Here is a 56,807-nt window from a genome sequence, read left to right as displayed (position 1 = left end):
GGCCAGACCCACAGCCAGAGCCCGGAAGCGATGTTCACCCAGGTGTGCGGCCTGCGCACTGTCATGCCGTCCAACCCGTATGACGCCAAGGGCCTGCTGATCGCCTCGATCGAATGCGATGACCCGGTGATCTTCCTGGAACCCAAGCGCCTGTACAACGGCCCGTTCGACGGCCACCACGACCGCCCTGTCACGCCGTGGTCGAAGCACCCGCAAAGCGCCGTGCCCGATGGCTACTACAGCGTGCCGCTGGACAAGGCGGCCATTACCCGCCCCGGCAATGACGTGACCGTGCTGACCTACGGCACCACGGTGTACGTGGCCCAGGTGGCCGCCGAAGAAACCGGCGTCGACGCCGAGGTGATCGACCTGCGCAGCCTGTGGCCGCTGGACCTGGAGACCATCGTCGAGTCGGTGAAAAAGACCGGCCGCTGCGTGGTGGTACACGAGGCCACCCGCACCTGCGGCTTCGGCGCCGAACTGGTGTCGCTGGTGCAGGAACACTGCTTCCACCACCTGGAGGCGCCGATCGAGCGCGTCACCGGCTGGGACACCCCCTACCCCCACGCACAGGAATGGGCTTACTTCCCAGGGCCTTCGCGGGTAGGTGCGGCATTGAAAAAGGTCATGGAGGTCTGAATGGGCACGCACGTCATCAAGATGCCGGACATTGGCGAAGGCATCGCGCAGGTCGAGTTGGTCGAGTGGTTCGTCAAGGTCGGCGACATGATCGCCGAAGATCAGGTAGTGGCCGACGTCATGACCGACAAGGCCACCGTGGAAATCCCTTCGCCGGTCAGCGGCAAGGTGCTGGCCCTGGGTGGGCAGCCCGGTGAAGTGATGGCGGTCGGCAGCGAGCTGATCCGCATCGAAGTGGAAGGCAGCGGCAACCATGTGGATGTGCCCACCAAGGATGCGCCAAAGCCCGAACAGGTCGAAGCCCCCGCTGCCCCGGTAGCCGCCAAGCCAGAACCGCAGAAGGAAGCAAGACCGGCCGCGTGCCAGGCGCCCGTCAACCACGAGGCAGCCCCGATCGTGCCGCGCCAGCCAGGCGACAAGCCGCTGGCCTCGCCGGCGGTGCGCAAGCGTGCCCTGGATGCCGGTATCGAACTGCGTTACGTGCATGGCAGCGGCCCGGCCGGGCGCATCCTGCACGAAGACCTCGACGCCTTCATGAGCAAGCCGCACAGCACTGGCGGACAAGCGTCGAGCGGCTATGCCAAGCGCACCGACAGCGAGCAGGTGCCGGTGATCGGCCTGCGCCGCAAGATCGCCCAGCGCATGCAGGACGCCAAGCGCCGGGTCGCGCACTTCAGCTATGTGGAAGAAATCGACGTCACCGCCCTGGAAGCCCTGCGCCAGCAACTCAACAGCAAGCACGGCGACAGCCGCGGCAAGCTGACCCTGCTGCCGTTCCTGGTGCGCGCCCTGGTCGTGGCACTGCGCGACTTCCCGCAGATCAACGCCACCTATGACGACGAAGCCCAGGTAATCACCCGCCATGGCGCGGTGCATGTGGGCATCGCCACCCAGGGTGACAACGGCCTGATGGTGCCGGTGCTGCGCCATGCCGAAGCTGGCAGCCTGTGGAGCAATGCCGGCGAGATCTCGCGCCTGGCCAACGCTGCCCGCAACAACAAGGCCAGCCGCGACGAGCTGTCCGGTTCGACCATCACCCTGACCAGCCTGGGCGCCCTGGGCGGCATCGTCAGCACGCCGGTGGTCAACACCCCGGAAGTGGCGATCGTCGGCGTCAACCGCATGGTCGAGCGGCCTGTGGTGATCGACGGCCAGATCGTCGTGCGCAAGATGATGAACCTGTCCAGCTCGTTCGACCACCGCGTGGTCGATGGCATGGACGCCGCGCTGTTCATCCAGGCCGTGCGTGGCCTGCTCGAACAACCCGCCTGCCTGTTCGTGGAGTGAGCATGCAACAGACTATCCAGACTACCCTGTTGATCATCGGCGGCGGCCCTGGCGGCTACGTGGCTGCCATCCGCGCCGGGCAACTGGGCATACCCACCGTGCTGGTGGAAGGCCAGGCACTGGGCGGTACCTGCCTGAACATCGGCTGCATCCCGTCCAAGGCGCTGATCCACGTGGCCGAGCAGTTCCACCAGACTTCGCGCTTTGCCGGCCCGTCGGAGCTGGGCATCAGCGTCGCCTCGCCGCGCCTGGACATCGGCCAGAGCGTGGCCTGGAAGGACGGCATCGTCGACCGCCTGACCACCGGCGTCGCCGCCCTGCTGAAAAAGCACGGGGTCAAGGTGATCCATGGCTGGGCGAAGGTGCTCGACGGCAAGCAGGTCGAGGTCGATGGCCAGCGTATCCAGTGTGAGCACCTGTTGCTGGCCACTGGCTCCAGCAGTGTCGAACTGCCGATGCTGCCGCTGGGCGGGCCGATCATTTCCTCGACCGAAGCCCTGGCGCCGAAAACCCTGCCGCAGCACCTGGTGGTGGTGGGCGGCGGCTACATCGGCCTGGAGCTGGGCATCGCCTACCGCAAACTGGGCGCACGGGTCAGCGTGGTGGAAGCGCGCGAGCGCATCCTGCCGACCTACGACAGCGAGCTGACCGCACCGGTGGCCGAATCGCTGAAGAAACTGGGCATCACCCTGCACCTGGGCCACAGCGTCGAGGGTTACGAGGGCGGCTGCCTGCTGGCCCGTGATGGCCAGGGTGCGCAACTGCGCCTGGAAGCCGACCAGGTGCTGGTGGCCGTGGGCCGTCGGCCGCGCACGCAAGGTTTCAACCTGGAGTGCCTGGACCTGAAGATGAACGGCGCCGCCGTTGCCATTGACGAGCGCTGCCAGACCAGCATGCGCAATGTCTGGGCCATCGGCGACGTGGCTGGCGAACCGATGCTGGCGCACCGGGCCATGGCCCAGGGCGAGATGGTCGCCGAGATCATCGCCGGCAAGGCACGCCGTTTCGAACCCAGCGCGATCGCCGCGGTGTGTTTCACCGACCCGGAAGTGGTGGTGGTCGGCAAGACCCCGGAGCAAGCCAGCCAGCAAGGGCTGGACTGCATCGTCGCGCAGTTCCCGTTTGCCGCCAATGGCCGGGCCATGAGCCTGGAATCGAAAAGCGGTTTCGTGCGGGTGGTGGCGCGCCGTGACAACCACCTGATCCTGGGTTGGCAGGCGGTTGGCGTGGCGGTTTCCGAGTTGTCGACGGCGTTTGCCCAGTCGCTGGAGATGGGCGCGTGCCTGGAGGATGTGGCCGGCACCATCCATGCCCACCCGACACTGGGTGAGGCGGTACAGGAAGCGGCACTGCGCGCCCTGGGCCACGCCCTGCATATCTGACACTGAAGCGGCCGAGGCCGATTTGGCCCGCAGCGCCCAAGGCGTTGCGGGTCTTTTTTCATTCGGGCCTACGGCGGTCCGACACAAAACCTGAAACCACCGCGGTCTCTGTGGGAGCGGGCATGCCCGCGAAGCCCCCAACACGGTGTATGGCACCGGCTCCGCCGGTGTTCGCGGGCGCGCCCGCTCCCACAATGATCGCGATCTATTGGGCTATCGCGTTCTTGCCGTTCCCCTTGGCCCGGTACAGCGCCATGTCGGCACGCGCCAGCAGTGCATGCTGGTCCTCCCCTTCCTGCCATTGCACCACGCCGTAACTCATGGTCAGCTGGCAATCGCCCACCGGCTCCACCTGCACCATCGCCTGGCGCAAGCGTGCTGCCACCTCCAGCGCCTCGCCCAGCGAGGCCTGCGGCAATACGATGACGAACTCGTCCCCACCCCAGCGCGCCAGCAGGTCCTGCTGCCGCAGACAGGTACGCAGGACGTCGACCACCCGCACCAGCGCCGTATCGCCACGGGCATGGCCATAGCGGTCATTGATCGGCTTGAAGTCGTCCACGTCCATGGCTATCAGCGACAACGGCTGGCGAAAGCGCTGTGCACGCTCGCATTCCAGTTGCAGCGCCTTCTCCAGCCGATAGCGGTTGGCAATGCGGGTCAACGCGTCGCGCTCGGCCAGCTCGCGGTTTTCGTCCAGCTGCCGCTGCAACTGCTGGTTCACCCAGGACAGCTCGCGGGTGCGTTCGGCCACCTGGCTTTCCAGCGACTGGTTCCTCTGCTCCAGTTGCGCCACCAGGCGCTTGTTGGCGTCGATGTTGCGGTGGGCACCGAGCATGCGCGCCACCGAGCCGTCCTCGTTATGGGCGATGATGTAGCCGCTGTCTTCGATCCACAGGTAGCTGCCATCGTGGCAACGGCAGCGGTATTCGACCAGGTAATGCTCGTTGCGCTGGTTGATGTACGCCTCGAAATGCGCCATCACCCGCGGGTAGTCCTCCGGGTGGATCACGCTTTCCCAGGTGAGCACCGAGTTGGCCATGGAGTGGCTGGGGTAGCCGAGCATGGCGTACCAGCCCGGGTTGCGATAGACGTAGCCGGTATTGGCATTCCAGTCCCAGATACCATCGCTGATCAGATCGAACAACGTATGCAACTGCTGTTCACTGAAGCCGGCGGGTACCGGCCGGGTTTCCTGACTCATGGACGCTCTCCCTGATGCCCAGCCACAAGTGACATGCCTCTGACGGGCAAGCATATGCCTAGCGTGGCACCATCGGAATAGCCCCAACGCCCTATTTTCGCGGTGTTGACGACGGGCATGGCATTTGCCCCGTTCGGCCTCTGTGGGAGCGGGCGTGCCCGCGAAGCAGGCGCTGCGGTGTAGGGCACCGGCTTCGCCGGTGTTCGCGGGCACGCCCGCTCCCACAGGCACCGTACATGGCTTGGGTGCGCTCAAGCCAACTGCAACAGCGCGTCCTCCACGGCAGCAACCACCTGGTTGCCCTTTGCACCGGGCAGCCGCCATGCGGCGATGGTCATGCCCAGTGGCACCGCGCGGTCGATGGGGGCGACCAGTTCGCCGCTGTCGAGGTAGCGTTGCACCAGGCTTCTGCGCCCTATCAGCACCCCGGCGGCCAGCAAGGCTTGCTGCAGGGCGATCGAGTACAGGGAAAAACCCGGCCCACGGGCAACGAACTTGTGCCCGGGCATCACCGCCCCCGTCCACACCGCCCAGTCGTTCCAGCCCACGTCGGCGATGCAACGGGCGTCGGCAAGGTCCTCGGGCTTGGCGATGCTGGCGGCAAGGGCCGGCACGCACACGGGCAGGACTTCTTCCGTGGCTATCCTGCGTTGCCAGCGTTCGGGTTTTTCGGTGTAGAACAGGCACAGGTCGAACGGGCTGCGCTTCAGGTTGGGCGGCTCATCCACCGCCGTCACCGAGATCTCGATGGGTGCCAGCAGCCGGGTCAGTTCCGGCAGGCGTGGCCCTATCCACAACTGCGCCAGGGCAGGTGATGTGACGATATGCACCCGCTGCGGTGCGGCCAGGCGGCGCAGTGTGCGCGCGGCGGCTTCCACCGCGTCGAACGCCTCGGTGAACTGGCCTTTCACGCTTTCGCCCAAGGGCGTCAGGCGCACGCCTTTGGCGTGGCGCTCGAACAAGGCCGCGCCATATTCGCATTCCAGGGTCTTGACCAGGGCGGCGATGGCCCCTGGGGTCACCTTCAGCTCGAGTGCGGCACGGGCAAAACCGCCCAGGCGGGCTGACGCTTCGAAGGCACGCAGGGCATTGAGCTGCAGCGAGTGCCGGGTGGGAGTATCGAGGTACACGGTTTCAGGCCTATTTTTTTTAGGCCTACTATTCCAGAAATCTGACGTTGAGGCCAACTGTCGCGCGCATTAACGTGGACGTACCGCCCTTGCACCGTCTGCACACTTTCAAGGATTTCACATGCCGTATCCAAGCGGGACCCAAGCGTTCAGGCAAGGTGCCCACAGCGCCCTGCCATTGACCTCCGGCATCGTGCCCTTCGGCCTGATCACCGGGGTCACGGCGATCGGCATGGGCCTGTCGCCAACCGATGCCATCGGCATGACCTTGCTGTTCTACTCCGGTTCGGCGCAAATGGTGGTGATGCAGTTGATGCAAAGCGCCGCCCTGCCGGTGACCATGGTAGTCACCGCGCTGGTGATCAACCTGCGCTTCCTGATGTACAGCGCCAGCCTGGCCCCGCACCTGGGCCAGTTGCCGCGCCGCCACAAGTGGCCGATGGCGTACATGCTGTCAGACCAGTCCTTCGCCCTGTGCACGCTGAAGATGGGCTCGGGCGGGCTGGGGCAGCATGCCTACCCCTACTATGCCGGTACGGCAATCACCATGTTCTTCGGCTGGAACCTCTCGGTGCTGGCGGGCATGTACCTGGGCGCGAGCATCCCTGAAGACTGGTCGCTGGGCTTTGCCATTCCATTGTCATTCCTGGCCCTGTTGATACCCGGCATTCGCAATGCGGCCACGCTTGGCGCAGCACTGACCGGTGGCGTGCTCGCCGTGCTGGCCGCCAACCTGCCCTACAACCTCGGCCTGCTGGCTGGCGCGCTGGGCGGCATCATCGCCGGGCTGGCCATCGAGAGCTGGCAAAAACAGCAAACCGTGGCAGACGCCAATACCGAGCAGGAAGCATCATGAGCGAAACGACCCAGTGGATAACCTTCATTCTGATCGGCCTGGGCACCTTCGCCATCCGTCTGTCGTTCATCGAGTTGCACACGGTGCTGCGCATCCCCCCACTGTTTCGCCGCGCCCTGGCGTATGTGCCGGCCAGTGTGCTGGCGGCATTGGTACTGCCGGCTGTGGTATTCCCTGACCGGCAGGCGGGGTTCGACTGGATGAACCCGCAGATACCGGCAGCGATGCTGGCCGCATTGGTGGCGTGGCGTACGCGCAGCACGATGCTGACGCTGATTGTGGGCATGGGAGTGCTGTGGGCCTTGAAGCATTTGGGGATGTAGGATGCGTCAGCGCTGATATTCCTGCTCTACACGGCCCCTGTAGGAGCGGCCTTGTGTCGCGAAAGGGCCGCAAGGCGGCCCCAGGATTTTGGCTTCACAGCTGACATGGCCGGGGCTGCTGCGCAGCCCTTTCGCGACACAAGGCCGCTCCTACACGGCCAGCGTCCGCTCGGTGGCTTCTTGCAGTATCAGACCGCGCTGGCCTTGGCCAGGTCCAGCGAGCGTGTCTCCGGCGCCATCAGCCAGGTGCAGAGCAGCCCGACCATCGAAATGCCGAACGCCACGATCATGGTGTTGGCAATGCCGAGCGACTCCAGCGACATGGGCACCAGGTAGGTGCCGATGGCGGCACCGATACGCGACAAGGAGGTTGCCAGGCCAACGGCCGAACCCCGGACCTCGGTTGGGAACAGCTCGTTCGGGTACACGTACTGCAACACCTGCGCCCCGCCAATGAACAATGCATAGCTGCCGAACAGCGCCAGGGTCACCAGCCCTGCCCCGTCCGGGTACAGCCCCAGCAGCAGCAAGGCCAGGCCCGACCACAGGAAGCTGTGGATCAGCATGTTGCGCCGACCCATGGGGTTGATCAGCTTCACGCCCAGCAAGCAACCGAACACGAAGATGACGGTGATCGCCACAGCGCCCCACGCCGCCAGGTCACCGGTAAGGCCCATGGCCGAAAGGATCTTCGGGGCGAAGGCGTAGATGGCGAACTGCGGGATGATCGAGCAGGTCCAGAACATGCTGACGAAGAAGATGCGCTTGCCATAGCTGGAGTGGAACAGCGACCAGACCGACACCTTGCGAATCGACGGCGCTTCGGCCAGGTCGGTGATGGAAAAGCTGTTGCCATAAACCCTTTTCACTACCTGGTCGGCCTCTTCGATGCGCCCCTTGCTCAGCAACCAACGGGCCGATTCCGGGGTGCCGGCGCGCATGATCAGGAACAGCACGCCAGGCACCGCCGCACTCGCCAAGGCCCAGCGCCAGGCTTCCGGCCCCATGCTGCGCAGGATGAACTCACCGGCCACATAGGCCATGGCAGCACCGACGAACCACATCATCACCAGGCTGGCGAGAATCGAACCCCGCTGCTTGCGCGGCAGGAACTCGGCCAGCAGCGAAGTCGCCAGTGGGTGGTCGGCGCCAATGGCGACACCCAGAGCAAAGCGCAGGGCAATCAGTGCGGCGGCTGATGTGACCCAGAACTGGCCGAGAGAAAACAGCGTGAGTGCAACCAGTACCAGCACATACAGCGTCTTGCGGCCCAACCTGTCGGTAAACAGCCCACCGACGAAACCGCCGAAGAACATGCCAACCAGCGATGCGGCGGCTACCAGGCCCTCTTCGAGCACGGACAGTTGTAGCGACTGGCTGAGTTGCACCAGGACCACGCCAATGATGCTCAGGATATAGCCATCCAGAAACGGCGCACCCGAGGAGTAGATGGCGAGCTTCTTGTGGAAGCTGTTGAGCGGGGCGTCTTCCAGGGAAATATTATGTTTATTGGTCATGGGTTTGGCCTTTGTTGCTGCTCGGCGCAGACCGCCCGCAAGCGTTGGCCTGCGGGGAGATCCGATTATTATTGGAGTGCAATCGATCGCTGCTGAGCCATCCATGAAGCTCATGGCGAAGACAGTAAACTCACATGACCTGGGGTGATGTAAGGATTACTCCAAAGAATGCGACATCTCGGTCAAGCACATCGGGACGGCTGCGATGGCAGGCGAACGCAGGCACAAGCGAGCGGCATATGGAGCACGCCATCGTTGCTGGCCAACGCTGGGTGAGAGGGGTGTGGGAGATAGGAAATGGCGTCCCAGGCAGGAATTGAACCTGCAACCTTCCCCTTAGGAGGGGGATGCTCTATCCAATTGAGCTACTGAGACGCAAGTACCGGCAGCGGACGCTGCACAGCAGGACGGCCAGCATGTTAACCAGCATGCTGGCGTTTGTCATGCCTCACGCGGGCTTTTTCGCGTAATCCTTTTCTGCCAATGCTACACCTGCGGCAGCACGCCTTCATCACGCAGCAGCGCGAACAATGCCGCGACCGCGGTTTCCAGGGTGGTGGAGTTGTCCAGCACATGCAGCGACGGATCGGCCAGCGCCTGCAAGCGTGCATTACGTGCCAGGCGCTGCTCGACTTCCTCTGCGCTTTCCCGGCCGCGGGCCACCAGGCGCTCGCGCAGCACCTCGTGCCGGACCTCGACCAGCACTGCCAACAGGTTCGGGTAGCGCCGACGCGCCTCGGCCAGATAGGCCCGCGAACCATTCACCAGCACCGCCCTGCCCTCCGCCAGCCACTGGTCCACCTGTAGTGGAATGCCGTAATCCAGGCCATTGGCTCGCCAATGCATGGCGAACGCGCCTTGCGCGCGCAGTGCTTCGAACTGTTCGGCCGAGACTCCATGGGCGGCTTCGCCCTTGGCTTCGGCCGACCGGGTAATGACGCGACGGGCGATTTCCACCCCGGCGGCTGCCAATCGCTCACGAGAAGCATCGATCAGGGAATCTTTCCCGGAACCCGACGGTCCTACCAGATATATCAACCGGCCTGTCCCTGATTGGCGGTCGCTTGCGTCATGTTGCATAGCCACTATGCTCTATGGAGGGAAACCGGCACATTCTAGGGGCTTTCCCGGCCTTTTGCTGCGTTTTACCAGTTTTTGACGGCAAAAGTCTGACGATTGGGCAAGCTGGAGCATGTAAAACTTTTCAAACCAGTACTCATTTCTGATAATTGGTACTGGCACAAAGCCTTTATCCGGCTCACTATTTGTCACAGAATTGACGCCAAGGAAACGGCGACCATGAGGCAAGATGAGCATCCATTTTTCACAGACGGTTGAACATTTCGTCGTCGCCACGGTCGTACTACCACCCCGTGCGGCCAATTTGAGAACCGCTTCCCCTGAACCAAAATCCGGTCAATTTATATGCGCCCAATGAAACAGGCTATTTATTCGAGCCGCACCGCTGACAAGTTCGTCGTCCGCCTGCCAGACGGGATGCGTGAGCGCATTGCCGAGGTAGCGCGCAACCATCACCGCAGCATGAACTCCGAAATCATCGCGCGCCTGGAACAGAGCCTTATCCAGGAAGGTGCGCTGGGTGACGAGTTGAGCATGCGCCTGGACAGCCCTGAACTGTCCCTGCATGAACGCGAGTTGCTGCAACGCTTCCGCCAACTGTCGCACCGCCAGCAGAACGCGCTGGTCGCCCTCATCGCTCACGATGTGGAAATGGCTACCGACGCCTCCTGAGGTTTGCAGCCGAACATGAAAAAGCCAGCGTAAGCTGGCTTTTTTGTGGATGGTGATCCTGCAAGAGACGCGATCCGTTTGTTTGTAGGAGCGGCCTTGTGTCGCGATGGGCCGCACAGCGGCCCCAGGATTTCACCAGCGCTGCGGAGATTGTTGGGGCCGCTGTGCGGCCCATCGCGACACAAGGCCGCTCCTACAGGGGACCGTGGGCTACAGCAGGAACAGCGTGGCCAGCCCGAGGAAGATGAAGAACCCGCCGCTGTCGGTCACCGCGGTAATCATCACGCTGGAGCCCATCGCCGGGTCGCGCCCCAGGCGCGTCAGGGTCATCGGGATCAACACTCCCATCAAGGCCGCCAACAGCAGGTTCAAGGTCATCGCCGCAGTCATCACCAGGCCCAACGACCAGCTGCCATACAGCCAGAACGCCACCGCACCGATCACCCCGCCCCAGATCAGGCCGTTGAGCAGCGATACCGCCAGCTCCTTGCGCATCAGGCGGCTGGTGTTGCCCGGCGACACCTGGTCCAGCGCCATGGCGCGCACGATCATGGTGATGGTCTGGTTACCGGAGTTGCCACCAATACCCGCCACGATCGGCATCAGCGCAGCCAGGGCCACCAGCTTCTCGATCGAACCTTCGAACAGGCCAATCACTCGCGACGCAACGAAAGCGGTAATCAGGTTGATGGCCAACCAGGCCCAGCGGTTGCGCAGCGAACGCCAGACCGAGGCGAAGATGTCTTCTTCCTCGCGCAAACCGGCCATGTTCAGCACTTCGCTTTCGCTTTCTTCACGAATCAGGTCGACCATTTCGTCGATGGTCAAGCGGCCGATCAGGCGTTCGTTCTTGTCCACGACCGGTGCAGATACCAGGTCATAACGCTCGAAGGCCTGCGCCGCATCATAGGCATCTTCCTCGGGGTGGAAGGAGACCGGGTCGGTCGCCATGACCTCCGCCACCTTCTTTTCCGGGTCATTGACCAGCAGGCGCTTGATCGGCAATACGCCCTTGAGAATGCCGTCATAGTCGACCACGAACAGTTTGTCGGTGTGGTTCGGCAGCTCTTTCAGGCGGCGCAGGTAGCGCAACACCACTTCCAGGCTGACGTCTTCGCGGATGGTGACCATCTCGAAGTCCATCAGCGCACCAACCTGCTCCTCGTCGTAGCTCAGCGCCGAACGCACGCGCTCGCGTTGCTGGGCATCGAGGGTTTCCATCAGCTCGTGAACAACGTCACGCGGCAGCTCAGGAGCCAGGTCGGCCAGCTCGTCGGCGTCCATTTCCTTGGCGGCGGCGAGCAGTTCGTGATCGTCCATGTCGGCGATCAGCGATTGCCGCACGGCGTCGGACACTTCCAGCAGGATGTCGCCATCGCGATCCGAGCGCACCAGCTGCCAGACCGTCAGGCGGTCTTCCAGGGGCAAGGCTTCGAGGATGTAGGCGATGTCGGCGGGGTGCAGGTCATCGAGCTTGCGCTGCAGCTCGACGAGGTTCTGGCGGTGGACCAGGTTTTCCACCAGGTCGTTGTGGGCGCCTTCCTGACGGTGGGTCAGGTCTTCGACCACGCGCTGGCGTTGCAGCAGTTCGACCACTTGGGCCAGGCGGTCCTGCAGGCTTTCCTGCGCTTTTTTTACTTCTACTTCAGTCATAGGCGAACTCCACTCCCAGCAGCGGAGCACGCCGGGAGAATCAATCGGTCAGATCTTTCTGTATGAATCTTGTTAGCGAGTAACTACTGGGTAAGTCCATGGTGGTTTTCCACAAGCCCCGGCGGGGCTGACGGGCGCAATCATACACTGCTAAAGCTGTCAGATCGCTTAAAATTTTGGCCAGAACAATCGTTTGCGTGATAAAGCTGGGACAACGCTCGAAGCTGTCAGTGCGACGGTTGTCATGGGTGGGAAAGCACATTCATTTCAGAAGTGTGGCGCCTGGTCGATTTTGGGGCCGCTGCGCGCCCCATCGCGACACAAGGCCGCTCCCACAGAAGAGCGCGGCACCTGCACCACAATCATTACAGAAGAGCTTAGATCGACATCACCAACAATTCATTGGCGCGGAAAAACAAAAAGCCCGCTCAAATGAGCGGGCTTCTTGATTTGGTGTGGCGGACTCAGGAGGATTCGAACCTCCGACCGCTCGGTTCGTAGCCGAGTACTCTATCCAGCTGAGCTATGAGTCCGTGGTGGTATTTTTTAGACCAGGTTACCACTGGTTGGTTGAAGTGCCTTTGCAAGCAGAGCCACTTCAAAAAGTGGCGGACTCAGCAGGATTCGAACCTGCGACCGCTCGGTTCGTAGCCGAGTACTCTATCCAGCTGAGCTATGAGTCCGCGATGGTAGTTTTAGACCAGATTACCACTGGTTGTTTGAAGCAGCCTTGCAAACAAAGCCACTTCAAAAGTGGCGGACTCAGGAGGATTCGAACCTCCGACCGCTCGGTTCGTAGCCGAGTACTCTATCCAGCTGAGCTATGAGTCCGTGTCTTGCCGCGCATTATAGGTCGCTGAAACATTTTTGCAAGAACTTTTTCGTTTAAAATCAACTACTTAGCGTTCTTACCGTTTACAGCGCCCTAAGCGAATAATGGCGGTGAAGGGGGGATTCGAACCCCCGATACCCTTATGAGGTATACTCCCTTAGCAGGGGAGCGCCTTCGGCCACTCGGCCACCTCACCGCAACACGAGGCGAATATTAAACAGGCTCTTCCTCGTTTGCAACCCTTTTTTTGAAAAAAACTTCAAAAAAATTAAAGGCTTGGCTCCTCGTCCTTCTCTTTCTTGATCCGCAGGTAGATTTCCTCGCGGTGCACAGCCACTTCTTTCGGGGCGCTGACGCCAATACGCACCTGGTTGCCTTTGACGCCGAGCACCGTCACGGTGATCTCGCCGTCTCCAATGATCAGGCTCTCGGCGCACCGACGAGTCAGAATCAACATAGCTTTCTCCTTACGCAAAACATTCAGGGGTAACAGTCTTGGGTGTCGCGACCTGGTCGTGGACGACGACCAGGGGCCCGGTTACTCGCCACACAGGGCAGGACAGGCCTGTGTAGCGAGCAGAAACGCGAAGGGCGCGGCAAGCCGCGCCCTTCCAGGCAGCGTATTACTCGCTCTGTCGTGCCGGAGCGTCGAGCTCGAACGCGGTGTGCAGCGCGCGTACGGCCAGCTCCAGGTACTTCTCTTCGATCACGACCGAAACCTTGATCTCGGAGGTGGAGATCATCTGGATGTTGATGCTCTCCTTGGCCAGGGCTTCGAACATGCGGCTGGCAACACCGGCGTGCGAACGCATGCCGACGCCGACGATCGAGACCTTGGCGATCTTGGTGTCGCCGATCACTTCACGGGCACCGATTTCGCGGGCAGTGTTTTCCAGCACGCTCTGCGCCTTCTCGTACTCGTTGCGGTGTACGGTGAAGGTGAAGTCGGTGGTGTTATCGTGGGCAACGTTCTGCACGATCATGTCGACCTCGATGTTCGAGGCGCTGATCGGGCCGAGGATCTTGAAGGCCACGCCCGGGGTGTCCGGCACGCCGCGAATGGTCAGCTTGGCTTCATCACGGTTGAAGGCGATACCGGAAATGATCGGCTGTTCCATGGATTCCTCTTCATCAATGGTAATGAGGGTACCCGGACCCTCCTTGAAGCTGTGCAGCACGCGCAGCGGAACGTTGTACTTGCCGGCGAACTCCACCGAACGGATCTGCAGCACCTTGGAACCGAGGCTGGCCATTTCCAGCATCTCTTCGAAGGTGATCTTCTCCAGGCGCTGGGCCTGTGGCACAACGCGCGGGTCGGTGGTGTAGACGCCATCGACGTCGGTGTAGATCTGGCACTCGTCAGCCTTCAGCGCAGCCGCCAGGGCCACGCCCGTGGTGTCGGAGCCACCACGGCCCAGGGTGGTGATGCTGCCGTGCTCGTCGACGCCCTGGAAGCCCGCTACCACGACCACGCGGCCTTCCTTGAGGTCGGCACGAATCTTCTGGTCGTCGATCTGCAGGATGCGCGCCTTGTTGTGCGCGCTGTCGGTGAGAATGCGCACCTGGTTGCCGGTGTAGGACACCGCTGGCACACCACGCTTGATCAAGGCCATGGTCAGCAAGGCAATGGTTACCTGCTCACCGGTCGACACGATCACGTCCAGTTCACGCGGAACCGGCTGATCGGTGATCTGCTTGGCCAGGTCGATCAGGCGATTGGTTTCACCGCTCATGGCCGACAACACAACCACCAGGTCGTCGCCCGCCTCACGGTGTTTCTTGACCTTATCGGCTACCTGCTCGATCCGCTCGATGGAACCGACAGAGGTGCCGCCAAATTTCTGTACGATCAACGCCATTTCAATGGTGCCTCAGCCCATACAGGGCCCCAAAAAACAATCCAACATGAAGAGGCCGGATGGGAGTGGCCTGTGTGGCTAATTCTTGCACCCAAATTCGGCACCAGGATTCGCCTCGCTGCGTTGCCACTCCTCGCCGTAGCCCGGCTACGACTCGTCGCGGCGCCTTGCGCGGCAAACCCTGGCACTCGAATTTGAGCGCAAGAATTAGCCGTACAGGCCACTAGACCGCCGGCCCCCTCATCTCAAAGTCCCTGCTCTGCGAATGGCACGGCCAGCGCCAGGGCCTGGTCCAGTGCAGCGACGTCGACGCCACCACCCTGGGCCATGTCCGGACGGCCACCGCCCTTGCCACCCACCGCCGCAGCGGCTTGTTTCATCAGATCGCCAGCCTTGAGTTGGCTGGAGAGGTCCTTGGTCACGCCGGCCACCAGCACGACCTTGCCCTCATGCTCGCTGCCCAGCAGGATCACTGCGTGGCCGAGCTTGTTCTTCAGCTGATCGACCAGCGCCAGCAGGGCCTTGCCGTCCTGCCCATCCAGGCGGGCGGCGAGCACCTTGGCGCCCTTGACCTCAACGGCCGCATTGGAGAGATCATCCCCGGCGGCGCTGGCGGCCTTGGCCTGCAGCTGTTCCAGCTGCTTCTCCAGCTGACGGTTGCGCTCGAGCACAGCCGACAGCTTGTCGATCAGGTTGTCGCGATTACCCTTCACCAGCTGCGCGGCTTCCTTGACCTGCTCTTCGGCAGCGTTCAGGTAGGCCAGCGCAGCAGCGCCGGTGACCGCTTCGATACGGCGCACGCCAGAGGCTACGCCGCCTTCGCTGATGATCTTGAACAGGCTGATGTCACCGGTGCGCTTGGCGTGGATACCGCCGCACAGCTCCACCGAGAAATCGCCGCCCATGCTCAGCACACGCACGGTGTCGCCGTACTTCTCGCCGAACAGCGCCATGGCACCCTTGGCCTTGGCGGTTTCGATGTCGGTCAGTTCGGTTTCCACCGCAGTGTTCTTGCGCACTTCGCGGTTGACGATGTCTTCCAGGGCCTTGATCTGCTCCGGTTTCACCGCCTCGAAGTGGCTGAAGTCGAAACGCAGGCGCTGGCTGTCGACCAGCGAGCCTTTCTGCTGTACGTGCTCGCCCAGCACCTGGCGCAGCGCTTCGTGCAGCAGGTGGGTGGCGGAGTGGTTCAGCGAGGTGGCGTGCTGCACGTCGGCATCGACCTTGGCCTGAACCGGCGAACCGATCACCAGCGCACCGCTGGCAACCACGCCGTGGTGCAGGAAGGCACCACCGGTCTTGGTGGTGTCGCGCACGTCGAAGCGCGCAGCGCCAGCCTGCAGGTAGCCGGTGTCACCCACCTGGCCACCGGATTCGGCGTAGAACGGCGTGCGGTCGAGCACGACCACGCCCTGCTCGCCTTCACCCAGCTGGTCGACGGCCTGGCCGTCCTTGTACAGGGCGATGATCTTGCCCTGGCCTTCGGTGGCCTCGTAGCCGAGGAACTCGGTGGCGCTGTCGACCTTGACCAGGCTGTTGTAGTCCATGCCGAAGGCGCTGGCGGAACGGGCGCGCTCACGCTGGGCGTCCATCTCGCGCTCGAAGCCGGCTTCGTCGATGGTCAGCTCGCGCTCGCGGGCGATGTCGGCGGTCAGGTCCATCGGGAAGCCGTAGGTGTCGTACAGCTTGAACACCACGTCGCCCGGCACCACCTCGCCCTTCAGCTGGGCCAGGTCCTGCTCGAGGATGCGCAGGCCCTGCTCCAGGGTCTTGGCGAACTGTTCTTCTTCAGCCTTGAGCACGCGTTCGATGTGCGCCTGCTGGCTGTTCAGTTCCGGGAAGGCCTCGCCCATTTCGGCGACCAGCGCGGCGACGATCTGGTAGAAGAAGCTGCCTTTGGCGCCCAGCTTGTTACCGTGGCGGCAGGCACGACGAATGATGCGGCGCAGCACGTAGCCACGGCCTTCGTTGGACGGCAGCACGCCGTCGGCGATCAGGAAGCCGCACGAACGGATGTGGTCGGCGACCACTTTCAGCGAGGCCTGCCCCTCATTGCCGCAACCGATGGCCTTGGCCGCGGCCGACAGCAGGTTCTGGAACAGGTCGATCTCGTAGTTCGAGTGCACGTGCTGCAGCACGGCGCTGACGCGCTCCAGGCCCATGCCGGTGTCCACCGACGGCGCTGGCAGCGGGTGCAGCACGCCGTCGGCGGTGCGGTTGAACTGCATGAAGACGTTGTTCCAGATCTCGATGTAGCGATCGCCGTCTTCTTCCGGCGAGCCGGGTGGGCCGCCCCAGATGTCCGGGCCGTGGTCGTAGAAGATCTCGGTGCACGGGCCGCATGGGCCGGTGTCGCCCATGGTCCAGAAGTTATCGGAGGCGTACGGGGCGCCCTTGTTGTCGCCGATGCGCACCATGCGCTCGGCCGGCACGCCGACTTCCTTGGTCCAGATATCGTAGGCTTCGTCGTCAGTGGCGTAGACGGTGACCCAGAGCTTTTCCTTGGGCAGGTTCAGCCATTTTTCCGAAGTCAGGAAGGTCCAGGCGAAGGTGATCGCATCGCGCTTGAAATAGTCACCGAAGCTGAAGTTGCCCAGCATTTCGAAAAAAGTGTGGTGACGCGCGGTGTAACCGACGTTTTCTAGGTCGTTGTGCTTGCCACCGGCGCGCACGCACTTCTGGCTGCTGACGGCACGCGTGTAGGCACGCTTCTCCGCACCGAGGAAGCAGTCCTTGAACTGGTTCATGCCGGCATTGGTGAACAGCAGGGTCGGGTCGTTGTTCGGGATCAGCGAACTGGAGGCGACTCGGGTATGTCCCTGCTCTTCGAAGAAGCGAAGGAAGGCTTCACGGATTTCTGCGCTTTTCATAGGTTCTTCCACGGAAACGGCGGCCGTTTGGGCTAATACGTCGAATCGACGAAACGACGGCAAAGGGCGCCATTATATCCAGCCTGAACGGGAGATACAGTGTGTTTGTACACCAGAACAGCAATCGGCGGATGAAAAGCCGTTCATGAGCACGGCCAAGGCGGAAAAGCAGACCTGCAGGCCCACCCATGCGGTACATAAGCAACACCTGACCCGCGCAGTGGAACGGGATCCTGCCGGCCCACCCTCACTGCCGGAGCACTCCATGCCTGAGCTGAACCTCTCCAAACTCCACTCGGACCCGCATCCGCTACCCCACGGCATCATGCAGGCCAACCCGAGACCGATCTACTACATCGACGCACGGGAACCCGGCCACTCGCAAACCGCCTTCGACAATAACGAAGACAACCCTCGGCAGCAGACCGAGGTCAAGTACATCCAGGCCGACGAAAATGTGCGAATCACCCTCGAACGCGCCTATCCATTGGGGCGGCGCTATCGCCGCAGCACCCAGAACAGCGAGCTGCTGGTCTTCAACGTGGCCCCGCGTGCGCTGCGCGCGGATGAGCAGCAAAAGCGCGTACGTATCGCCCCGCGCGAATGCCTGCTGGAAGTGACCATCAACGATGCGGTATTCATGGTCGCCGCGCATACCGCCCAAGCCATCGCCATTCGCCTCACCGATGGCAATCACCACGTCGTCATCGCCCCGGAGGTGAAGAAGACGGTGCTGATCGACATGATCGGTAGCGGCAACAGGATCGAGACCGGCGCAGGTATCGTCCACATCGATGCCCATACCGGCACGCACCAGATTGTGGTCGGTAGCGGCCCGGTACTCATCGACAAGGGCGACGCGGTTGTCAACGTCACGGGGCACCGCCTGCTTGGCCGCGAGTCCTCCAGGGTCGAGCTCTACCGCGATACCGAAAACGATGCACGACTGGCCCGGCCCGTGACGCCCGAACATCAGGCCCTGGGCAATATCGGCGTGCGAGTGACGGGTAGCGACCCGTTCAGGCAAGCGGCACAGGATGCGCTGGAGCTCCTGCGCAAACTACCCTGCGGCCAGGCGCTGCTGGCGGCCCTGGATAAAAAGGCCGGGCAGTCCGGGACACCGATCAGCCTGATCGAAGCATCCAGACACCAATTCACGACCTATGCACCCAGCGACCACGAAGAAGATGAAGACGAAGGCCACTTCATCATCGACGAAAACCAGAGTAGCTGGGGCTACAGTGGCGGCACCCTGGCATACAACCCAGGCTGGTCGACCGCTGCGCAACTGCCACTACTCGACCTTTACCGCTGCCTTTGCCAAGGCTGGAACTCGATGTCAGGCACCGTCTTTCCGGGCCAGACCGAGGTTAAAGGCAAAAACGGCGCTTATCCGGTGGACAACCTGCTGCTACAGAGCATCGGCTTACCCACCGATTGCAGGTTCACATTCGGCGGCAGCACCGCCCTGAACACCAACCCACCCGCCTTCACTGAAAACGGACTGCGCCAGGCGCTGCAACTGGAGCTGCGCACACAGCCGTGAGCCCAGGGTATCGGGGCCAGCTCAGCCTAGTCGCTGGCCGGAGTCAGGAACGATCAGAATCCCCGCCCTGAGGCCATTCTTGACCTTGGGGTTGGGGAAGATGATGCGCGCGCCCTCCTCCTCGACTACCCAGCGCGTCTCGGCCAGGTCTTCGGCCAGCAGGTAACCCTTGCTCAGCTCGGAGAAATTCTCGATGTCCGCCGGCAGGTGCAGGTGGAAGCTGTCGCTGTGCTTGATGATCTCACGGGACACGCTGAACAGCTGCAGGCCATCCAGAGAGCCTTCGCCCTGTGGCTCGGTGTCTTCGATGATGTGGATCAGCCTCGCTTCCAGCTTGTCGAGGTTGACCAGCTCGTTCTGGCCGAACGGTCGAGCCTTGCCCAGTTCCAGGGTAAAGGCCTCGGCCTCCAGCTGCTCGTAGGTGAAGGCGCTGAAGGTGATGGAGGATTTGCTTTGCAGCAACACCGCCTCCATGCCCGCCGCCGCCAGGCGTGCCAGCTCGCGACGGGAATGCTTGCGCCCCTCTTTATAAGGGTACAAGGCGAACTGCTCGATCTTTGAGCCGCGGATGGCGGTATGCAGGTCGTAGTGCAGGCGGTTGCGCCCCGGCTTGCTGAAGAACACCCTGGCGAACTGTTCCAGCTCGGCGGCACGCAATGCCTCGAAGCCACTGGACAGCTCGTGGCGGCCGTTGAACAGGCGGTTGATGTCCTGCTCGATGAAGCGCTCGCCCTTGCGGATCGCTGCCGGGTTGCCGAACAGGAACAGCACCCGGGCCTTGGGTTTGATCTTGCCGTTGGCCACGCCATGCAGCAGCCGCTCGAGCAACTCGATCGGTGCCGTTTCGTTGCCGTGGATGCCGGCGGACAACAGCAAGTCCAGCCCGCAATCCTCGTTTTCGGCCGGGCGCACTTCGAGCGCGCCCTCCCCCAGCCAACGCAAACGCGCGCCCTTGGGTGTCACTTGGGTCTTCTCGGCCGGTTCGTGATCGGTGAGGGTCAGCTCAAGCAATTTGCCAAGGGCGAGCATAGGTACTTCCTTAGTGGTGGTGGCCGCAGTCGGGGCCATGGACGTGATCGTCGTCTTCGCCGACCTCCGCCGGTTCCATTTCCAGCTGCAGGCTGACCAGGTTGGTGGCCATCGGGCGCAGCAGCAGGTTGGCGTACTCGGTGTCGTCTTCCTCGACATCCACGCCGATCAGCAGCTGGCCACGACCATCCTGCTGAATCCACACTTCCTTGCCTTGCCAGACCACAGCAAAGCGGGTGCAGGAAGTTTCCAGCTGGGTGCCGTCTTCATCTTCCAGGATAAGGCGCAGGGCGTCGGTCATTGCAAAGTCTCTCTTCAAGGTTGGCGTTGGAACGGATACACCGAGCCCAACTTCAGGATCTGGGTCAATTCGTCCAGTGCCGTACGGCATTCCACCAGCAACTGCGGGTCGGCCAGGTCCGCCTCGCCAAGGCGATCGCGGTAATGCTTGTCGACCCACTGCAACAGGGTGTCGTACAGCGAGGCGGTCATGATAACGCCTTGGTTGACCGCTGCCAGTTCCGTTTCCTTCAACGCCACGCGCAAACGCAGGCAAGCCGGCCCACCGCCGTTCTGCATGCTCTGCTTGAGGTCGAACACCTTGACCTCTTTCACCGCGCCGCCCTGGCTGGTCAACTGGCCCAGGTAGGCCCAGACCCGCTCGTTGTTGCGGCACTCTTCCGGCACCACCAACAGCATGGAGCCGTCGTCGCGGCTGAGCAGCTGGCTGTTGAACAGATAGGAACGCACCGCGTCCTCCACCGTCACCGCTGCCCGCGGCACGCAGATGGCCTGGAAGTTGCCACCCTTGCTGGCCAGTTTAGCTCGCAGCTGGCCAAGTACCGCGTCGGTGTCGAGGAAAGCGTCCTCGTGGTAGAACAGCACCTCGCCGTTGCCCACCGCAATTACATCGTTGTGGAACACGCCCTGGTCGATCACGGCCGGGTTCTGTTGAGCGTAGACCACGCCGTCATCGCTCAGGCCATGCAGCCGGGCCACAGCCTGGGAAGCCTCCAGGGTTTGCCGGGCCGGGTACTTCTGCGGCGCCGGGTAGCGGCTGTCGAAGGCGCTGCGGCCGTAGACGAAGAACTCCACGCCGGCCTCGCCATATGCACGGCAGAAGCGCGTGTGGTTGGCTGCCCCCTCGTCACCGAACTGTGCCACGGCAGGCAGTGCCTCGTGGTGGGCAAAGTGCTTGTCGTTGCTGAACATGGCACCCAGCACTCGGCTGGTGGTCGGGTGCTCGATGCTGCGGTGGTACTTGCAGTTGAGGTTGGCAGCAGTGAAGTGCACGCGGCCATCGGCAGTGTCGGCACTGGGGCTGACCGTGGCGGCATTGGCCACCCACATGCTCGAGGCCGAGCAGCTGGCCACCAGCAATGGCATGGCCTCCTTGGCGGCACGCTGGATCACTTCGGCATCGCTGCCGCTGAAGCCCAGGCGGCGCAGTGCGGCCACGTCCGGGCGCTCCTGCGGCGCCAGCACGCCCTGCTTGAAGCCCATGTCGGCCAGCGCTTTCATCTTCGCCAGGCCCTGGCGCGCGGCTTCGCGCGGGTTGGAACCCTGCTGGCTGTTGCTCTGCGAAGCCACGTTGCCGTAGGACAGGCCGCCATAGTTGTGGGTAGGCCCCACCAGGCCATCAAAATTCACTTCATAGGATTTCATCGGCTAGGCTCCGTGACCTGTTGTTATAGGGTGACGCCCGGCGTCAGGGTTGCCGGCAAGGCAAGGCTGGCGGTCTCCAGCGAAGCCACGGGGTAAGCGCAGTAGTCCGCTGCGTAATAGGCGCTGGCGCGATGGTTGCCACTGGCGCCCACGCCGCCGAACGGTGCACTGCTGGCGGCACCGGTCAGTTGCTTGTTCCAGTTGACGATGCCAGCGCGGCTGCGCAGCCAGAAGTACTGGTAACGGGCGCGGGAGTCGGACAGCAAGCCGGCAGCCAGGCCGTACTGGGTGTTGTTGGCCTCATCGATGGCGGCATCGAAGTCGGCATAGCGGATCACCTGCAGCAGCGGGCCGAAGAACTCTTCGTCCGGGCGCTCGGCCACCGCGGTGACATCGACAATGCCCGGGGTCAGCAGTGCGGCATCGGCCTGTGGCTGGGTCATTTCCAGCAGCTTGACGGCGCCCTTGGCGACCAGTTCGGCCTGGGCTGCAATCAGCGCCCGCGCTGCCTGCAGCGAAATCACCGAACCCATGAACGGCGCCGGCTGCTGGTCGAACGCACCGACCGTGATGGATCTGCTCACCTCGACCAGGCGCGTGATCAGCGCATCGCCCCAGGCGCCTTGCGGCACCAGCAGACGGCGGGCGCAGGTGCAGCGCTGGCCGGCGGAAATGAACGCCGACTGGATAATGGTGTACACCGCCGCATCGAGGTCCTTGACCTCGTCCACCACCAGCGGGTTGTTGCCGCCCATTTCCAGGGCCAAAATCTTGTCCGGGCGGCCGGCGAATTGATGGTGCAGCAGCTTGCCGGTGCGGCTGGAGCCGGTGAAGAACAAGCCATCGATACCCGGGTTGGCGGCCAGCGCCACACCGGTTTCGCGCGCGCCCTGCACCAGGTTGAGCACACCCGCCGGCAGCCCGGCGGCAATCCAGCAATTGACGGTCAGCTCGGCGACCTTGGGCGTCAGCTCACTGGGCTTGAACACCACGCAGTTGCCCGCCAGCAGCGCCGGCACGATATGCCCGTTGGGCAGGTGGCCGGGGAAGTTGTAAGGGCCGAACACCGCCACCACACCATGGGGCTTGTGCCGCAGCACGGCCGTGGCATCGGCCAGCGGGCCGCTCTTTTCGCCGGTGCGCTCGCGGTAGCTCTGCACCGAGATCGCTACCTTGTTGATCATGCTGGTGACTTCGGTCGCCGACTCCCACAGGGGCTTGCCGGTTTCCTCACCGATGCACTGGGCCATGGCTTCGGCATGCGCTTTCAGTTGCGTGGCGAACTTCTCCAGCAAATCGATACGCGCTTCCAGGCTCAATTGCGCCCACGCCGGGAAGGCCTGACGGGCTGCCTGCACGGCGGCATCCACCTGGCTGGCGTCAGCGCCCTGCCCCTCCCAGACGACGGCTTGCGTCACCGGGTTGAGCGACTGCAGGGTTTCGCCCTGGCCAACCTGCCAATTGCCTGCGATGTAATGCGTGGTCATTTACTGGGCCTCCCGGCTTGCCGACAGCGGCACGGCGCGCACGTTGTCGCCGGCGCCCATGCGCAGGCGCTTGGCGGTCAGGGGGTCGACCACCAGGGTACCGGCAGCCAGCCGCGCAGGTGCGGCCGTGATGCGACAGTCGTCGCGCTTGCGGTTGTGGATGATGTAAGGCGTCGCGTCATCGCCCGGCGTGCCCACCGCCAGCACCAGGGTCTGGCTCTCGCGCACGGCGCGGATCTTGGAGGTGTCGCACTCGATGGCGGGGCCGGCGTCGAAGATGTCGACGTAGCCCTGGTAGTTGAAGCCTTCCTGCTTGAGCATCGCCAGCGCCGGCTCGGTGTCCTTGTGCACGCGGCCGATCACGTTGCGCGCCGCTTCGGACAGGAAGCAGGTGTACAGCGGGAACTTCGGCATCAGTTCGGCAATGAACGACTTGTTGCCCACGCCGGTGAGGTAGTCGGCCTGGCTGAACTCCATCTTGAAGAAGTGCCGGCCCAGGCTTTCCCAGAACGGCGAGCGGCCCTGCTCGTCGGACATGCCGCGCATTTCGGCGATGATCTTCTTGCCGAACAGCTCGGGGAACTCGGCGATGAACAGCATGCGCGCCCGCGACAGCAAGCGGCCGTTGAGGCCGGAGCGGTAGTCGCTGCGCAGGAACAGCGAGCACAGCTCGGAGTTGCCGGTCAGGTCGTTGGCCAGGAACAGGGTGGGGATTTCGCGGTAGATCTTCAGCTCCTGCGAGGCGCTGACGGTCAGGCCGACCCGGTAGTTGTACCAAGGCTCGCGCAGGCCGACGGCACCGGCGATGGCACTGATGCCCACCACCATGCCTTCGTCGTTTTCCAGCACGAACAGGTAGTCGGTGTCGCCACGCTCGGCTTCGCCGCGGAAGCTCTTCTCCGCCCAGCCAACGCGATGCCCCAGGCGCTCTTCGTTGGCCGGCAGCGTGGTCAGCCCGGTGGTACCGGTGCTGCGTGCCAATTCGATCAACGCAGGCAAATCGCTGCTGCGTACAGGACGAACGATCATGCTATCTCCTTTTGCGGCGGCGGCGGCCGGCGCGAAACTCTTCTAACGCATCAATCCCGAAACGTCTGTTGCCAGACCTCAGACCGCAACCAGACGCACGCTGGCACCCTCGCCCACCCCCAGCGCCTCGGCAGCGGCCGGGCTCAGGCTGACCGGCTTGCCCGGCACCCAGTCCAGGTCCAGCAGTACCGCGCGGTAATCCTGCAACTGGCCGTTGCACACCAGGTACGGGCGCCCGCCCTTGACCGGGGTGTCCTCGAGCTTCACCGGCACCACCCGGCTCTGGGCGATGGAGCGGATACCCGAGGTACGCGCATGCAGGGTCGGGCCGCCATCGAAGATGTCGATGTAGTGCTCGGTCTCGAAGCCTTCGCGCATGAGGATGTCGAAGGTAATCTGCGCCCGCGGGTGCACCTGGCCCATGGCTTCCTGCGCCAGGTCAGGCAGCAGCGGCACGTAGATCGGGTAGTGCGGCATCAGTTCGGCGAGGAAGGTGCGGCTCTTCAGGCCGCACAGGCGCTCGGCGTGGGCATAGTTGAGGTCGAAGAAGTTGCGGCCGATGGCATCCCAGAACGGCGACTCACCCTGCTCGTCGCTGTAGCCGACGATCTCGGTCACCACCGAGTCGGCGAAACGCTCCGGGTGAGCGGCCATGAACAGCAGGCGGCCACGCGAATTGAGCTCGGCCCAGCCACTGTTCACCAGTTCCGGCAGCACATAGAAACTGGTCAGCAGGCTGTTGCCGGTCAGGTCATGGCACAGCGACAACACGTGGATCTTGTTATGGATCTTCAGCTCGCGCGAGGCGTGCACGAAGGTCTCGTTACGAAAGCTGTAGAACGGCTCGGAGTAGCCCGCCGAAGCGACGATGGCCGAGCAACCGGCCAGCTTGCCGGTTTCGCTGTCCTCGAGCACGAAGAAGTAGCTTTCTTCACCGTTGAAGCTGACCTCGGCGGAGAAGGAAGTCTCGGATGCGGCGATCTTGTCGCCCAGGCGAGCGGTGTCGTCCGGCAGCGAGGTGACACCAATGGGGCTGTCTGCAGCCATGCGCTGCACTTCGTTCAGATCAGCCATTTGCGCGGGGCGCATCACCAGCATGGTGTCACTCCTTTGGAATACGGGCCGCTCACGGCGGCACGGAAAAACGGCAGGTGCACTGGCACCTGCACTGGAATCGGGTATCACCGGCCCGGTGCAGACTCGGGTTGAGCCTGCACCGGGGCCGGCGAAGGAACCGCAGGCGGATCAGCCCTTGGTCAGGGTGGCCACGGCGCGCTCGAAGCGGTCCAGGCCTTCGTCGATGTCGGCGTCTTCAACCACCAGGCTTGGCGCGAAGCGGACCACATCCGGGCCGGCCTGCAGCACCATCACGCCTTCTTTCTCGGCGGCGTTGAGCACGTCCTTGGCCTTGCCTTTCCAGGCTTCGGTCAGCACGCAGCCCAGCAGCAGGCCAACGCCACGCACCTGGCTGAACAGGTTGTACTTCTGGCCGATCTGCTCCAGGCGGACCTTGAAGCGCTCATGCTTGGCCTTGATGCCGGCCAGGGTTTCCGGGGTGTTGACCACATCCAGCACCGCGCAGGCGACGGCGCAGCCCAGCGGGTTGCCGCCGTAGGTGGTGCCGTGGGTGCCGACGGCCAGGTGCTTGGCCAGCTCGGTGGTGGTGAGCATGGCACCGATCGGGAAACCGCCGCCCAGGCTCTTGGCGCTGGTCAGGATGTCCGGGGTAACGCCGTAGTGCTGGTAGGCATACAGCGAACCGGTACGGCCAACGCCGGTCTGCACTTCGTCGAAGATCAGCAGGGCGTTGTGTTCGTCACACAGTTTGCGCGCGCCTTCCAGGTAGGCCTTGTCGGCCGGCACCACGCCGCTCTCGCCCTGGATCGGCTCGATCACCACGGCGCAGGTCTTGTCGGAAATCTGTGCCTTCAGCGCTTCCAGGTCGTTGTACGGCACATGGCTGATGCCGGTGATCTTCGGGCCGAAGCCATCGGAGTACTTCGGCTGGCCACCGACGCTGACGGTGAACAGGGTACGGCCGTGGAAGCTGTTCACGGTGGCGATGATTTCGTGCTTTTCCGGGCCGAAGCGGTCGTGGGCAACGCGACGGGCCAGCTTGAAGGCGGCCTCGTTGGACTCGGCGCCGGAGTTGCAGAAGAACGCACGGTCGGCAAAGGTGGCGTCCACCAGCTTGTGGGCCAGGCGCAGGGCCGGCTCGTTGGTGAACACGTTGGATACGTGCCAGAGGGTGTTGGCTTGCTCGGTCAGGGCCTTGACCAGTGCCGGGTGGCAGTGGCCCAGGGCGTTGACCGCGATGCCACCGGCAAAGTCGATCAATTCGCGACCCGACTGGTCCCAGACGCGGGAACCCTCGCCTCGCACAGGAATGAAGGCCGCCGGAGAATAGTTGGGGACCATGACCTGGTCGAAATCGGCACGTTGCACCGGGGCTTGCTCAACGGACATCTGAGTCTCCTGAAGAGGAACGCTGGCCTGGAAGTGGCGAGCGATGGGGGGATTGTAAGGACTGATCCGCGCCTGTCCTTGCGGCCAAGCGACAACTTGTTACAGCGCAAAACCCAGTTTTGACAAGGCTTTCGGCAATGCGACAAACACTGTCGCAATCGCGCAGTGTACGGGAGAGAGGGGGCTGGGTGAACGGGTGTACACATATAGAAGCGTGGTTGCCTGTACCGGCCGATTCGCGGGCTCGCCCGCTCCCACAAGTGCCCCGTAACCATCAAGGCCTGTGGTGATCCTGTGGGAGCTGGCTTGCCGGCGATAGGGCCAGTACAGACTACAGGGCAATCAGCCTTTTTCGGCAGGCGCCGAGCTCAGTTCGAACGGGCTGCTGCTACGCCTCTGATTGCGGTCTTCCCGCGGCGTTGCGCCAAAGAAGTTGCGGTAGGCACTGGAAAAATGCGGCCCCGAGGAGAAGCCGCAGGACAGCCCGATCTGGATGATCGACTTGCTGGTCTGCATCAGCATCTGCCGCGCCTTGTTCAGCCGCAGCTCCAGGTAGTACTGGCTCGGCACGCGGTTCAGGTACTGCTTGAAGATACGCTCCAGCTGCCGGCGCGAAACGCACACGTGCTGGGCAATTTCGTCGGTGGTCAGCGGCTCTTCGATGTTGGCCTCCATCAGCAGCACCGCCTGGGTCAGCTTGGGGTGGCTGGAGCCCAGGCGGTTCTGCAGCGGAATGCGCTGGCGCTCGCCACCCTCGCGGATGCGCTCGACCACCAGTTCCTCCGACACTGCCCCGGCCAGCTCCGCCCCGTGGTCACGGGCCAGCACCGCCAGCAGCAGGTCGGTAACGGCCATGCCGCCACAAGCGGTCAGGCGATCGCGGTCCCAGTCGAACAGGTGGCTGGTGGCGATGACCTTGGGGAAGCGCTCGGCAAAATCATCCTGCCAGCGCCAGTGCACCGCAGCCCGGTAACCGTCGAGCAGGCCCAGCATCGCCAAGGGGTAGACCCCAGCCGACAGGCCGCCGATCATGCAGCCACTGCGCGCCAGTTGCTTGAGCGCCGCCGACAACGCAGCCCCCACCGCCGGCGGCTGCTCGTCAGCCAACAGGAACAGCTTGTGGCACCCCTCAAGGCGGCCGTTCCACGGCTCGCCCGGCAGGCGCCAGCTGCCCTCTTGCGCCGGCTCCGCCTGCAGGAAGACCAGCTCGTAGACCACCTCCGGGTGCACCCGCTGCGCCACCTGCAACACTTCCTCGGCCAGCGCCAGGGTCAAGGGCCGGGTGCTGGGCCAAATGAGAAAACCGATTCGCTGGGTGGTCATAGGGTGCGGTCCGAAACCTGAGGTCGTTCGAGTCTGTGCGCCGGGTCAGGCTGCGCTCGCCGCGCAGCATGCCCTATTCTGGTGCAAAATTGCAGTTTTTACTTCAGGCTGCCGGAGAGGAACTGCTTCAGGCGCTCCGACTGCGGGTTGGCCAGCACTTCGCGCGGGCAGCCGGTTTCTTCCACCAGGCCCTTGTGCAGGAACACCAGCTGGTTGGACACCTCACGGGCAAAGCCCATTTCGTGGGTCACCACCACCATGGTGCGGCCTTCCTGGGCCAGCGCCTGCATCACCTTGAGCACATCGCCCACCAGTTCCGGGTCCAGCGCCGAGGTCGGCTCGTCGAACAGCATGACCTCCGGCTCCATGGCCAGCGCCCGGGCAATTGCCACACGCTGCTGCTCGCCGCCGGACATGTGCCCCGGGAAAGCGTCCTTGCGATGAGCGACACCCACCTTGGCCAGGTAGTGCTCGGCCTTTTCCAGGGCTTCCTTGCGGTTCACGCCCAGCACATGCACTGGCGCTTCGATGATGTTTTCCAGCGCGGTCATGTGCGACCACAGGTTGAAGTGCTGGAAAACCATCGACAGGCGCGAGCGCATGCGCTGCAGCTGACGCGGGTCGGCGGCCTTGAGCGCGCCGTCCTTGCCCGGTACCAGCTTCAACTCTTCGTTGTTGAGCAGGATCTTGCCGGCGTGCGGTTGCTCCAGCAGGTTGATGCAGCGCAGGAAGGTCGACTTGCCCGAACCGCTGGAGCCGATGATGCTGATGACATCGCCTGCCTTGGCCGACAGGGACACGCCCTTGAGCACTTCATGGCTGCCGTAGCGCTTGTGCAGGTCTTGGACTTCGAGTTTGTACATGCTGTCGATTCTCACAAAGCGGTCAGTGCTTGCGCGGCGCCAGGTAGCCGAGCCAGCGGCGTTCGGCCATCTTGAACAGGCGCACCAGGATGAAGGTCAGGCACAGGTAGAACACGCCCGCCGTGATATAGGCCTCGAAAGGCAGGTAGTACTGGGCATTGACCGTGCGCGCAGCGCCAGTGATGTCGATCAGGGTGACGATCGACGCCAGGCTGGTGGTCTGCAGCATCATGATCACTTCGTTGCTGTACTGCGGCAGCGCCCGGCGCAGGGCCGACGGCAGCAGGATGCGCCGGTACATCTTCATGCGCGACATGCCCATGGCCTTGGCCGCCTCGATTTCGCCATGGGGCGTGGCCTTGAGGCTGCCGGCGATGATTTCGGCGGTGTAGGCACTGGTGTTGATGCCGAACGCCAGGCAGGCGCAGAAGGTAGCGCTGGACAGCAGCGGCCACAGGAAGCTTTCGCGCACCGCCTCGAACTGCGCCAGGCCGTAGTAGATCAGGAACAGCTGCACCAGCATCGGCGTGCCGCGGATCACGTAGGTGTACAGCCACGCCACGAGATTGACCGCTGGCTGCCTGGACACCCGCATCAGGCCCAGCGGAATGGCCGCCAGCAGCCCGAAGAACAGCGAAATCGCCAGCAGCTTGAGGGTGGTCAGCAGGCCGCCGAAGTACATCGGCAGTGCCTCCCAGACGACGTTGTAGTCGAAGATCATAGTTCAGCCACCTTGACGCCAACCGAGTAGCGGCGCTCGAGATACTTCAGGGCCAGCAGCGAGATGCTGGTCAGCACCAGGTACAGGGCCGCCACCGCCAGGAAGAAGGTGAAAGGCTCGCGGGTGGCGTCGGCCGCCTGCTTGGCCTTGAACATCATGTCCTGCAGGCCCACTACCGAAATCAGCGCGGTGGCCTTGGTCAGCACCAGCCAGTTATTGGTGAAGCCCGGGATCGCCAGACGAATCATTTGCGGCACCTGGATGCGGAAGAACACCTGGCGGTTGCTCATGCCATACGCCACGCCCGCTTCGGCCTGGCCTTTCGGAATACCGAGGAACGCACCGCGGAAGGTTTCCGACAGGTAGGCACCAAAGATGAAGCCCAGGGTACCGATACCCGCGATCAGCGGATTCAGGTCGATGTAGTCTTCATAACCGAGCAGCGGCGCAACCCGGTTGATGATGTCCTGCCCGCCGTAGAAGATCAGCAGGATCAGGACCAGGTCCGGAATACCACGAATCACCGTGGAATACAGATCGCCCAGCCAGGCCAGCCAGCGCACCGGCGACAAGCGCAGCGCCACACCGATCAGGCCGAGCACGATGGCCAGGGCCATCGACGACAGGGCGAGCTGAAGCGTCAGCCACGCCCCGTCGAGGATGACTGCCCCGTAGCCTTTCAACATGATGAGGTCCTCGACCTAGAGAATGAAAAATGGTGCAAACCTCAGAGCCTCTGCTGTTTGCACCATTGCACAGGTGAAACCCGACGTCTTAGTTCGAGTCTGGACCGTAGATGTCGAAGTTGAAGTACTTCTTCTCGATTTCTTTGTACTTGCCGTTGGCACGGATGGCGTCGATGGCAGCGTTGATGCGGTCGACGTTGGCCTTGTCACCCTTGCGCACGGCAATACCGATGCCGTCACCGAAGTACTTGGCGTCGGTGAAGGCCGGGCCTACGAAGGCGAAGCCCTTGCCGGCGTCGGTCTTGAGGAAGCCGTCTTCCAGCAGGGTGGCGTCAGCCACGGTGCCATCGAGGCGGCCAGCTGCCACGTCCAGGTAGATTTCGTTCTGGGTGCCGTAAGGAACCACGGTGGCACCTTTGGCGCCCAGTACTTCCTTGGCGAAGCGGTCGTGGATCGAGCCGCGCTGCACACCAATCTTCTTGCCCTTGAGCTCATCCAGGCTGTCGCTGACGGCGGTACCTTCCTTCATCACCAGGCGCGCCGGGGTCAGGTAGTAGCGCTTGGTGAAGTCGACCGATTTCTTGCGGTCTTCGGTGATCGACATGGACGACAGGATGGCGTCGATCTTGCGCACTTTCAGCGCCGGGATCAGGCCGTCGAACTCCTGCTCGACCCAAGTGCACTTGGCTTTCATCTCTTCGCACAGGGCGTTGCCGATGTCGTAGTCAAAACCGGCAATGCTGCCGTCTGGCTGCTTGAAGGCGAAGGGTGGGTAGGCGGCTTCGATGCCGATTTTCAGCGGTTTTTCATCGGCCTGCGACACCAGGGAAAACACGGACAGCGCCAGGGCGCCAAGCAGTGCGAGCTTCTTCATCAGGTAACTCCATCGGTACGGAGCAATACAAGGCAGGTAACGGCTGCCCGATATGCGAATGGGTACAACGCGAGCCGCGCAGGGTTCGACCAAGGTCGCAGACCACGAGCGAGTGATTGGCATTTTAACGACAGCCCGGTAGTCGATATTTCTTCAAAGCGACAACTACTTACAGAAGCGCTTGAAACGGCAGCGGGCGATGTTGACAGCCATTGCAAAATATGCAAGAGCGCAAGAAATAGAACCTATAGTACTAGCAATTCCCGGGCCTATTATTGGCAAAGCCTTGTATTACGGCAAGTGCAGCGTGCCGTGTCGCAAAAAAGGCTGCGAAAACGCACTGAAACAGGCCGGATTTGTTTCCTGGCGCCCCGATATTGTGCGGCGCCGGTGACAGAACAGTTACCGATGAATGTCGGGTAACAGTAAAGCAAAAAACCCCGCCGGTTGCCCGGACGGGGTTCTTGCTGGCGGCATACGCACCTGCAGGAGCGGCCTTGTGTGGGAGCGGGCGTGCCCGCGAAGCAGGCGGCGCGGTGGATGGCACCGGCTGCGCCGGTGTTCGCGGGCATGCCCGCTCCCACCCAAAGCGGCGCCTACAGGGGCCGCGCCCTGCCTCGATATCAGGCCGAAGCCAGGCTCATGGCCTTGTGGGTATCGATCAGGTGCTGCACCACGCCCGGGTCGGCCAGGGTCGAGATATCGCCCAGGGCATCGTACTCACCCGTGGCAATCTTGCGCAGGATGCGGCGCATGATCTTGCCCGACCGGGTCTTCGGCAACCCCGGCGCCCACTGGATCACATCCGGCGAGGCGATCGGGCCGATTTCCTTGCGCACCCAGTTCTTCAGCTCCAGGCGCAGCTGCTCGCTGGCCTCGATACCGGCATTGAGGGTGACATACACATAGATGCCCTGCCCCTTGATGTCGTGCGGCACACCCACCACCGCGGCCTCGGCCACTTTCGCATGCGCCACCATGGCACTTTCGATCTCGGCAGTACCCATGCGGTGACCGGACACGTTCAGCACGTCATCCACGCGGCCGGTGATCCAGTAGTAGCCATCCTCGTCGCGGCGCGCACCGTCGCCGGTGAAGTACATGCCACGGAAGGTCTTGAAGTAGGTATCGACGAAACGGTCGTGGTCGCCGTACAGCGAACGCGACTGGCCCGGCCAGGAATCGAGGATCACCAGGTTGCCTTCGGCAGCGCCCTCGATCAGGTTGCCCAGGTTGTCCACCAGCGCCGGCACCACGCCGAAGAACGGGCGGGTTGCCGAGCCCGGCTTGAGGCCGGTAGCGCCCGGCAGCGGGCTGATCAGGATGCCGCCGGTCTCGGTCTGCCACCAGGTGTCGACGATCGGGCAACGCTCCTTGCCCACGGTCTTGTAGTACCAGTTCCAGGCTTCGGGGTTGATCGGCTCACCCACCGAGCCCAGCAGGCGCAGGCTGGAGCCATCGGCACCTTCAACAGCAGCCTGCCCTTCGGCCATCATCGCGCGGATGGCGGTTGGTGCGGTGTACAGGATGTTGACCTTGTGCTTGTCGACGATCTTCGACACGCGGGTGATGTCGGGGTAGTTCGGCACGCCTTCGAACAGCAGGGTGGTGGCGCCGTTGGCCAGCGGGCCGTAGACGATGTAGCTGTGGCCGGTGACCCAACCCACGTCGGCGGTGCACCAGTACACCTCGCCCGGGCGATAGTCGAACACGCGCTCATGGGTCAGCGCGGCGTATACCAGGTAGCCGCCAGTGGTGTGCAGCACGCCCTTCGGCTTGCCGGTGGAACCAGAGGTATAAAGGATGAACAGCGCTTCCTCGGCACCCATCTCTTTTGGCGCGCAGTGGCTGGAGGCGACTTTCATCAGGTCTTCGTACCAGATGTCGCGGTGCTGGTGCCAGGCAATGTCGCCACCGGTGCGCTTGCACACGATGATCTTCTGCACGCTGTTGGTTTCAGGGTTGGTCAGCGCCAGGTCGACGTTGGCCTTGAGCGGGGTACGCCGGCCACCGCGCACGCCTTCGTCGGCGGTAATCACGACCTTGGACTTGCAGTCGATGATACGGCCGGCCAGCGCCTCGGGCGAGAAGCCGCCGAACACCACCGAATGGATCGCACCGATACGGGCACAGGCCAGCATGGCGACCACGGCCTCGGGGATCATCGGCATATAGATGGTGACCACGTCACCCCGGTGCACATCCTGGCCACGCAGGGCGTTGGCGAACTTGCAGACCTGCTCGTGCAGTTCGCGGTAGGTGATGTTGCGGTGCTCGGAAGGGTCGTCGCCTTCCCAGATGATGGCCAGCTGGTCGCCGCGCTCTTCGAGGTGGCGGTCCAGGCAGTTGGAGGAAACGTTCAGAGTGCCGTCAGCGAACCATTTGATATCGACGTGGTGGTCGTCGAAGGAGGTCTGCTTGACCTTGGTGAACGGCTTGATCCAGTCGATGCGCTGGGCCTGCTCGCGCCAGAAGCCGTCCGGGTTGATCACCGACTGCTGGTACATGGCCTTGTAGGTGGCCTCGTCGGTCAGGGTGGTGGCCGCAACCTCGGGACGAACGGGATACAGTGGAGCCGCACTCATCTGTGTTACCTCGGTGTAATAGTTGTTTTTGTATGGAACCGTTTGTAACTGTACCAGAGCGACAAAAGCCATTCGACGTTGGTAGTAATTTGGTACGCCCGTCCCGACAAAGCGCTCTGGCACGCACCTTACAGCCATGGCGAGGAAAAAATGGGGCCGTTTACCAGAGGATTGTTACAGATTCTGTCAAAACACTTTATCAAAAGACCCACTGTTTCGGCCTTGGCCCCAGCCATAAAATTCACCTCGCCAGCAACGGCAAGGCGATTAACAACTGGTAACAGCCCCCACGAAGGCAAACGTTAATCCCCATCCAAACCCGATAGTTAAAACTAGCAATACTCGCGGCGCCATAAGCGCCGCGTGCCCCCTCACGACCTTAGACAGGTAAATTGAAAATGAAAGCTTTACTGGTATTGGTACTTGGCAGTCTTTGCGGCGCGGCGATGGCCGGCGAAGCCAAAGATGCCGAGCAGATTCCGGTTGAACAGTACAGTTACTCGCAGCACCTGGACATTGCCCGCGTCATTTCCATGAGCGAAGTGCCCAATGTGTGCGAAGTCGTGCCAGCCCGCATGACCTACGAGGACTCCAAGGGCCAGAAGCACATTCTCGAATACCGCGTGATGGGGAACGGCTGCTCGAACGGCTGACACCTTGTGAATTGGGGGCCCTGCGGGCCCCATTCGCGGGCTTGCCCGCTCCCACAGGTACAGCGCCTGCCTTGAATTTGGCGCGGTACTTGTGGGAGCGGGCAAGCCCGCGAAGAATATTGCACCTGATTAACAGGTTATTGACCAACCGCTTATTAATCTACCGACTTGCCCAACGAATAATCCCTCAACTTGTTGGCAATAGTCGTATGCGAAACACCCAGTCTTTTACCTAAAGCCCGACTACTCGGGAATTCCCCCATCAAACTTTCCAGCACCGCTTTTTCAAAGCGCCCGACAATCTGCGAAAGATCCCCATCCAGCGAAAACTCACCCAGCGGTTGGCGCACGCCGTAATCCGGCAAACGTATATGTTCACTTTTGACCACGCCGCCCTCGCATAACGAAACCGCCTGGAACAACACGTTTTCCAACTGCCTTACATTACCCGGCCAATGATACTGGCCAAGTTTGTCCATCGCCGCCGGCGCCAGGCGCGGCATGGCGCAGCCGATCTGTCGGCTGGCCTGGTCGAGAAAGTGCTGCACCAATCCTTCCAGGCCATCCATGCATTCGCGCAATGGCGGAATGTGCAGCGACAACACATTGAGCCGGTGATACAGGTCCTGGCGAAACTCGCCACGGGCACACAATTCGGACAAATCCACCTGGGTCGCGCAGATCACCCGCACATCCAGGTACACCTCTTCATCGCTGCCGACACGACGGAAACAGCCATCCTGCAGAAAACGCAGCAGCTTCACCTGCAGGCGCGGGCTCATCTCCCCTACCCCGTCAAGGAACAGCGTGCCACCGGCGGTCAGCTCCAGCAGCCCCAGCTTGCCCTCGGCCCGCGCCCCTTCGAATGCCCCGGGGCCGTAACCGAACAGCTCGGTCTCGGCCATCGACTCGGGCAACCCGGCGCAGTTGAGCGCCATCAACGGCGACTGGCCGCGCGGGCTGGCCAAGTGGCAGGCACGCGCCAGCAACTCCTTGCCGGTGCCGGTCTCGCCCTCGATCAGCAATGGTGCGTCCAGCGGCGCCATGCGCCGCGCCTCGCGTACCACCGCAGCCATCACCCGCGAGCTCTGGAAGATACTGTCGAAACCGCGCAGCTCCTGCTTGCGCACGTTGTAGATGCGCTCACCGATACGGTCGGCGCGGTGCAGGGTCAGCACCGCGCCGGCCAGCGCCTCGCTGTCGTCGTGCTCGGACTGCAGCGGCGCGATATCGGCCAGGAACACATCACCCTTGACCTTGATGCGCAGGCCGTTGATGCGCGACTTGTTGGCGCGCACCAGCTCTGGCAGGTCGAAGTCCTCCACATAGCGCGCCAGCGGCATGCCCGGCACCTCGTCCACCCGCACCCCCAGCAGCTGCGCAGCGGCCCGGTTGGCGGCGACGATGCTGCCGCCCATGTCGATCGACAGCACCGGGAAGTCCAGCGCCCCCAGCAGCGCATTCAGCTCCATGTGCCGGCGCTCGCTGGGCATCAGCCCCACGCGCTTGACGCCGAATACCCCGGCAATCGCCTCGAACTTCGGCCGCAGCGCCTGGAACTGCAGATTGATCAGGTTCGGGCAATGCAGGTAGATGGCGTTGCCATGGTCACCGCCCACCTCGCCACGCAGCACGTTGATGCCGTACTCCACCAGCAGGTTGAGGATGTCGCGCAGGATGCCAATACGGTTCTGGCAATGCACTTTGATACGCATGAGGGCTCTCGAAGCGCCAATGTTTTTCAACACCGCGCGGAAAAGTCGTAAAGATAAGCTGACAAAAACAGCCGAAGCTTCAGCCAGATGCCTCGGATTTTCCGACACCTGCGCCTTTTTGTAAAATTATCGTTACGAAAACGTCGCCCAAAGCCAGCCCCGCCCACCGGCCCACCCGTGCAAAGCGGTCAGTGAAGGGATATTCCTAAGGCATGTCCTGCACATAACAAGAAAAGCCCTCACCAGGAGAGCCACATGAAACAGACGCAATACGTGGCACGCGAGCCCGATGCGCATGGTTTTATCGATTACCCGCAGCAAGAGCATGCGGTATGGAACACCCTGATCACCCGTCAGCTGAAAGTGATCGAAGGCCGCGCGTGCCAGGAATACCTGGCCGGCATCGACCAGCTCAAGCTGCCTCATGACCGTATTCCGCAACTGGGCGAGATCAACAAGGTGCTGGGCGCCACCACCGGTTGGCAGGTTGCCCGGGTCCCTGCGCTGATCCCCTTCCAGACCTTCTTCGAACTGCTGGCCAGCAAGCGCTTCCCGGTGGCCACCTTCATCCGTACCCCGGAAGAGCTGGACTACCTGCAAGAGCCCGATATCTTCCACGAGATCTTCGGCCACTGCCCGCTGCTGACCAACCCCTGGTTCGCCGAATTCACCCATACCTACGGCAAGCTCGGCCTGGCCGCGACCAAGGAACAACGCGTGTACCTGGCGCGCCTGTACTGGATGACCATCGAGTTCGGCCTGATGGAAACCGCGCAGGGCCGCAAGATCTATGGCGGCGGCATCCTCTCGTCGCCCAAGGAGACCGTCTACAGTCTGTCTGGCGAGCCCGAGCACCAGGCCTTCGACCCGATCGAGGCCATGCGCACACCGTATCGCATCGACATCCTGCAGCCGCTGTATTTCGTGCTGCCGAACATGAAGTGCCTGTTCGACCTGGCCCACGAAGACATCATGGGCATGGTTCACAAAGCCATGCAGCTGGGCCTGCACGCACCGAAGTTTCCACCCAAGGTCGCTGCCTGAGCGACCTTGCCGATAACAACTCGAACCGGAAAACACCACATGAATGCCTTGAACCAAGCCCATTGCGAAGCCTGCCGCGCCGACGCACCAAAGGTCACCGACGAAGAGCTGGCCGAGCTGATTCGCGAAATCCCGGACTGGAACATCGAAGTACGTGACGGCCACATGGAGCTGGAGCGCGTGTTCCTGTTCAAGAACTTCAAGCACGCCCTGGCGTTCACCAATGCCGTGGGCGATATCGCCGAGGCCGAAGGCCACCACCCGGGCCTGCTGACCGAGTGGGGCAAGGTCACCGTGACCTGGTGGAGCCACTCGATCAAAGGCCTGCACCGCAATGACTTCATCATGTGCGCACGCACCGACAAGGTGGCGGAGACGGCTGAAGGCCGCAAGTAAGCACAGAGAAACTGGGGCCGCTTCGCGCCCCTTCGCGGGCACGCCCGCTCCCACAGGGACCGCGTAATCCTTGATTTTCGCGGTCCCTGTGGGAGCGGGCGTGCCCGCGAAGGGGCGCGAAGCGGCCCCATTTTTTATGGGAAAAATGTCCGCTGTTCGCCCGCAAAACCGACAAGCGACCGCCAAAAAAACCCAAACTGTCATCCAGACTTGTGTATCCTGCCCCAGCTTTGCGAAGCTTCAAACGCGCCTGGCGCAGACTTTTCACTCACACTTGCGAGGAACGACGAGATGCATGAAATCCCGAATCTTCCCTTCCCAAGCCTGAACCCAGAAGAGCCAACCGTGACCGTTCACGCCGAACCGGCAGCTGCCGTCGAGCAGGATGGTGACGATCAATCCAGCGCTGACCAGGAATAACCGCGCATCCCCGACTGTGTGAAAACGGCTGACCTGCGGGCCACCCCCGTCATCACGTTTTCACACCGTCCAGAACCCACGTAGGCCCTCATGCCCCACTCACCGCGCCCCCTTGCGGTCACCCTGCAAGTCGTCTCCATCGTCCTCTTCACCTTCATCGGCTACCTGAACATCGGCATCCCGCTGGCCGTATTGCCCGGCTATGTGCACAACGATCTGGGCTTCAGTGCCGTGGTCGCGGGCCTGGTGATCAGCGTGCAGTACCTGGCCACCCTGCTCAGCCGGCCCACCGCCAGCCGCATCATCGACAACCACGGCAGCAAGAAGGCAGTCATGTATGGCCTGGTCGGCTGCGGGCTCAGCGGGGTGTTCATGCTGGCCTGCGCCTTCCTCACCCACCTGCCCTGGCTGAGCCTGGCCTGCCTGCTGGTCGGCCGCCTGGTACTTGGCAGTGCGGAAAGCCTGGTGGGCTCCGGTGCGATTGGCTGGGGCATCGGCCGCGTAGGTGCCGAAAACACGGCCAAGGTCATTTCCTGGAACGGCATCGCCAGCTATGGCGCGCTGGCCATCGGCGCTCCGTTGGGCGTACTGATGGTCAAGAGCCTGGGCCTGTGGAGCATGGGCGTGAGCATCATCCTGCTGTGTGCGCTCGGGTTGCTGCTGGCTTGGCCCAAACAGGCCGCACCGATCGTCAGTGGCGTGCGCCTGCCGTTCCTGCGGGTGCTGGGCAAAGTGTTCCCGCACGGCTCGGGGCTTGCCCTGGGCTCGATCGGCTTTGGCACCATCGCCACCTTCATCACCTTGTATTACGCCAGCCGTGGCTGGGCCAATGCGGCACTGACCCTGAGCCTGTTCGGCGCCAGCTTCATCAGTGCGCGACTGCTGTTCGGCAACCTGATCAACCGGCTTGGCGGGTTCCGGGTGGCGATTGCCTGCCTGTCGGTGGAAACGCTCGGGCTGCTGATGCTGTGGCTGGCGCCCAGCGCCGAACTGGCGTTGGCGGGGGCCGCACTGAGCGGGTTCGGCTTCTCGCTGGTGTTCCCGGCACTGGGGGTGGAGGCGGTGAACCAGGTGTCGGCGGCCAACCGCGGGGCGGCGGTGGGGGCTTATTCGCTGTTCATCGATTTGTCGCTTGGGGTGACCGGGCCGCTGGTGGGCGCGGTGGCGGCGGGGTTCGGGTTTGCTTCGATGTTCCTGTTTGCGGCAGCGGCGGCGGCTTGCGGGCTGGTGTTGAGTTTGTATCTGTATCGGCAGGCGCAGCGAAGGCGGGATCGCGCACAGGAAACCTGATTTATGTACTGCCTACACTGGCCCATCGCCGGCAAGCCAGCTCCCACAGGGTCCGCATGAACCAAGGCTGACGCTACACCTGTGGGAGCTGGCTTGCCGGCGATGGGCTGCAAGGCAGCCCCCGGGGCCCTGAAGGTCAGCGCTGAGCGTACTGCAGCACCACTTCCAGCGGGTGGCGCATCTGCCGCTCGGTCATGCGCTTGACCTGGCTGCGGCACGAGTAACCGGTCGCCAGCGGCTCGCCTTCCTTGTCCAGCTTGGTCGCCCACGACTGCTCGAAGATGGTCCGCGAAGTGTCCTGGTTACGCGCCTCGTGCCCATAGGTACCCGACATACCGCAGCAGCCAGTCGCCTCGGTCACCAGCTTCAGGCCAAGGCGGGCGAACACCTGCTCCCACTGCCTGGTGCTGGCCGGCACGTTGGTCTTCTCGGTGCAGTGCGCCATCAGGCGGAAATTGCCCGGCGCGGTCGGTGCCTGCTCCGGCAGCACATCCATCAACCACTCCTGCGGCAACAGCACCTGCGGGCAGCCATCCAGGCCCGGCACTTTCTGGTACTCCTGGCGATACACCAGGGTCATCGCCGGGTCCAGGCCCACCAGCGGCACGCCGCACTCGGCCAGGGCCTTGAGCTGGGTGGCATTGCGGATCGCCGCCTTGGCGAACGCACCGAGGAAGCCCTGAACGTGCAGTGGCTTGCCGTTGGCACTGTACGGCGCCAGGAACACCCGGTGGCCCAGGCGGTGCGCCAGGTCGATGAAGGCCGACAGCAGCGGTGTCTCGAAGTAACGGGTAAAGGCATCCTGCACCAGCACGATGCTGCGCTCGCGCTGGGCCGGGGTCAGTTCACGCAAGGCCGGCACGCTGGCCACGCCGACACGGCAGCGGGTCAGGGTGGCCTGGAAGTTGAAGCGGCTGATCAGCGGGCTGTCGACCATGCCGACCTTGTCGGCCAGCAGCTTGCTCACCCACTTCGAGCCCATCACCGCGTTGTACAGCCCGGGCGCGTGGGCCAGGTACGGGATGGTGAACTCGAGCGAACCGATCAGGTAGTCACGCAGCGGGCGCTGGTAGCGGCCGTGGTACAGCTCGAGGAAGCGCGAGCGGAAGTCCGGCACGTTGACCTTGATCGGGCACTGCCCGGCGCACGACTTGCACGCCAGGCAGCCGGCCATGGCGTCATACACCTCATGGGAGAAGTCTTCCTGGCCCTGGCTGCGCGCACGGTTGTTACGCAGGCGTGCCGGCAGGCCCTTGAGCCACGACACCTTGTTGCGCGCCGCCGCCAGCACGTCGATGTTGGCCTCGCCCTGCAGGCGCAGCCATTCGCGCATCAGCGAAGCACGGCCCTTGGGCGAATGCTGGCGTTCACGGGTGGCCTTCCACGACGGGCACATGGCGTCGTTGGGGTCGTAGTTGTAGCAGGCGCCGTTGCCGTTGCAATGCACGGCGCTAGGGAAGTCCTGCCACACGCGTTCGTCGATGGTGCGGTCGAGGTCGCCGCGCAGGGTTACGCCATCGACCTTGGTCAGGCCTTCGGCGCTGCCTGGCGGGGTGCAGATCTTGCCCGGGTTTAGCTGGTTGTGCGGGTCGAAAGCGCCCTTCAGGCGCTGCAGCGCCGGGTACAGCTCGCCGAAATACTCCGGCACGTATTCCGAACGCAGGCCCTTGCCGTGCTCGCCCCACAGCAAGCCGCCATAGCTTTTGGTCAGCGCCGCCACGGCGTCGGAAATCGGCTTGACCAGTGCGGCCTGGGCCGGGTCCTTCATGTCCAGTGCCGGGCGCACGTGCAGCACGCCGGCATCGACGTGGCCGAACATGCCGTAGGCCAGGCCGTAGCCATCGAGCAGTGCACGGAAGTCGGCGATATAGTCGGCCAGTTGCTCCGGCGGTACCGCGGTGTCTTCCACGAACGGTTGCGGGCGTACTTCGCCCTCGACGTTGCCCAGCAGGCCCACCGAACGTTTACGCATGGTGTAGACGCGGGTCACCGCCTCGGCGCCCTCGGCCAGGGTGTGGCCCAGGCGCTCGACGCTGGTGTCGCTTTGCAGGTGCTGGATGAACGCTTGCACCTTGGCATTGACCTCGGCCGGCTCGTTGCCGCAGAACTCCACCAGGTTGATGCCCAGGGTCGGGCGCTCGGGGTCGGCCGGGAAGTATTCGGCAACGCTGTGCCAGACGATGTCCTTCATCGCCAGCATCAGCACCTTGGAGTCGACGGTCTCGATCGACAGCGGCTTGTGCGCCATCAGCGCGTTGGCGTCACGCAGAGCATCCATGAAGCTGGTGTAACGCACGTTGACCAGCACGGCGTACTTGGGGATCGGCAGCACATTGAGCTTGGCTTCGACCACATAGCCCAGCGAGCCCTCGGCACCGCACAGCACGCTGTTGAGGTTGAAACGGCCCTGCTCGTCGCGCAAGTGCGCCAGGTCGTAGCCGGTCAGGCAACGGTTGAGCTTGGGGAAGGTGGTTTCGATGAGGTCGGCCTGGGTTTCCTGGATTTCCCGCGCCATGCGGTACACCTCGCCGACCCGGCCGGACGCGGCACAGGCCTGTTCCAGCGCGGCATCGTCGATCGGCAGGCTGTGCAGGCGCTCGCCACCGAGCAGCACGCTGTGCAGCTCCAGTACGTGGTCGCGGGTCTTGCCATAGGTGCAGCTGCCCTGGCCGCTGGCATCGGTGTTGATCATGCCGCCGACAGTGGCACGGTTGGAGGTGGACAGCTCGGGGGCGAAGAACAGCCCGTGCGGCTTGAGCGCGGCGTTGAGCTGGTCCTTGACGGTACCGGCCTGCACCCGCACCCAGCGTTCCTCGACGTTGATTTCGAGGATCTTGTTCATGTGCCGCGACAGGTCGACGACGATCCCGTCGGTCAGCGACTGCCCGTTGGTGCCGGTACCACCGCCGCGCGGGGTCAGCTTGACCTGCTGGAAGCGCTCCTCGGCCATCAGCATGGCGACCCGCGCCACATCGTCGGCGTCCAGCGGGAACACCGCCGCCTGTGGCAAGCGCTGGTAGATCGAGTTGTCGGTGGCCAGCACCGTGCGGGTACCGTAGTCGGCACTGATCTGGCCACGGAAGCCGCTGTTGCGCAGGGCTTCGAGGAAGTCGGGGTAGTTGGCGCTCGGGGCAACGGTCGGCAGCTGGGCGATCATCGAAGGATGGCCTCTTGATATTGGCTAATTCACGGGATTCCTGTCGTTCCGGCATGGGTGATGGCATGCGGAGGTGACGTGCAGGCCAATGTTCCTGTAGTTTCGCTTCAGGGGCAAACGGATAATCCTGCCGCTATTAATGACTTTCATGAATGAATTACCGCCATCTCACCCCGTCCATGTCGCTGCTACTGGCTTTCGAGGCTGCCGCCCGGCATGAAAGCTACACCCGCGCCGCCGCCGAGCTGTCGCTCACCCAGAGCGCGGTCAGCCGCCAGGTGCAGGCGCTGGAGCAGCAACTGGGCCTGACCCTGTTCCGCCGCGAGGGGCGCCAGGTGCAGCTGACCGATGTCGGCCGCCTGTACCAGCGCGAGCTCAGCGAGGCACTTGGGCGCATTCGCAGCGCCACCTTGCAGGCACTGGCCTACCAGTCGGGGGTGGGCACCTTGCGCCTGGCCACCCTGCCCACCTTCGGCTCGAAATGGCTGCTGCCAAGGCTGCACGCCTTCTACAGCGCCCACCCGGGCATGCTGGTGCACATACATTCACGCATCGAAGCCATCAACTTCGACACCAGCGAGATCGATGCCGCCATCGGCGTGGCCAGCCACGACCTCCCGGGGTTGATCTGCCATCGCCTGCATGCCGAGGAACTGGTGGTGATATTGCCGCCGGAGGCTGGCGCGGACAGCCAGGGCTGGAGCCCTGCACGCATCAGTGAAGAGGTGCTGCTGAATGTGGCCAACAACCCGCATGCCTGGGGCGAGTGGTTCTCGCACCATGGCCTGGCGCACCGGGCGATGCGCCTGGGGCCGAGCTTCGAGCTGACCTCGCACCTGATCCAGGCGGTACGCGCCGGGATCGGCATTGGCCTGGTGCCGCGCATACTGGTGGAGGAAGAACTGGCCAAGGGTGAGCTGTATAGCCCTGGGGTGGCATTTGCCAGTCAGCGCAGTTATTACCTGATCTACCCACCGCGCAATGAGGCGCTGCCGTCGCTGCGGGCGTTTCGCAGTTGGTTGCTGGAGCAGATCTGATTTTTGCCTGTACCGGCCTCTTCGCGGGTAAACCCGCTCCCACAGGTATAGCGCTGCTTTCAGATCAGGTGATGTCCCTGTGGGAGCGGGTTTACCCGCGAAGGGGCCGGTACAGGCAATAAAAAACCCGAAGCCAGTTCCTGACTTCGGGTTGTTTGTACGCTACCTGCAGCGCCTTACTTGGCCACGCTACCAGCAGCCCCAAGCGCCTGCGCCCTGCGACGCGGCTTGACCATGTAGACCACGAACATGGCGAACAGCCACACCGGGATCGCATACACGGAAACCTGGATACCCGGGATCATCGCCATGATGCCCAGAATCAGCACCACGAACGCCAGGCAGATGTAGTTGCCATAGGGGTACCACAGCGCCTTGAACAGCGGCTTCTGGCCAGTGCGGTCCAGGTGCTGGCGGAACTTCAGGTGCGAGTAGCTGATCATCGCCCAGTTGATCACCAGGGTGGCCACCACCAGCGACATCAGCAGCTCCAGCGCGTTTTGCGGCATCAGGTAGTTGAGCAGCACCGCGATCAGCGTCACGCCTGCCGACACCAGGATCGAGCGCACCGGTACACCACGGCTGTCGACCTTGGCCAGCGACGCCGGGGCATCGCCCTGCTCGGCCATGCCCAGCAGCATGCGGGCGTTGCAGTAGGTGCCGCTGTTGTACACCGACAGCGCTGCAGTCAGGACCACGAAGTTCAGCAGGTGCGCAGCCACGTCACTGCCCAGCAGCGAGAACACCTGCACGAACGGGCTGCTGCCATAGCTGCCGCCGGACGCATCGATGCTGGCGACCAGGTTGTCCCATGGGGTCAGCGACAGCAGCACCACCAGGGCACCGACATAGAAAATCAGGATACGGTAGATGACCTGGTTGATCGCCTTGGGGATCACGGTCTTCGGCTTGTCAGCCTCGGCGGCGGTGAAGCCGAGCATTTCCAGGCCACCGAAGGAGAACATGATGAAGGCCAGGGCCATCACCAGCCCGCTGACACCGTTCGGGAAGAAGCCGCCGTGCGACCACAGGTTGGCCACGGTGGCTTCAGGGCCGCCGCTGCCGCTGGTCAGCAGGTAGGCACCCAGGCCGATCATGCTGACGATGGCCACCACCTTGATGATGGCAAACCAGAATTCGGCCTCACCGAAGAACTTCACGTTCATCAGGTTGATGGCGTTGATCAGCACGAAGAACGCTGCCGCCGTGACCCAGGTAGGGATCTCCGGCCACCAGTAGTGGACATACTTGCCGACCGCCGAAAGCTCCGACATGCCCACCAGGATGTACAGCACCCAGCAGTTCCAGCCCGACAGGAAGCCGGCGAAACCACCCCAGTAGGTGTGGGCGAAATGGCTGAACGAGCCGGCCACCGGCTCTTCGACGATCATTTCGCCGAGCTGGCGCATGATCATGAAGGCGATGAAGCCGCAGATGGCGTAGCCAAGGATCATCGACGGGCCAGCGGATTTCATCACGCCTGCCGAGCCGAGGAACAGGCCGGTACCAATCGCACCGCCGAGGGCGATCAACTGGATATGGCGGTTCTTCAGGCCCCGCTTGAGCTCGCCTGAATGCATGTTTTGTCCACTCATGAACGAAGTCACCTGCATTGTTTTTATCTGTGACGGAATCGGACCCACCGCGCTCGTGGCGCAGCGGAATGGGCAAGGTGGTTACCTTGGGTTTCCTGACCTCAGGTGCCGCCGGGGCGGGTCAACCAGGCGTGATCAAGAGTGCGCGGTACGCAAGGGAGTCACAGGTAAAACGCGGCGCACTGTATACCCCTGCAAACGCGCAGGCGTCAACGCGTTGCATCGTTTCCTCGGGAAAAAACGCAGCGATCCTGTGGTGTGGGCCTTGAAAGGCGAAGTGATCGGCGTACATGGCGCCTCCATTTGTTGTTTTGTCAGCCCGGCTCTGTGGACAGGCTTTTGCACACGGCAATGGCGGCTATAACACCGTGGGGCGGGGCTTTGGGCAAGGGTGGGCGGGGCTTGGCTGGCTGTTTTGACGGTGAGCCGGCGGCAAGGTTTGTTTACACGATTCGACCTAATCTGAAATCCGGGCTGAAACCGACCACATTCGTACAATTTTCTTTACAAGGTGGTTCGGGAACTTGCCAGTCGTCCGAAAAATTCTTTTTGTTCAGTATCTTGGGTCCGCTTTGCGGCCCTTTCGCGACACAAGGCCGCTCCCACAGGTGACGCGTTTTGTGTGGGAGCGGCCTTGTGTCGCGATGGGCTGCGCAGCAGCCCCAAATTCTCACAGCCATAAAAAACCAGCCCGAAGGCTGGTTCTGTTTCAACGCAAAGGCCAATCAGCCACGCGGTTTGCCGCGGCCACGGCCTGCCGGCTTGTCACCTTCAGGCTTGGCCGGACGCTTGCGCATCTCGCTCGGGCGTTCGGCCACGGTGCTGCCACGGCCGGTCTTGCGCGGGGCCTCTTCACGCGCCTGGCGCGCCGGGCGTTCGCCGGCAGCAGCACCTTCGTGGGCCGGGCGCAGGCTGCGCACGCGCTCGCCACGGCCCAGCGGGCGGGTCGATTTGCGCTGCAGGCGCTCCATCTTGTCCTTGGCCTTGAGCTTCATGGCTGGCAGCGCCACCGGCTGCAGGCCCACTTCAGCAGCGAGGATGTCGATTTCGCCCTGGGTCATTTCACGCCAGCGGCCCATCGGCAGGTCGGAGTTGAGGAACACCGGGCCGAAACGCACGCGCTTCAGGCGGCTGACCACCATGCCCTGGGACTCCCACAGGCGACGCACTTCACGGTTACGGCCTTCCATCACCACGCAGTGGTACCAGTGGTTGAAGCCTTCGCCACCGGGCGCCTTCTGGATGTCGGTGAACTTGGCAGGGCCATCTTCCAGCATCACGCCGGCCTTCAGGCGCTCGATCATCTCGTCGTCGACCTCACCACGCACACGTACCGCGTACTCACGGTCCATCTCGTAGGACGGGTGCATCAGGCGGTTGGCCAGTTCACCGTCGGTGGTGAACAGCAGCAGGCCGGTGGTGTTGATGTCGAGGCGGCCAATGTTGATCCAGCGGCCTTCTTTCGGCCGTGGCAGGCGGTCGAACACGGTCGGGCGGCCTTCCGGGTCGTCACGGGTGCAGATTTCGCCATCGGGCTTGTTGTACATGATCACCCGGCGGGTGGCCTCGGCGGCCTCTTCGCGCTTGATCAGCCTGCCATCCACGGCAATGGCGTCGTGCAGGTCGACGCGCTGGCCGAGGGTGGCCTCGACGCCGTTGACCTTGATGCGGCCCTGGCTGATCCAGGCCTCGACGTCACGGCGCGAGCCAACGCCAATGCGCGCCAGCACTTTCTGCAGCTTTTCGCCGGATGGAGGGGTGATTTCGGTGTCTTGCAGGTCTTGCTCACTCATCTGGGCACCTCCCGGTGTAGGAATGAAATAAGGGTTCTGGCGACGAACGCGCCAAAAGGCCGCGCATCATACGCGGTTCGGCGGGGGAACGCACTGGAGGGTAGAGGGTTTTGTGGGCTTTGCGAGGGGTTTCTGCCTAATGGTTATGTATTGGCAGTACCGGCCTCTTCGCGGGTAAACCCGCTCCCACAGGTACCGCGTCACTCTCAGGGCCTGTGATATCCCTGTGGGAGCGGGTTTACCCGCGAAAGGGCCGGTACAGGCAACAAAGGAATCAGGGCAGTGACTTGCCCTCTTCTTCCACCGAGGCCTCAGCCTCTTCCTCGCGCAAATCATCGAAATCGGTCTTCAGCCCCTCTTCCATGGCATCCAGCTCCACCAGCAGGCTACGGAAGCTGGTCTCCTCCTTCGGCTCGGCAACCTCTTCCTCTTCCCCAAGGCTGGCATCCGCCAATGCCTGCAGGTGCGCCGGCACTGGCGCATCATCCGGGTCGAGCAGCGGCTCGGGCTCCATCTCCCGCAGCTCGGCCAAGGCTGGCAGCTCGTCCAGGCTCTTGAGGTTGAAATGGTCGAGGAACGCCTTGGTAGTGGCGAACATCGCCGGCCGCCCGGGCACTTCGCGGTAGCCGACCACGCGGATCCACTCGCGCTCCATCAGGGTCTTGATGATGTTGCTGTTCACCGCCACGCCACGCACATCCTCGATTTCGCCACGGGTGATGGGCTGGCGGTAGGCGATCAGGGCCAGGGTTTCCAGCAGCGCGCGCGAGTAGCGCTGCGGGCGTTCTTCCCACAGGCGCCCGACCCACGGCGCAAAGTCCTCGCGAATCTGCAGGCGGTAACCGCTGGCCACCTCCTTGAGCTCGAAGGCGCGGCCATTGCACGACTTGCCCAGCAGCTCCAGAGCCTGCCTGAAGACCTTGGGCTCCGGTCGCTCGGCTTCCTCGAACAGTTCGTACAGGCGCTCCAGGGATTGCGGCTTGCCCGAAGCCAGCAGGAAGGCTTCGATCAGCGACGCCAGGTCGCGGGGTTCATTCAGGTTCATCAGGTTCTTCAACAAGCGCGGGGCGAAGCCGCACGTGGATGGCGGCGAAGGGTTCATTCTGCACCAGTTCGATCAGCGATTCCTTCACCAGCTCGAGAATCGCCATGAACGTCACGACCACACCCAGCTTGCCCTCCTCGGCGGCGAACAGATCGACGAACGGCACGAAACCGCCGCCCTTCAGGCGTTCCAGCACCTGGCTCATGCGTTCGCGGGTGGACAAGGTCTCGCGGGTGATCTGATGGCTTTCGAACAGGTCGTTGCGGCGCATCACCTCGGCCATCGACACCAGCAGCTCCTCCAGGCTGACCTGGGGCAACAGCTTGCGCACCTTGGCCTGCGGCGCCTCCAGGCGCGGCACCACCACCTCGCGGCCAACCCGTGGCAATTCATCGATACCTTCGGCGGCGGCCTTGAAGCGCTCGTACTCCTGCAGCCGGCGGATCAGTTCGGCGCGCGGGTCGTCCTCCTCCTCCTCGACGTCGGCCGAGCGCGGCAGCAACATGCGCGACTTGATCTCGGCGAGCATGGCAGCCATCACCAGGTATTCGGCGGCCAGCTCCAGGCGCACGCTCTTCATCAGCTCCACGTAGCCCATGTACTGGCGGGTGATTTCCGCCACCGGGATGTCGAGGATGTCGATGTTCTGCTTGCGGATCAGGTACAGCAACAGGTCCAGCGGGCCTTCGAAGGCTTCGAGGATGACTTCCAGGGCGTCCGGCGGGATGTACAGGTCCAGCGGCAGCTCGGTCAGGGCTTCGCCATAGACCAGTGCCAGCTGCAGCTGCCGAGGCGTTTCGGCCTGTTCGGCCGGAGCCTCGGGCGTTTCCACCTGGCTCACGCGTTGACCAGGAACGGCGTGGGGTCGCCGCAGCCTTCACGGACCAGTTCCGGTTCATCGCCGGACAGGTCAATGATGGTCGATGCCTTGAGGTCACCGAAACCGCCGTCGATCACAAGGTCGACATGGTGCTCCAGGCGCTCGCGGATCTCGTAAGGGTCGGTCATCGGCTCGGTGTCGCCCGGCAGGATCAGGCTCACACTCATCAACGGCTCGCCCAGTTCGGCCAGCAGGGCCAGGGTAATGGCATGGGCCGGCACCCGTAGCCCGATGGTGCGGCGTTTATCGTGCAACAGCAGGCGCGGCACTTCGCGCGTGCCGTTGAGGATGAACGTGTAAGGTCCCGGCACATGTGCCTTGAGCAGCCGGAACGTGCCGGTGTCGACCTTGGCGTACAACCCCAGCTGCGACATGTCGCAGCACATCAGGGTGAAGTTGTGGGTCTTGTCCAGCCCGCGCAGGCGCCGCACCCGTTCGATGGCCGCCTTGTCACCCATCTGGCAACCCAGCGCATAGGCCGAATCCGTCGGGTACACCACTACACCGCCCTTGCGGATAATCTCGACGGCCTGCTTGATCAGGCGCTGCTGCGGGTTCTCCGGATGAATCTGGAAAAATTGGCTCACGTAGTCGTCCTGTTCATACCGCCAAAGGCTGTTCATGGCTGAATCGGCGCCACAGAGGTGGCAGGTCCTCGGGCAAAGGCCGGTAGGCACCGATCTCGCCCCAGGTGCCGGGGCCGTGGAAGTCACTGCCAGCGCTTGCCAGCAGGCCGAACTCACGGGTGAGGATGGACATGGTGCCCACCTGCTCGGCAGGCATCAACCCGTTGACCACTTCAAGCGCCTGCCCGCCTGCCTGAATATAGTCGGCAATCAGCCTTCTGCGCTTGCTGCGGGTCAGATCGTAGTGCATGGGATGCGCCAGGCTCACCCAAGCGTTGGACTGGCGCAGGGTGGCGACGGTTTCATCGAGGGTAGGCCAGTGCTGCTTGACGTCCCCCAGCTTGCCGGCGCCCAGCCATTTGCGAAACGCCTCGCCGCGGTCCTTGACGTGCCCGGCACGCACCAGGTACTCGGCAAAATGCGGGCGCGCCGGGGCGTTGCCGCTATCGCCCAGTTCGTGCTGCACGGCGCGGGCGCCGTCGAGGGTACCGGGCATGCCCTTGGCCGCCAGCCGTTTGTCGATTTCTTCGGCGCGCAGCCAGCGGCCGCGGTGCAGCGCTTCGATCGCCGCCAGCAGGGGCGGTGCGTCGAGCGGGAAGTCATAGCCCAGCACATGGATGGTCGCGCCACCCCAAGTGCACGACAGCTCCACCCCGCTGACCCAGTGCATGCCCTTGTCGCGGCATGCCTGGCGCGCCTCGGGCAGGCCTTCGATGGTGTCATGGTCGGTCAGTGCCAGCGTTTGCACCCCATGCTCATGGGCCCGGGCGACCAGTATCGAAGGCGACAGGGCGCCGTCGGAGGCCGTGCTGTGACAGTGCAGATCAACATTCATGGAGGAGCGCTTTCGCTGGAATCGATGTTTGTTATTATGCCGTCACATCCTGATTCTGGCTGCCATTGTGAAACAATTCATCGATTTCATCCCGCTGCTGCTGTTCTTCATCGTCTACAAGCTCGACCCGCGCCCCATGGAAGTCGCCGGCCACAGCTTCGAATTCGGCGGCATCTACAGCGCCACGGCCATGCTGATCATCAGCTCGCTGGTGGTCTACGGCGCGCTGTTCCTGCGCCAGCGCAAGCTGGAAAAGGGCCAGTGGCTGACCCTGGTGGCCTGCCTGGTGTTCGGCGGCCTGACCCTGACCTTCCACAGCGAAACCTTCCTCAAATGGAAGGCGCCAGTGGTGAACTGGCTGTTCGCCCTGGGCTTCGCCGGCAGCCATTTCATCGGCGACCGGGTGCTGATCAAGCGCATCATGGGCCACGCCCTGAGCCTGCCCGATGCCATCTGGACCCGCCTGAACCTGGCCTGGATCGGCTTCTTCCTGTTCTGCGGCGCGGCCAACCTGTTCGTCGCCTTCACCTTCCAGGACTTCTGGGTCGACTTCAAGGTGTTCGGCAGCCTGGGCATGACCGTGATGTTCCTGGTAGCGCAGGGCGTGTACCTGTCGCGCCACCTGCACGACGACCCTTCTACCTCCAAACCCAAGGATTGACATGCTCTACGCCATCATCGCCAGCGACGTCGCAAACTCCCTGGAAAAGCGTCTGGCCGCCCGCCCGGCGCACATCGAACGCCTGCAGCAGCTGAAGGCCGAGGGCCGCGTGGTACTGGCCGGCCCGCACCCGGCCATCGACAGCAACGACCCGGGCGAAGCGGGTTTCAGCGGTAGCCTGATCGTTGCCGAGTTCGACTCCCTGGCCGCGGCGCAGGCCTGGGCCGATGCCGACCCTTACATTGCCGCGGGCGTGTACGACAAGGTGGTGGTCAAGCCGTTCAAGCAAGTGCTGCCTTGATCTGAGACCGCGTGGGCTTCTTCGCGGGCTTGCCCGCTCCCACAGGGACACCACAGGTCCTGAGGTTTGTGGGTTACCTGTGAGAGCGGGCAAGCCCGCGAAGAAGCCGACGCGGTACCGGCAGTTATACTGTTGCCATCAGTCTGCGGTATCTTTGCCACTGGCGGGCCGAATAGCCGCCGTCAATGGTTGAATTGAGTGAGTCATGAGCGAGCTGTTACTGATAGATGATGACCAGGAGCTGTGCGAGCTGCTCGGCAGCTGGCTGACCCAGGAAGGGTTTACCGTGCGCGCCTGCCACGATGGCCAGAGCGCACGCCAGGCCCTGGCCACGCATGCCCCGGCGGCCGTGGTGCTGGACGTGATGCTGCCCGACGGCAGTGGCCTGGAACTGCTCAAGCAGTTGCGCAGCGAGCATGCCGAAATGCCGGTGCTGATGCTCTCGGCCCGCGGCGAGCCGCTGGACCGCATCCTCGGCCTGGAACTGGGCGCCGACGACTATCTGGCCAAACCCTGCGACCCGCGTGAACTCACCGCTCGCCTGCGTGCCGTGCTGCGCCGCAGCCACCCCACCGCCACCACCAGCCAGGTGGAACTGGGCGACCTGGTCTACAGCCCTGCCCGTGGCGTGGCCAGCATCGATGGCCGCGAAATGACCCTGACCCTGTCCGAAAGCCGCATTCTCGAAGCCCTGCTGCGCCAACCCGGCGAGCCGCTGGACAAGCAGGAACTGGCGCAGATCGGCCTGGGCCGCAAGCTGACCCTGTACGACCGCAGCCTGGACATGCACGTCAGCAACCTGCGCAAGAAGATCGGCCCCCACGCCGATGGCCGGCCGCGCATCGTCGCCCTGCGCAGCCGTGGCTATTACTACTGCCTCTGAACATCTTTACCGAGCCTTTACCATCCACTGACCGCGCTTGACGGTGATCTCCCTAGACTGTGCTCATCCGGTAACCACCGGCCCATGAAAGGAGAGACACCATGCGCAAGACCCTTATCGCCCTGATGTTCGCCGCCGCCCTGCCGACCGTGGCCATGGCCATGCCTGAAGGCGGCCCGCGCCACGACGGCCCACATCATCGCGGTGATGCGCCTTTCCACCAGCTGGACCTGAGCCGTGACCAGCGCCAGCAGATCGGCAAACTGATGGGCGAGCAGATGAAACAGCGCCGCGACATCACCGAGCGCTACCTGTCCAAACTGCCGGCCGCCGACCAGAAGGCGATGAAGGACGAACTGCAGGCCAACCGCGACAAGACCGACAGCGCGGTCCGTGCCCTGCTCAAGCCTGAGCAGCAGAAGAAGTTCGACGAACTGCAGAAGGAACGCGCCGCACAGAAAGCCGAGTGGCAGGAGTTCCAGGCCTGGAAAGCTGAAAAAGGCAACAAGGCCCAGTAAGCTGTCCGCCCGATGCCCGGCCCGCCTCAGTGCGAGCCGGGCTTTTCTTGTTTGCAGGAGGTGCACTTGCGTTCACTGTTCTGGCGCATCCTGGCCAGTTTCTGGCTGGCCATCACCCTGGTTGCGGGCCTGTCGATCCTGCTGGGCCATATGCTCAACCAGGACGCCTGGATCCTCAGCCGCCACCCGGGCCTGAATACCCTGGCCAGCAAGTGGGCCAAGCATTACGAACAGGAAGGCCTGGCTTCGGCACAGCACTTCCTGGAACGGCGCAAGGACCGCTACAAGATCGACGTGCAGGTGCTCGACGACAGTGGCGAAGCCGTGGTGCCCGGCACCTTCCCGCGCCGTGCGGCGGCCTTCGAGGCACGCCAGCACAATGACCAGCGGCGCCTGCCGTGGCGCCGGTTGACCGAGGAATACACCAGCCCCGATACCGGCGAGACGTACCTGTTGATCTACCGCATCCCTCACCCGGCGCTGGATGCCTGGCACCGCGAAAGCCTGTTATGGCCGCTCAGTGCGCTGGGCATTGCCCTGGTGGTGCTGACCCTGTTCAGCCTGCTGGTGACCCTGTCCATCACCCGCCCGCTCAGCCGCCTGCGCAGCGCCGTGCATGACCTGGGCCAGACCACCTACCAGCAGAACAGCCTGGCGCAGCTGGCGGCGCGGCGTGACGAGTTCGGCGTGCTGGCCAAGGACTTCAACAAGATGGGCGCGCGCCTGCAAAGCACCATCGGCAGCCAGCGCCAGTTGCTGCGCGATGTGTCCCATGAACTGCGCTCACCGCTGGCCAGGCTGCGTATCGCCCTGGCCTTGGCCGAGCGCGCCGAGCCTGAGCAGCGTGAGGCGCTGTGGCCACGCCTGACCCGCGAATGCGACCGCCTGGAAGACCTGATCAGCGAAATTCTCGCCCTGGCGCGGGTCGATGCCGAACAGGCCCATGCCGAGCCGGTCGACCTCAACGCCCTGCTCGGCAGCGTGCGCAAGGACGCCCAGCTCAGCGCACCAGAGCAGGACGTGCGCCTGGAGGCACAACCGGGGTTGACCTTGCAGGGTTGGCCAACGCTGATCGAGCGTGCCGTGGACAACCTGCTGCGCAACGCCCTGCGCTTCAACCCGCAGGGCCAGCCGATCGAAGTCAGCGCCATGCGCGAGCAGGACCGTATCGTGATCAGCGTGCGTGACCATGGGCCGGGGGCGGCGGCGGAACACCTGGCGCAGCTGGGGGAACCGTTCTTCCGTGCGCCGGGGCAGGAAGCGCCGGGGCATGGGCTGGGGCTGGCGATTGCACGCAAGGCGGCAGAGCGGCATGGTGGCAGCCTGGTGCTGGAGAACCCTCCACAGGGGGGCTTTGTGGCGCGGCTGGAGTTGCCTGTGACTGAAGCGACAGGCAGTTGATTTGATGCAAATGCTCCCGGCCTCTTCGCGGGTAAACCCGCTCCCACAGGTACCTGTGCAAGGCGTGAAATTTTCGCACCTCCTGTGGGAGCGGCGGGCGGTTGATGTGCTGTAAAGGCACCCGCCCTCTACCACAGGTACTGTGCAAGGCCTGAAATTTGCGCAACACCTGTGGGAGCGGGTTTACCCGCGAAAGGGCCGGATGCCTTGATACGGCAATCAGCCCAAGGCTGCGTTACTCGCCCCAGGCACTGACGAAATCAGCAGTTTCCAGAATCGGCGCGGTGCGCGGCTCGGTCAGCGGCGTACCCACATACAGATACCCGATCAGCTCCTCGTTCGCGGCCAGCCCCAGGCCCTTGTGCACATGGGCATCGAAAGCCATGTCCCCGGTGCGCCACACCGCACCGATGCCTTGCGCATGCGCCGCAATCAGGATGCCGTGCGCCGCACAGCCTGCCGCCAGCCGCTGCTCGGACTTGGGCACCTTGAAGTGGTCCTGCAGCTTGGCAACCACCACGATCAGCAACGGCGCCCGCAGGGGCATGGCGCGGGCCTTGTCCAGGGCAGCCTGGCTGGCATCCCCCTTGTGCTGCAGCGCTTCGGCGAACAGCTCACCCAGCTTCTCGCGGCCCTGGCCTTCGATGGTGAGAAAGCGCCACGGCCGCAGCTGGCCGTGGTCCGGGGCGCGCAGGGCGGCCTGGAACAGCGCCTCGCGCTGGGCGGCATTGGGCGCCGGGTCGGTCAGGCGTGGCACGGAAACACGGTTGAGCAATGCGTCGAGAGCCTCCATCGGCTACCCTCCTGGCAGGTAAATGTGCGGCCATTCTAGCGTTTACATCACCAGACCCATAGGTAGAATGGCGCCCTTCCGTTTCGAGTCAGAGCAGATCACATGGCGTTGCCGACCTTAAGGATCATTGGTTTCATCATCGGCATCTTCCTGATTACCCTCGCCGTCAGCATGGCCGTGCCCATGGCGACCCTGGTGATCTTCGAACGCACCCGTGACATGCCGTCGTTCCTCTGGTCGAGCCTGATCACCTTCATCGCCGGCCTGGCCCTGGTGCTCCAGGGCCGCCCCGAGCATGTGCACCTGCGCCCGCGCGACATGTACCTGCTGACCGTCAGCAGCTGGCTGGTGGTGTGCGTGTTCGCCGCCCTGCCGTTCCTGCTGACCCAGCACATCAGCTACACCGACGCCTTCTTCGAAAGCATGTCGGGCATCACCGCCACCGGCGCCACGGTGCTCAGCGGGCTGGACAACATGTCACCGGGCATCCTGATGTGGCGCTCGATGCTGCACTGGCTCGGCGGCATCGGCTTCATCGGCATGGCGGTAGCGATCCTGCCGCTGCTGCGCATCGGTGGCATGCGCCTGTTCCAGACCGAATCGTCCGACCGCTCGGAGAAGGTCATGCCGCGCTCGCACATGGTCGCCAAGTCGATCGTGGGGGTATACGTCGGCTTCTCGATCCTGGGCGCGCTGGGCTTCTGGTGGGCCGGCATGAGCCCGTTCGATGCGATCAACCACGCCATGTCGGCGATTTCCACTGGCGGGTTTTCCACCTCCGACCAGTCGCTGGCCAAGTGGGATATCCCGGCCGTGCACTGGGTCGCGGTGGTGGTGATGATCCTCGGCAGCCTGCCCTTCACCCTTTACGTGGCGACCCTGCGCGGTAACCGCAAGGCACTGATCCGCGACCAGCAGGTGCAGGGTTTGTTGGGCATGCTGGTGGTCACCTGGCTGGTGCTTGGCACCTGGTACTGGGCCACCACCAACCTGCACTGGCTCGACGCCCTGCGCCACGTGGCGCTGAACGTGACTTCGGTGGTCACCACCACCGGCTTCGCCCTGGGTGACTACAGCCTGTGGGGCAACTTCTCGCTGATGCTGTTCTTCTACCTGGGCTTCGTCGGCGGCTGCTCCGGCTCGACGGCAGGTGGCATCAAGATCTTCCGCTTCCAGGTCGCCTACATCCTGCTCAAGGCCAGCCTCAACCAGCTGATCCACCCACGCGCGGTGATCAAGCAGAAGTACAACGGCCACCGCCTCGACGAAGAAATCGTGCGTTCGATCCTGACCTTCTCGTTCTTCTTCGCCATCACCATCTGCGTCATGGCGCTGCTGCTGTCGTTGCTTGGCGTGGACTGGATGACCGCCCTGACCGGCGCTGCCGGCACGGTCTCGGGTGTGGGCCCGGGCCTGGGTGAAGTGATCGGCCCGTCGGGCAACTACGCCACGCTGCCGGACGCTGCCAAGTGGATTCTCGCCAGCGGCATGCTGCTCGGCCGGTTGGAAATCATCACCGTGCTAGTGTTGTGCATGCCGGCGTTCTGGCGTCACTGACCACCTCGGGCTCGGCGCACAGGCGGGCGCGGTACTCACTGGGCGTGGCATGGAACCAGCGGCGGAACGCCCGGTAGAAGTTGCTGGGGTCGGCAAAGCCCAGCAGGTAGGCGGTTTCCAGCAGGGTCATGCCTGGCTGCGCCAGGTACTGTTCGGCCAGTTCGCGGCGGGTATCGTCGAGCAGGGTCTGGAAGCTGGTGCCTTCTTCCTGCAGCCGCCGCTGCAAGGTGCGCTGCGACAGGTGCAGGGCCTGTGCCAGGGTTTCGCGCTTGGGCTCGCCCTGCGGCAGGATGCGGCACAGTACCTGGCGCACGCGGTGGGTGACCCGGCTTTCCGAGAAACGCGCCAGGTATTCGCCGGCAAAGCGGTCATGCAGGATGGCCATGGCTTCGTTGGCGGTGGGCAGCGGCGCCTCCATGTCGGCGCGCTCGAACACCAGCGCATCGTGCGGCGCACCGAACACCAGCGGCGAATGGAACGCCACCTTGTACGGCTCGATATTCTTTGGCTGCGGCCCCTGCACCAGCACCCGGCGCGGTTGCACCGGCCGACCGCTGAGCCAGCTGCACAGCGCCAGCGCGCAGGCCAGCGATGCCTCGGCACTGTGCCGGGTCGGTGGCAGATGGTCG

50 protein-coding genes and 5 tRNA genes (2 of these 55 cut by a window edge) are annotated in these 56,807 nt (G+C 63.4%); 19 read left to right on the top strand and 36 right to left on the bottom strand.

Annotation, left to right across the window (positions count from 1 at the left end):
- The 3 genes in view from CAG22_RS06810 to lpdA are tightly spaced (at most 2 nt apart) and all read left to right on the top strand, a layout consistent with a single transcriptional unit that may run on beyond the window.
- A protein-coding gene (locus CAG22_RS06810) for an alpha-ketoacid dehydrogenase subunit beta (protein ID WP_015271253.1) crosses the window boundary here: on the top strand, positions 1-639 show its 3' portion. Its footprint begins 420 nt before the window's first position; the window shows 639 of its 1,059 coding nt (coding positions 421-1,059); its start codon lies off the left edge, out of view; it ends in the stop codon at positions 637-639.
- Complete coding sequence (locus CAG22_RS06805) at positions 640-1,926, top strand: dihydrolipoamide acetyltransferase family protein (RefSeq protein WP_085691652.1); 1,287 nt, start codon at positions 640-642, stop codon at positions 1,924-1,926.
- Positions 1,927-1,928: 2 nt separating this feature from the next.
- Complete coding sequence (gene lpdA, locus CAG22_RS06800; protein WP_085589062.1) at positions 1,929-3,308, top strand: dihydrolipoyl dehydrogenase; 1,380 nt, start codon at positions 1,929-1,931, stop codon at positions 3,306-3,308.
- Between the two features lie 205 nt (positions 3,309-3,513).
- Here lpdA and CAG22_RS06795 read toward each other — a convergent pair whose 3' ends face one another.
- Both CAG22_RS06795 and CAG22_RS06790 read right to left on the bottom strand, forming a co-directional pair.
- Positions 3,514-4,512 carry a diguanylate cyclase gene (locus CAG22_RS06795; RefSeq protein ID WP_085705025.1) on the bottom strand — a complete coding sequence of 333 codons (999 nt, stop codon included), beginning with the start codon at positions 4,510-4,512 and terminating at the stop codon, positions 3,514-3,516.
- Positions 4,513-4,763: 251 nt separating this feature from the next.
- The gene (locus CAG22_RS06790) at positions 4,764-5,642 is read right to left on the bottom strand and encodes a LysR family transcriptional regulator (protein ID WP_085705023.1); all 879 of its coding nucleotides are present in this window, start codon (positions 5,640-5,642) and stop codon (positions 4,764-4,766) included.
- Positions 5,643-5,763: 121 nt separating this feature from the next.
- Between CAG22_RS06790 and CAG22_RS06785 the strand changes: the two genes are divergently transcribed.
- Together CAG22_RS06785 and CAG22_RS06780 are read left to right on the top strand one after the other, a co-directional pair.
- Positions 5,764-6,498 carry an AzlC family ABC transporter permease gene (locus tag CAG22_RS06785; protein ID WP_085705021.1) on the top strand — a complete coding sequence of 245 codons (735 nt, stop codon included), beginning with the start codon at positions 5,764-5,766 and terminating at the stop codon, positions 6,496-6,498.
- Positions 6,495-6,821 (top strand): AzlD domain-containing protein, encoded by a 327-nt coding sequence (locus tag CAG22_RS06780; RefSeq protein ID WP_085705019.1) that lies wholly within the window; start codon positions 6,495-6,497, stop codon positions 6,819-6,821. The genes CAG22_RS06785 and CAG22_RS06780 overlap by 4 nt, the downstream gene beginning before the upstream one ends.
- A gap of 188 nt (positions 6,822-7,009) precedes the next feature.
- On the opposite strand, the gene CAG22_RS06775 is transcribed toward CAG22_RS06780, so the two are convergent.
- The 3 genes from CAG22_RS06775 to phnN all read right to left on the bottom strand — a co-directional run bounded on the left by CAG22_RS06775 (position 7,010) and on the right by phnN (position 9,418).
- Positions 7,010-8,338 carry an MFS transporter gene (locus CAG22_RS06775; RefSeq protein WP_085589083.1) on the bottom strand — a complete coding sequence of 443 codons (1,329 nt, stop codon included), beginning with the start codon at positions 8,336-8,338 and terminating at the stop codon, positions 7,010-7,012.
- Positions 8,339-8,636: 298 nt separating this feature from the next.
- Positions 8,637-8,713: transfer RNA gene (locus CAG22_RS06770), tRNA-Arg, on the bottom strand.
- Between the two features lie 111 nt (positions 8,714-8,824).
- Positions 8,825-9,418, bottom strand: a complete 594-nt coding sequence (gene phnN / locus CAG22_RS06765; RefSeq protein ID WP_085589085.1) for a phosphonate metabolism protein/1,5-bisphosphokinase (PRPP-forming) PhnN — start codon at positions 9,416-9,418, stop codon at positions 8,825-8,827.
- 345 nt (positions 9,419-9,763) lie between these two features.
- On the opposite strand from phnN, the gene CAG22_RS06755 reads away from it, so the two are divergent.
- A complete protein-coding gene (locus tag CAG22_RS06755) occupies positions 9,764-10,090 on the top strand; it encodes an Arc family DNA-binding protein (protein ID WP_012273554.1) in 327 nt (108 codons plus the stop codon).
- A 210-nt stretch (positions 10,091-10,300) separates the two neighbouring features.
- Here CAG22_RS06755 and mgtE read toward each other — a convergent pair whose 3' ends face one another.
- The 8 genes from mgtE to alaS all read right to left on the bottom strand — a co-directional run bounded on the left by mgtE (position 10,301) and on the right by alaS (position 17,304).
- Positions 10,301-11,743 carry a magnesium transporter gene (mgtE, locus tag CAG22_RS06750; protein WP_025340118.1) on the bottom strand — a complete coding sequence of 481 codons (1,443 nt, stop codon included), beginning with the start codon at positions 11,741-11,743 and terminating at the stop codon, positions 10,301-10,303.
- A gap of 456 nt (positions 11,744-12,199) precedes the next feature.
- Positions 12,200-12,276, bottom strand: a tRNA-Arg gene (locus CAG22_RS06745).
- Positions 12,277-12,349: 73 nt separating this feature from the next.
- Positions 12,350-12,426: transfer RNA gene (locus tag CAG22_RS06740), tRNA-Arg, on the bottom strand.
- A gap of 71 nt (positions 12,427-12,497) precedes the next feature.
- Positions 12,498-12,574 (bottom strand) — tRNA-Arg (locus tag CAG22_RS06735).
- A 106-nt stretch (positions 12,575-12,680) separates the two neighbouring features.
- Positions 12,681-12,771, bottom strand: a tRNA-Ser gene (locus tag CAG22_RS06730).
- A gap of 72 nt (positions 12,772-12,843) precedes the next feature.
- Positions 12,844-13,032 carry a carbon storage regulator CsrA gene (gene csrA, locus CAG22_RS06725; protein WP_003254503.1) on the bottom strand — a complete coding sequence of 63 codons (189 nt, stop codon included), beginning with the start codon at positions 13,030-13,032 and terminating at the stop codon, positions 12,844-12,846.
- A 166-nt stretch (positions 13,033-13,198) separates the two neighbouring features.
- Positions 13,199-14,434: an aspartate kinase gene (locus tag CAG22_RS06720; protein WP_013973645.1), complete on the bottom strand. Its 1,236-nt coding sequence runs from the start codon at positions 14,432-14,434 to the stop codon at positions 13,199-13,201.
- 245 nt (positions 14,435-14,679) lie between these two features.
- Positions 14,680-17,304 (bottom strand): alanine--tRNA ligase, encoded by a 2,625-nt coding sequence (gene alaS, locus CAG22_RS06715; RefSeq protein WP_025340119.1) that lies wholly within the window; start codon positions 17,302-17,304, stop codon positions 14,680-14,682.
- Between the two features lie 265 nt (positions 17,305-17,569).
- Here alaS and CAG22_RS06710 point away from each other — a divergent pair, with 265 nt between their 5' ends.
- Positions 17,570-18,850, top strand: coding sequence for a M91 family zinc metallopeptidase (locus CAG22_RS06710; RefSeq protein WP_085705017.1), 1,281 nt, complete (start codon positions 17,570-17,572; stop codon positions 18,848-18,850).
- A gap of 21 nt (positions 18,851-18,871) precedes the next feature.
- Here CAG22_RS06710 and astE read toward each other — a convergent pair whose 3' ends face one another.
- From astE to acs, 13 genes are all read right to left on the bottom strand, one after another.
- The gene (astE, locus tag CAG22_RS06705; RefSeq protein ID WP_075045959.1) at positions 18,872-19,879 is read right to left on the bottom strand and encodes a succinylglutamate desuccinylase; all 1,008 of its coding nucleotides are present in this window, start codon (positions 19,877-19,879) and stop codon (positions 18,872-18,874) included.
- A 10-nt stretch (positions 19,880-19,889) separates the two neighbouring features.
- Positions 19,890-20,180, bottom strand: a complete 291-nt coding sequence (locus CAG22_RS06700; RefSeq protein WP_003256592.1) for a topoisomerase II — start codon at positions 20,178-20,180, stop codon at positions 19,890-19,892.
- Between the two features lie 14 nt (positions 20,181-20,194).
- Complete coding sequence (gene astB / locus CAG22_RS06695) at positions 20,195-21,544, bottom strand: N-succinylarginine dihydrolase (protein WP_085705015.1); 1,350 nt, start codon at positions 21,542-21,544, stop codon at positions 20,195-20,197.
- A gap of 23 nt (positions 21,545-21,567) precedes the next feature.
- Positions 21,568-23,031 carry a succinylglutamate-semialdehyde dehydrogenase gene (astD, locus tag CAG22_RS06690; RefSeq protein WP_085705013.1) on the bottom strand — a complete coding sequence of 488 codons (1,464 nt, stop codon included), beginning with the start codon at positions 23,029-23,031 and terminating at the stop codon, positions 21,568-21,570.
- A complete protein-coding gene (gene astA, locus CAG22_RS06685; protein ID WP_085589092.1) occupies positions 23,032-24,060 on the bottom strand; it encodes an arginine N-succinyltransferase in 1,029 nt (342 codons plus the stop codon).
- Between the two features lie 78 nt (positions 24,061-24,138).
- Positions 24,139-25,158, bottom strand: coding sequence for an arginine/ornithine succinyltransferase subunit alpha (gene aruF / locus CAG22_RS06680; RefSeq protein WP_085705012.1), 1,020 nt, complete (start codon positions 25,156-25,158; stop codon positions 24,139-24,141).
- 147 nt (positions 25,159-25,305) lie between these two features.
- The gene (locus tag CAG22_RS06675; protein WP_013973653.1) at positions 25,306-26,526 is read right to left on the bottom strand and encodes an aspartate aminotransferase family protein; all 1,221 of its coding nucleotides are present in this window, start codon (positions 26,524-26,526) and stop codon (positions 25,306-25,308) included.
- 342 nt (positions 26,527-26,868) lie between these two features.
- Complete coding sequence (argR, locus tag CAG22_RS06670) at positions 26,869-27,849, bottom strand: transcriptional regulator ArgR (RefSeq protein WP_085663961.1); 981 nt, start codon at positions 27,847-27,849, stop codon at positions 26,869-26,871.
- 98 nt (positions 27,850-27,947) lie between these two features.
- Positions 27,948-28,712: an ABC transporter ATP-binding protein gene (locus CAG22_RS06665; RefSeq protein WP_025340127.1), complete on the bottom strand. Its 765-nt coding sequence runs from the start codon at positions 28,710-28,712 to the stop codon at positions 27,948-27,950.
- Positions 28,713-28,734: 22 nt separating this feature from the next.
- A complete protein-coding gene (locus CAG22_RS06660) occupies positions 28,735-29,433 on the bottom strand; it encodes an ABC transporter permease (RefSeq protein WP_085589096.1) in 699 nt (232 codons plus the stop codon).
- Positions 29,430-30,119 carry an ABC transporter permease gene (locus tag CAG22_RS06655; protein WP_003260113.1) on the bottom strand — a complete coding sequence of 230 codons (690 nt, stop codon included), beginning with the start codon at positions 30,117-30,119 and terminating at the stop codon, positions 29,430-29,432. Before CAG22_RS06655 ends, CAG22_RS06660 begins: the two co-directional genes overlap by 4 nt.
- 88 nt (positions 30,120-30,207) lie before the next feature.
- Positions 30,208-30,993, bottom strand: a complete 786-nt coding sequence (locus CAG22_RS06650) for an ABC transporter substrate-binding protein (RefSeq protein WP_054903345.1) — start codon at positions 30,991-30,993, stop codon at positions 30,208-30,210.
- 623 nt (positions 30,994-31,616) lie between these two features.
- Entirely contained in the window at positions 31,617-33,578 is a 1,962-nt protein-coding gene (gene acs / locus CAG22_RS06645; protein ID WP_015271271.1) for an acetate--CoA ligase, read from the bottom strand.
- A gap of 398 nt (positions 33,579-33,976) precedes the next feature.
- Here acs and CAG22_RS06640 point away from each other — a divergent pair, with 398 nt between their 5' ends.
- Entirely contained in the window at positions 33,977-34,231 is a 255-nt protein-coding gene (locus CAG22_RS06640; RefSeq protein ID WP_003260110.1) for a DUF2790 domain-containing protein, read from the top strand.
- Between the two features lie 155 nt (positions 34,232-34,386).
- Here the strand turns inward: CAG22_RS06640 and CAG22_RS06635 are convergent, their stop codons facing one another.
- Positions 34,387-35,946, bottom strand: coding sequence for a sigma-54-dependent phenylalanine hydroxylase transcriptional regulator PhhR (locus CAG22_RS06635; RefSeq protein WP_024087504.1), 1,560 nt, complete (start codon positions 35,944-35,946; stop codon positions 34,387-34,389).
- A gap of 255 nt (positions 35,947-36,201) precedes the next feature.
- Here CAG22_RS06635 and phhA point away from each other — a divergent pair, with 255 nt between their 5' ends.
- From phhA to CAG22_RS06615, 4 genes are all read left to right on the top strand, one after another.
- On the top strand, positions 36,202-36,990 hold the full coding sequence (gene phhA / locus CAG22_RS06625) for a phenylalanine 4-monooxygenase (protein WP_085705010.1): 789 nt from the start codon (positions 36,202-36,204) through the stop codon (positions 36,988-36,990).
- 39 nt (positions 36,991-37,029) lie between these two features.
- Positions 37,030-37,386 carry a 4a-hydroxytetrahydrobiopterin dehydratase gene (locus CAG22_RS06620; protein ID WP_085705008.1) on the top strand — a complete coding sequence of 119 codons (357 nt, stop codon included), beginning with the start codon at positions 37,030-37,032 and terminating at the stop codon, positions 37,384-37,386.
- A 291-nt stretch (positions 37,387-37,677) separates the two neighbouring features.
- The gene (locus CAG22_RS28725; protein ID WP_015271274.1) at positions 37,678-37,806 is read left to right on the top strand and encodes a hypothetical protein; all 129 of its coding nucleotides are present in this window, start codon (positions 37,678-37,680) and stop codon (positions 37,804-37,806) included.
- Positions 37,807-37,896: 90 nt separating this feature from the next.
- A complete protein-coding gene (locus tag CAG22_RS06615; RefSeq protein ID WP_075045966.1) occupies positions 37,897-39,096 on the top strand; it encodes an MFS transporter in 1,200 nt (399 codons plus the stop codon).
- A gap of 136 nt (positions 39,097-39,232) precedes the next feature.
- Here the strand turns inward: CAG22_RS06615 and CAG22_RS06610 are convergent, their stop codons facing one another.
- Positions 39,233-42,253, bottom strand: a complete 3,021-nt coding sequence (locus CAG22_RS06610) for an FAD-binding and (Fe-S)-binding domain-containing protein (RefSeq protein ID WP_085705006.1) — start codon at positions 42,251-42,253, stop codon at positions 39,233-39,235.
- Between the two features lie 152 nt (positions 42,254-42,405).
- On the opposite strand from CAG22_RS06610, the gene CAG22_RS06605 reads away from it, so the two are divergent.
- Positions 42,406-43,290: a LysR substrate-binding domain-containing protein gene (locus CAG22_RS06605; RefSeq protein WP_013973663.1), complete on the top strand. Its 885-nt coding sequence runs from the start codon at positions 42,406-42,408 to the stop codon at positions 43,288-43,290.
- Between the two features lie 176 nt (positions 43,291-43,466).
- Here CAG22_RS06605 and CAG22_RS06600 read toward each other — a convergent pair whose 3' ends face one another.
- From CAG22_RS06600 to CAG22_RS06575, 6 genes are all read right to left on the bottom strand, one after another.
- A complete protein-coding gene (locus CAG22_RS06600) occupies positions 43,467-44,885 on the bottom strand; it encodes an amino acid permease (RefSeq protein WP_075047028.1) in 1,419 nt (472 codons plus the stop codon).
- Positions 44,886-45,610: 725 nt separating this feature from the next.
- The gene (gene rluB, locus CAG22_RS06595; protein ID WP_085705004.1) at positions 45,611-46,678 is read right to left on the bottom strand and encodes a 23S rRNA pseudouridine(2605) synthase RluB; all 1,068 of its coding nucleotides are present in this window, start codon (positions 46,676-46,678) and stop codon (positions 45,611-45,613) included.
- A gap of 274 nt (positions 46,679-46,952) precedes the next feature.
- A complete protein-coding gene (scpB, locus tag CAG22_RS06590; RefSeq protein WP_025340134.1) occupies positions 46,953-47,723 on the bottom strand; it encodes an SMC-Scp complex subunit ScpB in 771 nt (256 codons plus the stop codon).
- Complete coding sequence (locus tag CAG22_RS06585; RefSeq protein WP_170929280.1) at positions 47,710-48,435, bottom strand: ScpA family protein; 726 nt, start codon at positions 48,433-48,435, stop codon at positions 47,710-47,712. Before CAG22_RS06585 ends, scpB begins: the two co-directional genes overlap by 14 nt.
- Positions 48,436-48,560: 125 nt before the next feature.
- Entirely contained in the window at positions 48,561-49,190 is a 630-nt protein-coding gene (locus CAG22_RS06580) for an L-threonylcarbamoyladenylate synthase (RefSeq protein ID WP_038408376.1), read from the bottom strand.
- 13 nt (positions 49,191-49,203) lie between these two features.
- Positions 49,204-50,064: a PHP domain-containing protein gene (locus CAG22_RS06575; RefSeq protein WP_085691667.1), complete on the bottom strand. Its 861-nt coding sequence runs from the start codon at positions 50,062-50,064 to the stop codon at positions 49,204-49,206.
- A gap of 67 nt (positions 50,065-50,131) precedes the next feature.
- Between CAG22_RS06575 and CAG22_RS06570 the strand changes: the two genes are divergently transcribed.
- From CAG22_RS06570 to CAG22_RS06550, 5 genes are all read left to right on the top strand, one after another.
- Positions 50,132-50,725, top strand: coding sequence for a septation protein A (locus tag CAG22_RS06570; protein ID WP_003259096.1), 594 nt, complete (start codon positions 50,132-50,134; stop codon positions 50,723-50,725).
- Between the two features lies 1 nt (position 50,726).
- Positions 50,727-51,026, top strand: coding sequence for a YciI family protein (locus CAG22_RS06565; RefSeq protein WP_015271283.1), 300 nt, complete (start codon positions 50,727-50,729; stop codon positions 51,024-51,026).
- Positions 51,027-51,231: 205 nt separating this feature from the next.
- On the top strand, positions 51,232-51,909 hold the full coding sequence (locus CAG22_RS06560; protein ID WP_085589106.1) for a response regulator transcription factor: 678 nt from the start codon (positions 51,232-51,234) through the stop codon (positions 51,907-51,909).
- Between the two features lie 101 nt (positions 51,910-52,010).
- Positions 52,011-52,427 carry a Spy/CpxP family protein refolding chaperone gene (locus CAG22_RS06555; RefSeq protein WP_025340137.1) on the top strand — a complete coding sequence of 139 codons (417 nt, stop codon included), beginning with the start codon at positions 52,011-52,013 and terminating at the stop codon, positions 52,425-52,427.
- Positions 52,428-52,487: 60 nt separating this feature from the next.
- A complete protein-coding gene (locus CAG22_RS06550; RefSeq protein WP_085705000.1) occupies positions 52,488-53,828 on the top strand; it encodes a HAMP domain-containing sensor histidine kinase in 1,341 nt (446 codons plus the stop codon).
- 235 nt (positions 53,829-54,063) lie between these two features.
- Here CAG22_RS06550 and CAG22_RS06545 read toward each other — a convergent pair whose 3' ends face one another.
- The gene (locus CAG22_RS06545) at positions 54,064-54,621 is read right to left on the bottom strand and encodes a nitroreductase family protein (RefSeq protein ID WP_025340139.1); all 558 of its coding nucleotides are present in this window, start codon (positions 54,619-54,621) and stop codon (positions 54,064-54,066) included.
- 102 nt (positions 54,622-54,723) lie between these two features.
- Here CAG22_RS06545 and CAG22_RS06540 point away from each other — a divergent pair, with 102 nt between their 5' ends.
- Complete coding sequence (locus tag CAG22_RS06540) at positions 54,724-56,178, top strand: TrkH family potassium uptake protein (protein WP_013973677.1); 1,455 nt, start codon at positions 54,724-54,726, stop codon at positions 56,176-56,178.
- On the opposite strand, the gene CAG22_RS06535 is transcribed toward CAG22_RS06540, so the two are convergent.
- A protein-coding gene (locus CAG22_RS06535) for an AraC family transcriptional regulator (protein ID WP_085704998.1) crosses the window boundary here: on the bottom strand, positions 56,135-56,807 show its 3' portion. The gene runs 389 nt beyond the window's last position; only the last 673 of its 1,062 coding nucleotides appear in the window; its start codon lies off the right edge, out of view — the gene reads right to left on this strand; it ends in the stop codon at positions 56,135-56,137. The genes CAG22_RS06540 and CAG22_RS06535 overlap by 44 nt on opposite strands.

Origin of the sequence: Pseudomonas sp. B8(2017), assembly GCF_002113575.1 — a bacterium.
In the GTDB taxonomy this organism is placed as follows: domain Bacteria; phylum Pseudomonadota; class Gammaproteobacteria; order Pseudomonadales; family Pseudomonadaceae; genus Aquipseudomonas; species Aquipseudomonas putida_Z.
The sequence above is the reverse complement of the archived record's forward strand: the minus strand, read 5'-3'. Positions and strand labels throughout refer to the sequence as shown.

What these genes read in the sequence shown, in the direction of transcription:
- CAG22_RS06805 (WP_085691652.1), top strand. Translation starts at nt 640, where the DNA reads ATGGGCACGCACGTCATCAAGATGCCGGACATTGGCGAAGGCATCGCG.
- lpdA (WP_085589062.1), top strand. Translation starts at nt 1,929, where the DNA reads ATGCAACAGACTATCCAGACTACCCTGTTGATCATCGGCGGCGGCCCT.
- CAG22_RS06795 (WP_085705025.1), bottom strand. Translation starts at nt 4,512, where the DNA reads ATGAGTCAGGAAACCCGGCCGGTACCCGCCGGCTTCAGTGAACAGCAG.
- CAG22_RS06785 (WP_085705021.1), top strand. Translation starts at nt 5,764, where the DNA reads ATGCCGTATCCAAGCGGGACCCAAGCGTTCAGGCAAGGTGCCCACAGC.
- CAG22_RS06780 (WP_085705019.1), top strand. Translation starts at nt 6,495, where the DNA reads ATGAGCGAAACGACCCAGTGGATAACCTTCATTCTGATCGGCCTGGGC.
- CAG22_RS06775 (WP_085589083.1), bottom strand. Translation starts at nt 8,338, where the DNA reads ATGACCAATAAACATAATATTTCCCTGGAAGACGCCCCGCTCAACAGC.
- phnN (WP_085589085.1), bottom strand. Translation starts at nt 9,418, where the DNA reads ATGCAACATGACGCAAGCGACCGCCAATCAGGGACAGGCCGGTTGATA.
- CAG22_RS06755 (WP_012273554.1), top strand. Translation starts at nt 9,764, where the DNA reads ATGCGCCCAATGAAACAGGCTATTTATTCGAGCCGCACCGCTGACAAG.
- mgtE (WP_025340118.1), bottom strand. Translation starts at nt 11,743, where the DNA reads ATGACTGAAGTAGAAGTAAAAAAAGCGCAGGAAAGCCTGCAGGACCGC.
- csrA (WP_003254503.1), bottom strand. Translation starts at nt 13,032, where the DNA reads ATGTTGATTCTGACTCGTCGGTGCGCCGAGAGCCTGATCATTGGAGAC.
- CAG22_RS06720 (WP_013973645.1), bottom strand. Translation starts at nt 14,434, where the DNA reads ATGGCGTTGATCGTACAGAAATTTGGCGGCACCTCTGTCGGTTCCATC.
- alaS (WP_025340119.1), bottom strand. Translation starts at nt 17,304, where the DNA reads ATGAAAAGCGCAGAAATCCGTGAAGCCTTCCTTCGCTTCTTCGAAGAG.
- CAG22_RS06710 (WP_085705017.1), top strand. Translation starts at nt 17,570, where the DNA reads ATGCCTGAGCTGAACCTCTCCAAACTCCACTCGGACCCGCATCCGCTA.
- astE (WP_075045959.1), bottom strand. Translation starts at nt 19,879, where the DNA reads ATGCTCGCCCTTGGCAAATTGCTTGAGCTGACCCTCACCGATCACGAA.
- CAG22_RS06700 (WP_003256592.1), bottom strand. Translation starts at nt 20,180, where the DNA reads ATGACCGACGCCCTGCGCCTTATCCTGGAAGATGAAGACGGCACCCAG.
- astB (WP_085705015.1), bottom strand. Translation starts at nt 21,544, where the DNA reads ATGAAATCCTATGAAGTGAATTTTGATGGCCTGGTGGGGCCTACCCAC.
- astD (WP_085705013.1), bottom strand. Translation starts at nt 23,031, where the DNA reads ATGACCACGCATTACATCGCAGGCAATTGGCAGGTTGGCCAGGGCGAA.
- astA (WP_085589092.1), bottom strand. Translation starts at nt 24,060, where the DNA reads ATGATCGTTCGTCCTGTACGCAGCAGCGATTTGCCTGCGTTGATCGAA.
- aruF (WP_085705012.1), bottom strand. Translation starts at nt 25,158, where the DNA reads ATGCTGGTGATGCGCCCCGCGCAAATGGCTGATCTGAACGAAGTGCAG.
- CAG22_RS06675 (WP_013973653.1), bottom strand. Translation starts at nt 26,526, where the DNA reads ATGTCCGTTGAGCAAGCCCCGGTGCAACGTGCCGATTTCGACCAGGTC.
- argR (WP_085663961.1), bottom strand. Translation starts at nt 27,849, where the DNA reads ATGACCACCCAGCGAATCGGTTTTCTCATTTGGCCCAGCACCCGGCCC.
- CAG22_RS06665 (WP_025340127.1), bottom strand. Translation starts at nt 28,712, where the DNA reads ATGTACAAACTCGAAGTCCAAGACCTGCACAAGCGCTACGGCAGCCAT.
- CAG22_RS06660 (WP_085589096.1), bottom strand. Translation starts at nt 29,433, where the DNA reads ATGATCTTCGACTACAACGTCGTCTGGGAGGCACTGCCGATGTACTTC.
- CAG22_RS06655 (WP_003260113.1), bottom strand. Translation starts at nt 30,119, where the DNA reads ATGTTGAAAGGCTACGGGGCAGTCATCCTCGACGGGGCGTGGCTGACG.
- CAG22_RS06650 (WP_054903345.1), bottom strand. Translation starts at nt 30,993, where the DNA reads ATGAAGAAGCTCGCACTGCTTGGCGCCCTGGCGCTGTCCGTGTTTTCC.
- acs (WP_015271271.1), bottom strand. Translation starts at nt 33,578, where the DNA reads ATGAGTGCGGCTCCACTGTATCCCGTTCGTCCCGAGGTTGCGGCCACC.
- CAG22_RS06640 (WP_003260110.1), top strand. Translation starts at nt 33,977, where the DNA reads ATGAAAGCTTTACTGGTATTGGTACTTGGCAGTCTTTGCGGCGCGGCG.
- CAG22_RS06635 (WP_024087504.1), bottom strand. Translation starts at nt 35,946, where the DNA reads ATGCGTATCAAAGTGCATTGCCAGAACCGTATTGGCATCCTGCGCGAC.
- phhA (WP_085705010.1), top strand. Translation starts at nt 36,202, where the DNA reads ATGAAACAGACGCAATACGTGGCACGCGAGCCCGATGCGCATGGTTTT.
- CAG22_RS06620 (WP_085705008.1), top strand. Translation starts at nt 37,030, where the DNA reads ATGAATGCCTTGAACCAAGCCCATTGCGAAGCCTGCCGCGCCGACGCA.
- CAG22_RS28725 (WP_015271274.1), top strand. Translation starts at nt 37,678, where the DNA reads ATGCATGAAATCCCGAATCTTCCCTTCCCAAGCCTGAACCCAGAAGAG.
- CAG22_RS06615 (WP_075045966.1), top strand. Translation starts at nt 37,897, where the DNA reads ATGCCCCACTCACCGCGCCCCCTTGCGGTCACCCTGCAAGTCGTCTCC.
- CAG22_RS06610 (WP_085705006.1), bottom strand. Translation starts at nt 42,253, where the DNA reads ATGATCGCCCAGCTGCCGACCGTTGCCCCGAGCGCCAACTACCCCGAC.
- CAG22_RS06605 (WP_013973663.1), top strand. Translation starts at nt 42,406, where the DNA reads ATGAATTACCGCCATCTCACCCCGTCCATGTCGCTGCTACTGGCTTTC.
- CAG22_RS06600 (WP_075047028.1), bottom strand. Translation starts at nt 44,885, where the DNA reads ATGAGTGGACAAAACATGCATTCAGGCGAGCTCAAGCGGGGCCTGAAG.
- rluB (WP_085705004.1), bottom strand. Translation starts at nt 46,678, where the DNA reads ATGAGTGAGCAAGACCTGCAAGACACCGAAATCACCCCTCCATCCGGC.
- scpB (WP_025340134.1), bottom strand. Translation starts at nt 47,723, where the DNA reads ATGAACCTGAATGAACCCCGCGACCTGGCGTCGCTGATCGAAGCCTTC.
- CAG22_RS06575 (WP_085691667.1), bottom strand. Translation starts at nt 50,064, where the DNA reads ATGAATGTTGATCTGCACTGTCACAGCACGGCCTCCGACGGCGCCCTG.
- CAG22_RS06565 (WP_015271283.1), top strand. Translation starts at nt 50,727, where the DNA reads ATGCTCTACGCCATCATCGCCAGCGACGTCGCAAACTCCCTGGAAAAG.
- CAG22_RS06560 (WP_085589106.1), top strand. Translation starts at nt 51,232, where the DNA reads ATGAGCGAGCTGTTACTGATAGATGATGACCAGGAGCTGTGCGAGCTG.
- CAG22_RS06555 (WP_025340137.1), top strand. Translation starts at nt 52,011, where the DNA reads ATGCGCAAGACCCTTATCGCCCTGATGTTCGCCGCCGCCCTGCCGACC.
- CAG22_RS06545 (WP_025340139.1), bottom strand. Translation starts at nt 54,621, where the DNA reads ATGGAGGCTCTCGACGCATTGCTCAACCGTGTTTCCGTGCCACGCCTG.
- CAG22_RS06540 (WP_013973677.1), top strand. Translation starts at nt 54,724, where the DNA reads ATGGCGTTGCCGACCTTAAGGATCATTGGTTTCATCATCGGCATCTTC.